The 57170-nt window shown below is 62.8% G+C and carries 54 protein-coding genes, 1 tRNA gene and 3 pseudogenes; 37 read left to right on the top strand and 21 right to left on the bottom strand.

From position 1 onward, the window contains the following. Positions 1-19: 19 nt before the first annotated feature. From CQ13_RS09025 to CQ13_RS08975, 13 genes and pseudogenes are all read left to right on the top strand, one after another. Positions 20-970, top strand: coding sequence for a helix-turn-helix transcriptional regulator (locus CQ13_RS09025; RefSeq protein WP_082637379.1), 951 nt, complete (start codon positions 20-22; stop codon positions 968-970). Positions 971-1094: 124 nt separating this feature from the next. Continuing rightward, positions 1095-1966: pseudogene (locus CQ13_RS09020) on the top strand (AraC family transcriptional regulator). A gap of 526 nt (positions 1967-2492) precedes the next feature. Next, positions 2493-3710: pseudogene (locus tag CQ13_RS09015) on the top strand (NAD(P)/FAD-dependent oxidoreductase). Positions 3711-3805: 95 nt separating this feature from the next. Further along, a complete protein-coding gene (locus tag CQ13_RS09010) occupies positions 3806-4735 on the top strand; it encodes an MBL fold metallo-hydrolase (protein ID WP_430649669.1) in 930 nt (309 codons plus the stop codon). 90 nt (positions 4736-4825) lie between these two features. Continuing rightward, on the top strand, positions 4826-5620 hold the full coding sequence (locus CQ13_RS09005; RefSeq protein WP_057842629.1) for an acetoacetate decarboxylase: 795 nt from the start codon (positions 4826-4828) through the stop codon (positions 5618-5620). Positions 5621-5652: 32 nt separating this feature from the next. Continuing rightward, the gene (locus CQ13_RS09000; protein WP_057842628.1) at positions 5653-6831 is read left to right on the top strand and encodes a DUF3734 domain-containing protein; all 1179 of its coding nucleotides are present in this window, start codon (positions 5653-5655) and stop codon (positions 6829-6831) included. Between the two features lie 41 nt (positions 6832-6872). Continuing rightward, positions 6873-7655 (top strand): 3-hydroxybutyrate dehydrogenase, encoded by a 783-nt coding sequence (locus CQ13_RS08995; RefSeq protein ID WP_057842627.1) that lies wholly within the window; start codon positions 6873-6875, stop codon positions 7653-7655. 72 nt (positions 7656-7727) lie between these two features. Continuing rightward, positions 7728-8474 carry an SDR family NAD(P)-dependent oxidoreductase gene (locus tag CQ13_RS08990; protein WP_057842626.1) on the top strand — a complete coding sequence of 249 codons (747 nt, stop codon included), beginning with the start codon at positions 7728-7730 and terminating at the stop codon, positions 8472-8474. A 30-nt stretch (positions 8475-8504) separates the two neighbouring features. Next, positions 8505-9542 carry an HlyD family secretion protein gene (locus CQ13_RS08985; protein WP_057842659.1) on the top strand — a complete coding sequence of 346 codons (1038 nt, stop codon included), beginning with the start codon at positions 8505-8507 and terminating at the stop codon, positions 9540-9542. Next, positions 9539-11113: pseudogene (locus CQ13_RS08980) on the top strand (DHA2 family efflux MFS transporter permease subunit); the annotation flags it as partial. The gene CQ13_RS08985 and the pseudogene CQ13_RS08980, both read left to right, overlap by 4 nt. A gap of 33 nt (positions 11114-11146) precedes the next feature. After that, positions 11147-11803 carry a TetR/AcrR family transcriptional regulator C-terminal domain-containing protein gene (locus tag CQ13_RS46750; protein ID WP_347337022.1) on the top strand — a complete coding sequence of 219 codons (657 nt, stop codon included), beginning with the start codon at positions 11147-11149 and terminating at the stop codon, positions 11801-11803. Then, positions 11800-12111 carry a hypothetical protein gene (locus tag CQ13_RS42705; protein WP_197427288.1) on the top strand — a complete coding sequence of 104 codons (312 nt, stop codon included), beginning with the start codon at positions 11800-11802 and terminating at the stop codon, positions 12109-12111. Before CQ13_RS46750 ends, CQ13_RS42705 begins: the two co-directional genes overlap by 4 nt. Next, a complete protein-coding gene (locus CQ13_RS08975; RefSeq protein WP_156433589.1) occupies positions 12083-12736 on the top strand; it encodes a TetR/AcrR family transcriptional regulator C-terminal domain-containing protein in 654 nt (217 codons plus the stop codon). Before CQ13_RS42705 ends, CQ13_RS08975 begins: the two co-directional genes overlap by 29 nt. 291 nt (positions 12737-13027) lie before the next feature. On the opposite strand, the gene CQ13_RS08970 is transcribed toward CQ13_RS08975, so the two are convergent. Together CQ13_RS08970 and CQ13_RS08965 are read right to left on the bottom strand one after the other, a co-directional pair. Further along, positions 13028-13117, bottom strand: a tRNA-Ser gene (locus CQ13_RS08970). 309 nt (positions 13118-13426) lie between these two features. Next, positions 13427-14524 (bottom strand): ROK family protein, encoded by a 1098-nt coding sequence (locus CQ13_RS08965; protein WP_057842624.1) that lies wholly within the window; start codon positions 14522-14524, stop codon positions 13427-13429. Positions 14525-14907: 383 nt separating this feature from the next. Between CQ13_RS08965 and rplU the strand changes: the two genes are divergently transcribed. The 3 genes from rplU (at position 14908) to CQ13_RS08950 (ending at position 16441) form a co-directional block, all read left to right on the top strand. After that, positions 14908-15288, top strand: a complete 381-nt coding sequence (gene rplU, locus CQ13_RS08960; protein ID WP_028348533.1) for a 50S ribosomal protein L21 — start codon at positions 14908-14910, stop codon at positions 15286-15288. Positions 15289-15445: 157 nt separating this feature from the next. Further along, entirely contained in the window at positions 15446-15715 is a 270-nt protein-coding gene (rpmA, locus tag CQ13_RS08955; RefSeq protein ID WP_028348532.1) for a 50S ribosomal protein L27, read from the top strand. A gap of 123 nt (positions 15716-15838) precedes the next feature. Then, on the top strand, positions 15839-16441 hold the full coding sequence (locus CQ13_RS08950) for a GNAT family N-acetyltransferase (protein ID WP_057842623.1): 603 nt from the start codon (positions 15839-15841) through the stop codon (positions 16439-16441). Positions 16442-16477: 36 nt separating this feature from the next. Here the strand turns inward: CQ13_RS08950 and CQ13_RS08945 are convergent, their stop codons facing one another. Next, complete coding sequence (locus tag CQ13_RS08945) at positions 16478-17392, bottom strand: DMT family transporter (protein WP_057842622.1); 915 nt, start codon at positions 17390-17392, stop codon at positions 16478-16480. A 213-nt stretch (positions 17393-17605) separates the two neighbouring features. Here CQ13_RS08945 and CQ13_RS08935 point away from each other — a divergent pair, with 213 nt between their 5' ends. The 18 genes from CQ13_RS08935 (at position 17606) to CQ13_RS08850 (ending at position 32648) form a co-directional block, all read left to right on the top strand. Beyond that, positions 17606-18088, top strand: coding sequence for a MaoC family dehydratase (locus tag CQ13_RS08935; protein WP_057842620.1), 483 nt, complete (start codon positions 17606-17608; stop codon positions 18086-18088). A gap of 103 nt (positions 18089-18191) precedes the next feature. After that, positions 18192-19244 (top strand): GTPase ObgE, encoded by a 1053-nt coding sequence (obgE, locus tag CQ13_RS08930; protein ID WP_057842619.1) that lies wholly within the window; start codon positions 18192-18194, stop codon positions 19242-19244. A 90-nt stretch (positions 19245-19334) separates the two neighbouring features. Continuing rightward, positions 19335-20477, top strand: a complete 1143-nt coding sequence (gene proB / locus CQ13_RS08925; RefSeq protein WP_057842618.1) for a glutamate 5-kinase — start codon at positions 19335-19337, stop codon at positions 20475-20477. Between the two features lie 116 nt (positions 20478-20593). Then, the gene (locus CQ13_RS08920) at positions 20594-21886 is read left to right on the top strand and encodes a glutamate-5-semialdehyde dehydrogenase (RefSeq protein WP_057842617.1); all 1293 of its coding nucleotides are present in this window, start codon (positions 20594-20596) and stop codon (positions 21884-21886) included. A 31-nt stretch (positions 21887-21917) separates the two neighbouring features. Beyond that, the gene (locus CQ13_RS08915) at positions 21918-22562 is read left to right on the top strand and encodes a nicotinate-nucleotide adenylyltransferase (protein ID WP_057842616.1); all 645 of its coding nucleotides are present in this window, start codon (positions 21918-21920) and stop codon (positions 22560-22562) included. Between the two features lie 218 nt (positions 22563-22780). Beyond that, a complete protein-coding gene (gene rsfS / locus CQ13_RS08910; RefSeq protein ID WP_057842615.1) occupies positions 22781-23134 on the top strand; it encodes a ribosome silencing factor in 354 nt (117 codons plus the stop codon). A gap of 95 nt (positions 23135-23229) precedes the next feature. Continuing rightward, positions 23230-23712, top strand: a complete 483-nt coding sequence (gene rlmH / locus CQ13_RS08905; RefSeq protein ID WP_057842614.1) for a 23S rRNA (pseudouridine(1915)-N(3))-methyltransferase RlmH — start codon at positions 23230-23232, stop codon at positions 23710-23712. A 40-nt stretch (positions 23713-23752) separates the two neighbouring features. After that, positions 23753-25132: a murein hydrolase activator EnvC family protein gene (locus CQ13_RS08900; protein WP_082637376.1), complete on the top strand. Its 1380-nt coding sequence runs from the start codon at positions 23753-23755 to the stop codon at positions 25130-25132. Continuing rightward, complete coding sequence (locus CQ13_RS08895; protein WP_057842612.1) at positions 25129-26484, top strand: S41 family peptidase; 1356 nt, start codon at positions 25129-25131, stop codon at positions 26482-26484. Before CQ13_RS08900 ends, CQ13_RS08895 begins: the two co-directional genes overlap by 4 nt. 158 nt (positions 26485-26642) lie before the next feature. Continuing rightward, the gene (locus CQ13_RS08890; RefSeq protein WP_057842611.1) at positions 26643-27854 is read left to right on the top strand and encodes a divergent polysaccharide deacetylase family protein; all 1212 of its coding nucleotides are present in this window, start codon (positions 26643-26645) and stop codon (positions 27852-27854) included. 97 nt (positions 27855-27951) lie between these two features. After that, entirely contained in the window at positions 27952-28455 is a 504-nt protein-coding gene (locus tag CQ13_RS08885) for an RNA pyrophosphohydrolase (protein WP_057842610.1), read from the top strand. 42 nt (positions 28456-28497) lie between these two features. Then, positions 28498-28998, top strand: a complete 501-nt coding sequence (locus CQ13_RS08880) for an RNA pyrophosphohydrolase (RefSeq protein ID WP_057842609.1) — start codon at positions 28498-28500, stop codon at positions 28996-28998. A gap of 154 nt (positions 28999-29152) precedes the next feature. Further along, positions 29153-29383: a hypothetical protein gene (locus tag CQ13_RS40725; RefSeq protein ID WP_082637384.1), complete on the top strand. Its 231-nt coding sequence runs from the start codon at positions 29153-29155 to the stop codon at positions 29381-29383. A gap of 155 nt (positions 29384-29538) precedes the next feature. Further along, positions 29539-29760: a hypothetical protein gene (locus CQ13_RS08870; RefSeq protein ID WP_057842607.1), complete on the top strand. Its 222-nt coding sequence runs from the start codon at positions 29539-29541 to the stop codon at positions 29758-29760. A gap of 193 nt (positions 29761-29953) precedes the next feature. Continuing rightward, the gene (locus CQ13_RS08865) at positions 29954-30406 is read left to right on the top strand and encodes an Hsp20 family protein (protein ID WP_057842606.1); all 453 of its coding nucleotides are present in this window, start codon (positions 29954-29956) and stop codon (positions 30404-30406) included. An 87-nt stretch (positions 30407-30493) separates the two neighbouring features. Beyond that, the gene (locus CQ13_RS08860; RefSeq protein WP_057842658.1) at positions 30494-30994 is read left to right on the top strand and encodes an Hsp20/alpha crystallin family protein; all 501 of its coding nucleotides are present in this window, start codon (positions 30494-30496) and stop codon (positions 30992-30994) included. Positions 30995-31072: 78 nt separating this feature from the next. Next, the gene (locus CQ13_RS08855; protein WP_057842605.1) at positions 31073-31402 is read left to right on the top strand and encodes a hypothetical protein; all 330 of its coding nucleotides are present in this window, start codon (positions 31073-31075) and stop codon (positions 31400-31402) included. 139 nt (positions 31403-31541) lie between these two features. Beyond that, on the top strand, positions 31542-32648 hold the full coding sequence (locus tag CQ13_RS08850; protein WP_057842604.1) for a trypsin-like peptidase domain-containing protein: 1107 nt from the start codon (positions 31542-31544) through the stop codon (positions 32646-32648). Between the two features lie 131 nt (positions 32649-32779). On the opposite strand, the gene CQ13_RS08845 is transcribed toward CQ13_RS08850, so the two are convergent. The 5 genes from CQ13_RS08845 to CQ13_RS08825 form a co-directional block, all read right to left on the bottom strand. Next, positions 32780-33187: a F0F1 ATP synthase subunit epsilon gene (locus CQ13_RS08845; RefSeq protein ID WP_057842603.1), complete on the bottom strand. Its 408-nt coding sequence runs from the start codon at positions 33185-33187 to the stop codon at positions 32780-32782. Positions 33188-33275: 88 nt separating this feature from the next. Further along, positions 33276-34718 (bottom strand): F0F1 ATP synthase subunit beta, encoded by a 1443-nt coding sequence (atpD, locus tag CQ13_RS08840; protein WP_057842602.1) that lies wholly within the window; start codon positions 34716-34718, stop codon positions 33276-33278. A 54-nt stretch (positions 34719-34772) separates the two neighbouring features. Further along, positions 34773-35654 carry a F0F1 ATP synthase subunit gamma gene (locus CQ13_RS08835; RefSeq protein ID WP_057842601.1) on the bottom strand — a complete coding sequence of 294 codons (882 nt, stop codon included), beginning with the start codon at positions 35652-35654 and terminating at the stop codon, positions 34773-34775. A 95-nt stretch (positions 35655-35749) separates the two neighbouring features. Further along, positions 35750-37279, bottom strand: a complete 1530-nt coding sequence (atpA, locus tag CQ13_RS08830) for a F0F1 ATP synthase subunit alpha (RefSeq protein WP_057842600.1) — start codon at positions 37277-37279, stop codon at positions 35750-35752. Then, complete coding sequence (locus CQ13_RS08825; RefSeq protein WP_057842599.1) at positions 37279-37839, bottom strand: F0F1 ATP synthase subunit delta; 561 nt, start codon at positions 37837-37839, stop codon at positions 37279-37281. Before CQ13_RS08825 ends, atpA begins: the two co-directional genes overlap by 1 nt. A gap of 639 nt (positions 37840-38478) precedes the next feature. Between CQ13_RS08825 and CQ13_RS08820 the strand changes: the two genes are divergently transcribed. Continuing rightward, entirely contained in the window at positions 38479-38982 is a 504-nt protein-coding gene (locus CQ13_RS08820) for a septal ring lytic transglycosylase RlpA family protein (RefSeq protein ID WP_057842598.1), read from the top strand. A 151-nt stretch (positions 38983-39133) separates the two neighbouring features. Here the strand turns inward: CQ13_RS08820 and CQ13_RS08815 are convergent, their stop codons facing one another. Continuing rightward, positions 39134-41344 (bottom strand): primosomal protein N', encoded by a 2211-nt coding sequence (locus CQ13_RS08815; RefSeq protein WP_057842597.1) that lies wholly within the window; start codon positions 41342-41344, stop codon positions 39134-39136. Positions 41345-41488: 144 nt separating this feature from the next. Between CQ13_RS08815 and CQ13_RS08810 the strand changes: the two genes are divergently transcribed. Further along, a complete protein-coding gene (locus CQ13_RS08810; RefSeq protein ID WP_430649668.1) occupies positions 41489-42463 on the top strand; it encodes a tyrosine recombinase XerC in 975 nt (324 codons plus the stop codon). A gap of 9 nt (positions 42464-42472) precedes the next feature. Here CQ13_RS08810 and CQ13_RS08805 read toward each other — a convergent pair whose 3' ends face one another. After that, positions 42473-43036, bottom strand: coding sequence for a hypothetical protein (locus CQ13_RS08805; RefSeq protein WP_057842596.1), 564 nt, complete (start codon positions 43034-43036; stop codon positions 42473-42475). A gap of 125 nt (positions 43037-43161) precedes the next feature. Between CQ13_RS08805 and CQ13_RS08800 the strand changes: the two genes are divergently transcribed. Continuing rightward, positions 43162-43752 (top strand): DUF4337 domain-containing protein, encoded by a 591-nt coding sequence (locus CQ13_RS08800; protein WP_057842595.1) that lies wholly within the window; start codon positions 43162-43164, stop codon positions 43750-43752. A gap of 116 nt (positions 43753-43868) precedes the next feature. Here the strand turns inward: CQ13_RS08800 and CQ13_RS08795 are convergent, their stop codons facing one another. The 11 genes from CQ13_RS08795 to thpR form a co-directional block, all read right to left on the bottom strand. Then, positions 43869-44399 carry a hypothetical protein gene (locus tag CQ13_RS08795; RefSeq protein ID WP_057842594.1) on the bottom strand — a complete coding sequence of 177 codons (531 nt, stop codon included), beginning with the start codon at positions 44397-44399 and terminating at the stop codon, positions 43869-43871. Positions 44400-44518: 119 nt separating this feature from the next. Beyond that, a complete protein-coding gene (lpdA, locus tag CQ13_RS08790) occupies positions 44519-45919 on the bottom strand; it encodes a dihydrolipoyl dehydrogenase (RefSeq protein WP_057842593.1) in 1401 nt (466 codons plus the stop codon). 35 nt (positions 45920-45954) lie between these two features. Beyond that, a complete protein-coding gene (locus CQ13_RS08785) occupies positions 45955-46701 on the bottom strand; it encodes an SDR family oxidoreductase (protein ID WP_057842592.1) in 747 nt (248 codons plus the stop codon). Between the two features lie 77 nt (positions 46702-46778). Further along, positions 46779-48020, bottom strand: a complete 1242-nt coding sequence (gene odhB / locus CQ13_RS08780; RefSeq protein WP_057842591.1) for a 2-oxoglutarate dehydrogenase complex dihydrolipoyllysine-residue succinyltransferase — start codon at positions 48018-48020, stop codon at positions 46779-46781. A 150-nt stretch (positions 48021-48170) separates the two neighbouring features. After that, positions 48171-51128 (bottom strand): 2-oxoglutarate dehydrogenase E1 component, encoded by a 2958-nt coding sequence (locus CQ13_RS08775; protein WP_057842590.1) that lies wholly within the window; start codon positions 51126-51128, stop codon positions 48171-48173. Between the two features lie 135 nt (positions 51129-51263). Then, positions 51264-52148, bottom strand: a complete 885-nt coding sequence (sucD, locus tag CQ13_RS08770; protein WP_057842589.1) for a succinate--CoA ligase subunit alpha — start codon at positions 52146-52148, stop codon at positions 51264-51266. A gap of 38 nt (positions 52149-52186) precedes the next feature. Beyond that, positions 52187-52663, bottom strand: coding sequence for a DUF1579 family protein (locus CQ13_RS08765; protein WP_057842588.1), 477 nt, complete (start codon positions 52661-52663; stop codon positions 52187-52189). 2 nt (positions 52664-52665) lie between these two features. Next, complete coding sequence (gene sucC, locus CQ13_RS08760) at positions 52666-53865, bottom strand: ADP-forming succinate--CoA ligase subunit beta (RefSeq protein ID WP_057842587.1); 1200 nt, start codon at positions 53863-53865, stop codon at positions 52666-52668. Between the two features lie 132 nt (positions 53866-53997). Next, a complete protein-coding gene (gene mdh / locus CQ13_RS08755; RefSeq protein WP_057842586.1) occupies positions 53998-54966 on the bottom strand; it encodes a malate dehydrogenase in 969 nt (322 codons plus the stop codon). 162 nt (positions 54967-55128) lie between these two features. Continuing rightward, positions 55129-56313, bottom strand: a complete 1185-nt coding sequence (gene zapE / locus CQ13_RS08750; RefSeq protein WP_057842585.1) for a cell division protein ZapE — start codon at positions 56311-56313, stop codon at positions 55129-55131. A gap of 234 nt (positions 56314-56547) precedes the next feature. Continuing rightward, the gene (gene thpR, locus CQ13_RS08745; protein ID WP_028348494.1) at positions 56548-57084 is read right to left on the bottom strand and encodes an RNA 2',3'-cyclic phosphodiesterase; all 537 of its coding nucleotides are present in this window, start codon (positions 57082-57084) and stop codon (positions 56548-56550) included. Between the last annotated feature and the right edge of the window lie 86 nt (positions 57085-57170).

Raw genomic sequence — 57170 nt, 5'->3', positions numbered from 1 at the left:
ACAACGTGAGCACAAGTCGATGAGCAAGCAAACCATACGCGATCAGTCGAACAATCTGCGGGCCGCGTCCGAGACGCACCGGGACCGTGAGCCAAATGGCCACCGGCCGTCTGCCGATGTGGAGATGGCACGCGTTCTCGGGACCACGCCATTTCACATGGCTTTGGATGCCTCCGGTAGCGGGATCGCCCACTGGAAACATGACCCATTGCACGACGTCGTCGAACCCATGGCCCATCACGTCATCATGGCTTACAACGGCACGGTGCAGCGCATGGAGCGGCGGACAGGGAGATCGGTTGCGATTGGAACGTTTCGTCGCGGGGTCGTGATAATCATTCCGGAAGGATCAAGCTCCCGGTGGGATATTCCGAAACCTGTTGATGTCGTTCAGCTCTATCTTCCTCACGCAATGCTGAAACGCGTTGCCGACGAAGCCGAGATCGCATCACCGACCGATCTCCTGGAGCGAACGGCGTATCCCGACCCCATTACGTCCCGATTGCTCTTGAGTGCAGCGGATACCTTGGAAGGCAATGGGGCCCTGGATATGCTGTTCAGGCATCAGTTGACAGACCTCCTGGCCACACGCCTCCTGGCTGCGCACACCGGCTCGCCCACCACGTTCCAGCCGACCATGGGTGGGCTGTCGCCGAAGGTCCTGCTCCGCGCCATCGAACGCCTGCGCTCGGATAGCGACGCGGACGTCTCGCTCGCTGCGCTGGCGTCAGATGCCGGACTGTCGCGCTTCCACTTCTGCCGCTCCTTCAAGGAAAGCACCGGGCTTTCACCTCATGCCTGGCTGCGCCAGCACCGGCTCGAGCAGGCCATGAACATGCTGCGCGACACTGACGAATCCGTCGTCTCGATCGCGGCCGCGCTTGGCTATTCGTCGCAGACCGCCTTCGCTGCGGCGTTCAGGAAGATGACCGGCGAAACCCCGAGCGATTGGCGGCGGCGCGTGCGTTAGCAGCAATCGTTCTACCGGTAAGCGAAGCTTCTCCACACTGCCGAGGACACGCGCATGAGCTGCAAGCCAATCTTGCGCGATCCTTCAGGACCAGCCTGATACTTCCGAGGCGAGCTCGCGCGACGTGCCGATCGGTGAGGCCCCTCACGCCGATACGGAAATGGCGCGCGTGCTCAAGATGACGCCAGTTCGCATGGCATCTGAGCCGTCCAGCAGCGTGATCGCCCATTGGAAACATGACGCGCTGCACGACGTCGTCGGGCCGATGGCCGACCACGTCCTCATGACGTTCCCCTCCGGCTCACTGCGCTTCGAGCGGCGCACCGGGAAATCGGTCGTGGTTGGAACGGCGCGTCCCGGCACTGTGACGGTCATCCCGGCCGGCTCGACGTCGCGCTGGGACATTCCCGAATCCTTGAACGTGATTCACCTCTATCTTCCGCAGACAACGCTCGAGCGCGTTGCGCTGGAAGCCGGCACGGCTTCCCCAGGCGATCTGATGGATCGATCGGCGCATCCCGATCCCATTACATCCCGACTGCTGCTGAGCGCGGCAGATGTACTGGAAGACAGTGCCGCACTGGACGCCTTGTTCAGGCAGCAATTGACAGATCTGCTGGCGACACGCCTGCTGGCCGCGCATGCGGGTCCACCTGTCGCGATTCAGCCAGTCATCGGTGGATTATCGCCGACGGCACTGCGGCGCGCCATCGAGCGCCTGCGCTCGGACGCTGATTCGGACGTCTCCCTCGCGGCGCTGGCTGCAGACGCCGGCCTCTCGCGTTTCCACTTCTGCCGCGCCTTCAAGGAAAGTACCGGACTTTCACCGCATGCCTGGCTGCGCCAGCATCGGCCATGAACATGCTGCGCGACACGGACGAATCCGTCGTCTCGATCGCGGCGGCGCTTGGCTATTCCTCCCAGACCGCCTTCGCTGCGGCGTTCAGGAAGCTGACCGGAGAGACACCGAGCGATTGGCGGCGGCGCATTCGGTAACAGCAATCGCTCTACAGGTACGGCAATCGCTCTGGGGCAGTCGCAAAGCTAATTCGCTAAATCAACGTGACGCCAACGCCAACACCGAATGGAGACAAACGATGGCCTGGATGAACGTCGTTAACCCGTTTGCAATCGCACCGCGGCGGAGGGTCGTCGCGACCGCACTCATGTACGGACTTTCGTTGAGCGTTCGCTTCACCTCGGCAGCGGGCGAAGAAACGGAAGTTCCGGCACCTGCCCTCCAAACAGCCAGCCCCATCAGTTCCATTATCTTCTACAAGGACTGGCCCGCGAAGCCGGCTCCGTTGATGGCCTTCCAGCGCGGCTCGCCTTTGGGATCCGGAGGCTGTCGAGCGGCATGTGAACGCCCCATGCCAATGCCGCTAATGCTGGACTGCCCCGCACCCTAACAGCCGTTTCACATCATCTTTGCGTCATCGATCGCAAGAGGCTTACCGCCAATGCAGGGCGGCGGCGATGACGTGCGCACGTTCGAGAAAATTCAACCCACAGGAGCAAACACATGCGACTTATCATCATTGGCGCCGGCTTCGCCGGCATGTACGCCGCACTTTCCGCTGCCCGCCTGCGCGACATCCATGGCGTCTCACCCGAGGATCTCGAAATCGCGCTGATCGCACCCGAGCCGACGCTGGTGATTCGCCCGCGGCTCTATGAATCGAAGCCGGAGACCCTGACGGCGCCGCTGCTCGATGTCCTCAACGCCATCGACGTTGTCTACGTGCAAGGCAGCGCTGAAACGATCGACACCAAGGCTCGCGTGGTGCAAGTCGCTACAACCAAAGGCACCCGAAAGACTCTCTCCTACGATCGCCTGGTCGTGGCTACCGGCAGTCGGCTATTCCGCCCGAATATTCCCGGTCTTGCCAAGCACGGCTTCAGCGTCGACCAGCTCGATGACGCGATTGCCCTCGACCGGCATCTGCATAGCCTAGCCAATCGTCCGGCAATGAACGGGCGCGATACGGTCGTCGTCGCCGGCGGTGGTTTCACCGGCATCGAAGCGGCAACCGAGATGCCCGCGCGGCTTCGTGCGGTCCTCGGCAACGATGCCAAGCCGCGCGTCATCATCGTCGACCGGAACAATGCGATCGCTCCCGATATGGGCGCGGGTCCCCGCCCCGTCATTGAGGACGCCCTGCGCAAGCTCGGCGTTGAGACCCGGCTCGGCGCCGGTGTCGCGTCGCTCGACAAATCCGGCGTCACGCTTTCCGATGGCGAGCGCATTGAAGCCGAGACCGTGATCTAAGCGGCGGGCATTCGTGCCGCCCCGTTGACCCAGCAGATTCCTGCCGAGCGCGACAATTTCGGCCGGCTGCTTGTCGACCGGGATTTGCGCGTGCCGTCGGTGGATGGCGTCTTTGCCACCGGTGACGCCGCTCGCGCAGCATGTGACGATATCGGCAACTACGCGCTGATGTCGTGCCAGCACGCCACGCGGATGGGCGCCTTTGCCGGCAACAATGCCGCCGCCGAACTGCTGGGCGTTCCGACCAAGCCATATCACCAGAAGGGCTACGTCACCTGCCTCGATCTCGGCGAAGCCGGTGCGCTGTTCACCGTTGGCTGGGAACGCCAGGTCAAGATGGTCGGCGACGTCGGCAAGAAGACCAAGCAGGAAATCAACACCGTCTGGATCTATCCGCCGCGTGCCGAGCGCGCTGCCGCGCTGGCCTCTGCCGATCCGGAGCGTGTGACTGACGTGAGTGGCTTCTTCTAGACCCTTCACGCGAAACGGGCCGCGCTTCTCGCTGGCTGCGCGGCCTGCTCAACCGAGACCAGCCAGTAGCCTTGAACATGAAACAGGAGACGAACATGGACGTAGACACGAGCCTAGCCAACACCTCACATCCCGGTGGACCGGTGTCCAACGAATTGGTTCCATCGCGCTACGCGGTGCGGGTCGGCGACATTGACGTGCTGGTGGTCAGCGATGGCGTGCTACCGCTCCCAACCGCAATGTTGGCCCACAACATCGACCCGGCCGTCCGGGCGACCTGGCTGAAAGACATGTTCCTGCCGCCGGACGCCTACGATTGGGCGCTGAACGTGGTCGTGGTGCGTAGTGGCGACCGGACCATACTCGTCGATGCTGGGCTTGGGCTCGACCCGGACTTGCACTTGCCGCGGGCCGGGCAATTGATCAAGCGACTGGAGGCCGCCGGCATCGATCTTGCGTCCGTGACCGACGTGGTGCTGACCCACATGCACATGGACCACATTGGCGGGCTGCTCGTCGACGGGGTCAAGGAACGGCTACGTCCGGACCTGCGGATCCACGTGGCGGCCGCAGAGGTCAAGTTCTGGGAGGCGCCCGATTTCTCCCACGTCTCCATGCCGCCGGGGTTCCCGGACGCGCTTCGATCGACCGCCAAGCGGTTTGTGAAAGAGTACCGCAGCCAGCTGCGGCCGTTCGAGGAGGAGTACCAGGTGGCACCGGGAGTGGTCGTCACTCGCACCGGCGGCCACACCCCCGGGCACAGCGTGGTCCGCGTGGCGTCCGGCGGCGACCGGCTGACGTTCGCCGGCGACCTCGTGTTCGCGGTCGGGTTCGAGCACCCCGAGTGGTACAACGGCTTCGAACACGACCCCGAGGAGTCGGCCCGCGTTCGTATCAGTCTTTTGCGGGAATTGACTGAGACCGGTGGGCTGCTGGTGGCCACTCACCTGCCGTTCCCGTCCGTCGGCCATGTGGCAGTCGACGGCGACGCCTTTCGTTGGGTGCCGGTCTTCTGGGACTACTGACCGCTTGTGTAGCGCCTCACGCGACACGGGCCGCGTTTCGAAACGCGGAGCGCGGCCCGCTCATGTCAGACCAATTTGGAGCTCACCCCGATGAAACACGAGAATGTGCGCGCGACAGCGTTCGCCATGCCGCTGACGAACCCGGCCTTCCCACCCGGCCCTTACCGGTTCGTCAACCGCGAATACTTCATCATCCGGTACCGGACGGATCCCGAAGCGCTGCGCCGCATCGTGCCGGAGCCGCTCGCACTCACCGAGCCCGTGGTGAACTACGAGTTCATCCGCATGCCCGACTCAACCGGCTTCGGCGACTATACCGAAAGCGGTCAGGTCATTCCGGTGTCCTACAAGGGCCAGGCCGGCAGCTTCATCCATCAGATGTTCCTCAACGACCATCCGCCGATTGCGGGTGGGCGTGAGCTGTGGGGTTTTCCGAAGAAGCTGGCAGAGCCGAAACTGGCCGTCGAGACCGACACCCTGGTGGGCACCTTGAACTACGGCTCGGTCCGCATCGCCACCGGCACCATGGGCTACAAGCATCGCGCTCTCGACACCGCCGCCGAAGCCAAAAAACTCGCCGCGCCGAACTTCCTCATCAAGATCATCCCCCATGTCGACGGCACGGCGCGCATCTGCGAGCTGGTGCGCTTTCATCTCGAGGAGATCACCGTGAAGGGCGCCTGGACCGGGCCGGCGGCGCTCGACCTCTACTCGCATGCGCTTGCGCCGGTCGCCGAGTTGCCAGTCCTGCAAGTGCTGTCGGCCAAGCACCTCGTCGCCGATCTCACCCTCGGGCTTGGCACCGTAGTTCACGACTATTTAGCGCCGGGCGCGGCTGTGCGCGCACCCGGGTCAGGGATTCTGATCGAAGCGAATGTTCGCTGATCGGATCGGCCACAATGCAAGGAGTTTTGGCAATGTTGAACGTGATGCGCGAGCAACCCGGTGCAGTGCTGCAGCAAACCAGGCCGCTGCCCTACGATGTCGTTGCTCTGGTGCTGCAGGGTGGCGGAGCGCTTGGCGCCTACCAGGCCGGAGTCTATGAGGGCCTGCATGAGGCCGGCATCCGGCCGAACTGGCTGGCCGGCATTTCGATCGGCGCACTCAACGCCGCCATCATCGCGGGCTCCCCTGAAGCCGAGCGCGTGGCACGGCTGCGCGAGTTCTGGGAAACTATCTGTGCCTTTTCGATAGAGTGGCCTGCCGGCGAAGGGTTGGCCAATGCCTTGCCCTTTGCGTTCGACATCAACTCGGTGCGCAACGCGATGGCGGCGACGAGAGCGTTGGTCCAGGGCCAGCCCGGTTTCTTCAAGCCGCGCTTCCCGTCGCCGCTCTGGTCGCCGTTCTCTGGTGATGCAGCGACCAGCTTCTACGACACGGCACCGTTGCACCAGACACTGGAACGGCTCGTTGACTTCGACAGACTGAACTCGGGCGAAGTGCGCGTCAGCGTCGGCGCGGTCAACGTCCGCACCGGCAACCTGACCTATTTCGACACCGCCGAGCGCCGGCTGGGACCGAAGCATTTTATGGCTTCCGGCGCGCTGCCGCCGGGATTCCCCGCCGTCGAGATTGAAGGCGAGCACTACTGGGATGGCGGCGTGGTTTCGAACACGCCTCTCTCCCGTGTGCTGTCCGGCGAGCCCCGTGACACCCTGACATTCCAGATCGATCTCTGGTCGGCCAGAGGGCGCGTGCCCTACGACATGATGGAAGTGTCGAGCCGGCAGAAAGACATCCAGTATTCGAGCCGCACGCGCGCCGTTACCGACCAGGTGCTGCGAATGCAGAAGATGCGTCAGGCGTTGCAGCGGACGATGGAGGAGCTGCCCGAAAGCGCAAAGGCGAAGCCGGAAATCCGCGCCATTGCGGATATGGCCCGCCACCGCTCGTACAACATCGTCCACCTGATCTACCAAACCAAGACCTACGAGGGCCATTCCAGGGATTACGAGTTCGGGCTGAGCGCGATGCGCGCGCACTGGCAGAGCGGGCTGGAAGATATCCGCCGCACGCTGGCCGATCCGGGTCGCCTGGACCCGCCGGCTCCCGAGCTCGGCATCGTCACTCATGACGTCCATCGCCGCCGCGATTGAGGCAGCAGGTACCATTTCTCAGAACATCGAAAGGCATTCCCATGTTGAAGGGCAAGGTAGCAATCGTCACCGGATCGACCAGCGGCATCGGGCTGGGGATCGCCAAAGAGCTGGCCAAGCTGGGCGCTAACCTGGTGTTGAACGGCTTTGGCGAAGCGGGCGAGATCGAGGCGATCCGCAGCGGAATCGAACGCGATCACGGCGTACGAGTCGTCTATGACGGCGCCGACATGTCAAAGGGCAACGCTGTGCGCGAGTTGATTGACAGGACGGTCGAAAAATTCGGACGCCTCGACATCCTCGTCAACAATGCCGGCATCCAGTTCACTGCCCCGGTGGAAGAATTCCCGGCTGCCAAGTGGGATGCAATTCTCGCCATCAATCTATCCGCCGCGTTCCACGGCATTGCAGCGGCGGTGCCCCAGATGAAGAAGCAGCGCTGGGGACGCATTGTCAACATCGCCTCCGCGCACGGCCTTGTCGCTTCAACCCACAAAGCCGCTTACGTCGCGGCCAAGCACGGGCTGGTCGGCCTGACCAAGGTGGTCGGTCTCGAGACCGCTGGAAGCGGGGTGACCTGCAACGCGGTCTGTCCAGGTTGGGTGCGAACGCCGCTGGTCGAAAAGCAGATAAGCGATATCGCCGCTCAAAAAGGCATCAGCCAGAAGGAAGCAACCAGCGAACTCCTTGCTGAGAAACAACCGTCTCTGGATTTCGCGTCTCCGGAGCAGCTTGGCGGCACCGTCGCCTTCCTGTGTTCGGCCGCGGCGGACCAGATAACGGGTACCGCAATCTCCGTCGATGGCGGCTGGACTGCGCGGTAGCAGGCGCACGGCGAACTTTATCAGCTCATCGGCGTACGCCCCTTCCTCGGTGATCACAGAAAGAGATCGAACATGCAAAGTGAAAAGGTCGTGATTGTGACGGGCGGCGGCTCCGGCATCGGACGGGCAGCGGCGCTGCGCTTCGCCAGACAAGGCAACAAGGTCCTCGTTACCGGCCGCCGCCCCGGACCCATCGAAGAGACAATGGCCGGGCATGCGAACATCGCTGGATTGGTCGCAGATGCCGCTTCCGTCGAGGATGCCAAGCGTACCATCGCAAAGGCGGTCGACACCTGGGGAAGGCTGGATGCGTTGGTCAACAACGCAGGCGCAGGTGCAATCCTTCCGCTGGCCGACACGACGGCTGATCGCATTACGGACATCTTCTCCGTCAACGTGCTCGGCCCAAGTCTGCTCGCTGCTGCTGCTTTGCCTCACCTGAAGGCGAGACGGGGCACGATCGTCAATGTCTCGAGCACCTTCGGCCACAAGCCGGCGGCTGGGCGGTCCCATTACGCAGCCAGCAAGGCTGCATTGGAGCACTTGACCCGCTGCTGGGCGCTGGAGCTTGCACCGCTCGGCATAAGGGTGAACGCCGTCGCGGCGGGCCCCACCGAATCGGGCGCACTGACTGGCATGATGGGACTCTCCCCGGAACAGGCGGCCGAAATCAAGGAGCAGGAGCGCGCGCGCATACCGCTCGGGCGACGCGGCGTTCCGAACGATGTCGCAGAATGGATCGTGCGGCTTGCTGGCCCCACTTCGGAATGGATGACGGGCCAGGTGATCGCCGTCGACGGCGGCCTGGGACTGGCTTAGTTGCTGGTGACGTTACTTGGCGAGGAAACGATGACCATTTTCTTACCGAAAACGAAAAAGATGATCGGCTTGGTGCTGTGCCTCGGTGCCGTCGGCGTCGTGGCTGGCGGCTGGGCCTATGCTCGATCGAACGAGACGTTCACCGATAACGCCTATATTCGCGGCGACATGACCTCGCTCGCGCCGAAGGTTGCGGGCTACGTCACGGCCGTAGAGGTTCAGGATAACCAGACCGTTCGTGCAGGCGACGTCCTGTTCCGGATCGACGATCGGGACTACCGCGCACGCCTTGCGCAAGCCGAGGCCAATGTCGAAGCCGCCCAAGCCCGCCTCGCCAATGTCGATGCGGAGACCCAACTCCAGCACGCCCTGATACGGCAGGCCGAAGCTCAAAGACTTGCGAGCGTGGCCGAGATGAATCTGGCCCGCAAGGCCTCCGATCGCCGCCGTGAGCTGATCCGCACCAACGCCGTCAGCCAGGCGCAGGTCGATGAAAGCGATGCGGCGCTATCGAGAACCGAGGCGGGCGTGTCGGCGGCGTCGGCAACGGTGGAGGCCCAGCGGCAACGCATCGCCGTCCTTGCAAGCCAGCGCGAAGCTGCAGTTGCTGCAGTGGCGCAGGCGCACGCCGCACGCGATCTCGCCCAGATCGATCTCGACCATACCGTGGTGCATGCGCCGGTCGACGGCGTCGTCGGCAACCGTCAGGTCCGCGTCGGCCGGCTTGTCGCGCCGGGCACCTCCTTGCTCGACATCGTTCCGGTCAAGGACGTGTGGGTGGTGGCGAACTTCAAGGAAAGCCAGATCGAACATATCCGGCCTGGACAGCGCGCCCGCATCACAGTGGACGGCTATCCGAACCAGACGATCGAAGGCGTGGTGGACAGCTTTGCGCCCGGCAGCGGGTCTGCGTTCACCCTGCTCCCCACTGACAATGCGACGGGGAACTTCATTCGCGTCGTTCAACGCGTTCCTGTGAAAATTCGCTTCGCCAGAAATCCATTGCCCGGTCGCGTCGTACCCGGCCTGTCCGCGCGTGTCGAGATCGATCGAGGAAGCGGCACATGACCGCGATCGCCGACGCAACGCCAGGCTATGACAGGCGCGCGGCAGGAAGCATTCTTGTCGCAGGCATCGTGCTCGCTACTCTGACGGAGGCGATCGCAAGCACCGTCCTGTCGCTCGGGCGCAACGACATCATTGGCGACACCCATGCTACTCCCGACGAGTTCGCCTGGCTGGACATCGGATACACCGCAACGAAGCTGATCGGGTTCATGGCCGCCTCCTGGCTCATGACGCGCACCAGTCCGCGCCGCCTGATCATCGGTTCGACGCTGGTCATGGGGACGGCCTGCGGCATCGCCGCCATCACATATCGGTTAGACCTGCTGGTCGCACTCCGCATGATACAGGGCTTCTCCGGCGGCACGTTGCTTGTCGCGGGGCAGTCGATCATTTTTCTCGCCTATCCGCGATCCTGCCAGCCGATCCTGCAGGCACTGTTTGCGATGGGATCTGTCGTCGCTCCTGCGACCATCGCCCCGGCGCTCCAGGGATGGTTGATCGACAGCCAGTCGTGGGCATGGATTTTCTTCGGCGTTGTTCCGGTGGCGCTCGCCGCCATCGGACTTCTGTTGATCGCGGAGGGCCCGAGACCCGTTACGACTGCGCGGCCTCCGTTCGACTGGGCTGGCTTCCTACTGATATCAGTCACCTTTCTCTGCCTCACCTATGTTCTCAATCAGGGTAGTCGATGGCGCTGGTTCGAGGAGCCTCGCATCGTGTGGCTGACGGTGATCGGCGCAGCCGCTTTGCTGGCGTTTCTCGGCCAACAGGTAATGGCCAAAAGCCAAGGCCTGCTGGATTTCACCCTGTTCCGGTCGAGCGATTTTTCCTTCGCCTTCATCGTCAGTTTCGTCGCCGGTGCCGCCTTGTTCGGGAGCGCGTTCCTGATCCCGTCATTTGCCGTGTCCGTTCTCGCGTTCACGCCTACCGATGCCGGCCAGCTCCTGCTGCCAAGCGGCGCGCTTTTCGTCGGCGCGCTCCTCATTGCTGCCTTTCTCATGCAGGTCAGAGGCGCTCCCCCTATCGCCACGGTGCCGTTCGGAATCCTGATGATCATGGCCTCTATGTGGATGCTGTCCGGTTCGACCAGCGAAAGTGGCGCTGACGACATGATGGCCGCCATCCTGCTACGCGGCTTTGGACTTGGCTTCCTCTTCCTGTCGATCACCCTTATCGCTTTCAGCGACCTCAACAGCCGCAATCGAGCGTCCGGCATCGGTCTTTTCAACGCGGGGCGCCAGCTCGGTGGCCTCATGGGCGTGGCCGGGCTCCAGACAATGATCGATCACAATGTCGCTGCCAATGCCACGGTGCTCGGCGCCGGTGTCACCGCAGGCCTTCCTGCGGTCAGCGAGCGGCTGACGACGATGAGTGCCATGCTCGCGGCACGAGGGATGGACAGCGTGGCCGCCGGCCGGACTGCGATGGGTCTGTTGGGTCGAGCCCTCACCGGTCAATCCACGGTGATCGCCTTCGACACCGCGTTCGCTGCAGTCGCTCTTCTTTTCGTCATCGCTGCGCCCGTGCTGGTCACCATCAAGATCGCGTTCGCCCTGCACGCGAAGATACGCGTGGCGCAGTTAGCCCGGACCGAGGAGCCATACATGACACATCCCGCGCCGAAACCTTCCCGACAAGACAATGTCGTATCAAGGCCAGACCCTCGCGCCGAGATCGTGCTGGCGTTCAGCGAGGCTCTCGCCAATCCGAGCGGCGCGCCCGCTGACTTCGATAGTATCTTGGATCGAAGCGGATACTCGAAGAAAGAAGTTCTATCGGCATTCGAGAGCGTCGACGATCTCATCGTCGCGATCGCCGAACACAAAGCCTCCCTCATGTCGCAGCCATTGGTGAGGAGAGCGCGCCCCGGCACCGTGGACGATGCACGCGAAACACTCATCGCGTTCGGACGCGTTGCCTGGAAGGAATATTCGACCACCCTGGTCGGGTTCATTCGAATGATGATGACCGAGGGTGCACGCAATCCTGCGCTCAAGAAGCGGGTGCACGAGGCGGGGCAAGCGATTGTCACACTCAAGCTGCGCGAGTTTCTGTCCGCAGCAAATGAGCGGGGGATCCTGTCGGTATCGGACGCTCAGCTATACGCCGAGCAATTGCTGGGACTACTGAGGGAACCGCTCTGCCAGGCGCTGATGCTGAGTCCTGCAATGCGCCAAAAGGGCGCAGCCGCCGACCGCGTCAGAGCCAGGATCGAAAGTTTCATTCGTGGATGCGCGAGAACGAGGAGCATGAAGCGATGAGCGCAGCCAATGATATTGCCCGGTTAAGACGGTCTGGCCCGAGAGAGAAACCTTCAAGACTGAAGGTCATCGGCGACGTCCCGGCGGACCTGGCGAACAGCATCGACGAGAATGGATCCCTGGTGACAGTCGACCCCGCCGACTGGATCGTCTGTTTCGTGCCCGGCCTTCGACGGCAATGGTGGCATCGCTTCGTCCATCACAGACATAAGCATGTCTTATGCCATGCGACCCATAAGCACGGGGACCTGGCTGCTTGTGGAGCCGTGGTGGACGCGAATGATGGTGACCATCCTGCCGCCGGCTGATGCCGTCATATTTCTCCGGTGGGGTGCGACGGGTGATATTCTTCGCGTCCGCGAAGCGGTCCCGGGCAAAGCGAGCCAGCTTCGCGGTTGGTCTAACTGCGCGGTTCTCTCGGCGTTCTTGCTGGGCCGACCGAGTTGGACATGGACGCCGCACGGTCTCTACCGGCAGCTACTCCGCGAAAGATCAACTCGGCGCGAGAGCGTGCAGCAACGTCTCGTCGGCCAGTTCACCAAAGTCGTCAGCCATTACTCATCCAACGCACTGAGTGTCAGCGCCGACCAGCTTTCTTTGCCACTAAGGGAACTGCTCATCATCATTGGACGCAATCTTCTCGAAACGATGATGACACCGTCGTTGCTGGAGGTCTGTTACACAGCCATCCTCGAAGCGGACCGCTACCCCGATGCGACGCGGGCCTACGCGCAACATGGCCCTACGCCGGCCATCGCAGTCCTTACAACAATTCTCTCGAAAGCGAGACAGGACGGCGAAATCGATCTCGCGGATTGCGAAGCCGGCGCCCGCCAGTTTCTCGGAATGCTCCACGGAGACGTTCATCTGGAAGCTGCGCTTCAACTTCGCGAGATGCCAACGCTTTCCGAAATCGATTTGCGCGCCCGGTGAAAGTCTTTCGCGACGGCGCCGAGCCTGACGAGACGTCAATCCTCGCACGAGGAGCCTTAACGGCTTGAGGATTATCGAGATAGACGGGCAATGAACATGCCGCGCGACACTGACGCATCGGTCGCGATGGCGGCATTTGGCTCGTCAGCTTCATGCACTTATGATCTCGGATACTTCGACCTGGAGCAGAAAACCTTGGACCCGCTCGACAACCCGTTCGACGCGAGGTTGTCACCCATGTCTCAGGTACGATCTTGTTACCTATGTGTCCGGGCTGGACATCTGCTGAACTGGCGGAGAGGGAGGGATTCGAACCCCCGATAGGCTTGCACCTATGCCGCATTTCGAGTGCGGTGCATTCAACCACTCTGCCACCTCTCCAGGCGCCAAGGCGGGCCGGATTCGGCCCTGCGGTCGGGCCGTGTTCTAGGCGAGGAAGCCGGGGCAGACAAGGCGCGCGGCGGAGAAATTCGCCAAAAGCGGCCCCGGGCGGCTGTTGGAAAAGAGGTGGGACCGCCAGACGCGACAAAAAACTGGCGGTCCCGTGCCGCTGCTTTGAAATCCTGGCCGGGAAGTGCGGCTTCGCCGGTCAGCCGGAGCGACGAAATGACGGTAGCAAGGCGGTGCGAAACGGCAACGCGAACCCGGTTTTAACCTAACCAGTCAACCTTACTACCCGCGCAAAAGCTACTAATCCCGGCCCTTCTTGGCCTTCTTCTCGTCCTTGCCATTGTCCTTGCGCCGGTTGGTGAAGCGCGCATTGCCGAGGCCGGTGCCGATGGTCAAGACGCCCCAGTGCTCGACATCCTGCATGAAGGGAACTTCGGAAAGGCCCTGCACCACGCCGTCATTGTGCATCACCACGGCGGTGTCGTGATCGCCGATCTGTGGGATCGCTTCCACCAGGCTTTCCGGCAGGTTGAACGTGCTGCTCTCCCAATTGCCGGGCAGGTTCTGCGCGCCCTTCTCGATCGAGCCGTCCTCGTCGATCACGCCGGGACAGGCGATGCCGATGAAGGGCGCAAGCTTCAGGCCTTCGGCCTCTGTGGCCGCGATCAGGTCCTTCAGCATCTTGACCAGCCGCTTGACCGCGCCTTCGCGCGTCGGCTCATCATCGGCGTGCCGCCACAACTCGGACTTCCATACGTCGGCCTTGGAAAGATCGGGCGCTTTTTTCCAGCGCGTCTCGACCACGCCGCAGCGAATATTGGTGCCGCCAATATCGACGCCGAGGATGCTGTCATGGCCCTCGAATATCCACGACGGCGCCAGATGCAGGGTGCCGATCAAGCCGGCGTCATCGGGATGAAAGCGGATCGGCATCACATCGACCTCAAAGCCCTCCGCCTTGAGGATGATGTCGGTGCGGGCGATCGCGAGCTCGCCGACCCGGCTCTGCCTGAAGCCACCGCCCACCACGATGCGCTCGGTATCGGCCCACGCTTTGGTCTTGAGGAACCGCCGCGTCACATAGGCCAGTTCCTGGGCGAATTCCTCGATAGCGCTATGCACCAGCGCGGCGGCGCCGACATCGGCGCCGACCAGCGCCTCGTCGAGATCGCCCTTGGGAATCTCGCCGGCGGACTTCTTGCCCAGGGGATCGTCGCCGTTCTTCCTGAGCGGCTTGCGCAAGCCATCCAGGATTTTGCGGAAAGCCCCCTTGCTGGCGCGGTCGCCAAGAAAGCCCTCGTCGTCCTTCAGCTCGACATTGAAACTGTCGACTTCGACCGACGGCAGGCGGGTGGCCCCATGGTGGGCAATCCCCGTAGTGGTGATGTCTTCTGCCATGGCCCTCGCCCTGCCGGATCTCGCTGGCGACAACGGGCAGGGAACCCATTGGTTTCAAGAGAGGGCGAATGGCGAATAGCGAATGGGACGGCAATTGTGGCCTCCGACTACCTATTCGCTACTCGCTATTCGCCTTTTCGGCCAAAATGGCTCCTTTTCGGCGGGTTTTCCGGCCCTTTTGCCTTGACTCACGGCGTTCTGCGGCTATAAGTCCCCGCATCCGGCGCGGGATTTCTCGCGCCGCTTGTTTTTGCGCGAAATCTTACCGGGTTGCTCCCCGGCCGCGCGAAAATCGTACCCATAACGACTGACCAAAAAGCCGACCCGGACAGCCCTTTCGGGAATACGTCCGAGGCCGGGATCGAACACGAAGGAAAAAAACGATGTTCGCAGTCATCAAAACCGGCGGCCGGCAGTACCGCGTCGTTCCGGATGATGTGCTCGAGATAGGCAAGATCGCCGGCGAAGTCGGCACGATCGTGCAGCTTGGTGAAGTTCTGGTGGTCGGCGGTGACACGCCGGTGCTGGGCGCGCCGACGGTGGCAGGCGCTTCCGTTGCGGCCGAAGTGCTGGACCACAAGCGCGGCCCCAAGGTGATCGCGTTCAAGAAGCGTCGCCGCAAGAATTCGCGCCGCAAGCGCGGCTATCGCGACGAGATCACGGTGCTTCGCGTCACCGAGATCCTGACAGACAACGCCAAGCCTTCGATCGGCCCGCGGCCGAAGAGGGAAAAGGTCGCCGCACCGGCTGCCAAGGACGACTAGGCGCCGAAGGCCGCCAGGAAGTAGCGGCCAAGAAGGCCGCCGCGAACGGCTAGAGCGACCGGAAGTAATGCGCCTCGACGAAAGTTGAAGCGTGAGAAAAAGTGAATGATTCCGTCAAGGAATTGATCTAGAATATTCGAGAGATCGGAGACGGGCCATGGCTCACAAAAAAGCAGGCGGTTCATCGCGAAACGGACGCGATTCAGCGGGCAAGCGCCTTGGCATCAAGGCGTACGGCGGCGAACACGTGATTCCCGGCAACATTATCGCGCGTCAACGCGGCACCACCTGGCATCCCGGCCTTAATGTCGGCATGGGCACCGACCATACTCTCTTTGCCAAAGTCGAAGGTCATGTCGAATTCCGTGCAAAAGCCAATGGCCGCACCTTCGTATCGGTAGTTCCGATGACGGAGGCGGCCGAATAGACGGTGGACAAAATTCGAGTCTGCCGGATCCTGTTGAACCGGCGGAGTCGAAATGGGCTCCAGGGGAGGCGGGAAACCGGCCTCCCCTTTTAATTTGCGCATATTCGCAATCAGGAGCCCGACATGTTGCAGGACATCCCGATCCAGACCCCGACGCTGCGTCAGACGAGTAGCTGCGTCCTCGAGACCGAACGGCTGACACTGCGCCGGCCGACGCTCGCGGACGTAAAAGCGATTGCGCGTCTCGCCAATGATCGCCGCATTGCGGAAAACACTCGCAGGCTGCCGCATCCCTACCTGCAGGACCATGCGGTCGAGTTCGTGCGGGCGAATGCCACCGATAACAGCGAGACGGTGTTTCTGATCGAACACAACTATTCGCCGGTCGGCATGGTCGGCATCGACCGCACCGACCCGGATGCACCGGAACTCGGCTACTGGCTTGGCGTGGCGCATTGGGGCCAGGGCTTCGGCACCGAAGCCGCACGCGCCGTGATCGATTTTTTCTTCGAGGAGTTCGATGCCGAACATCTCATTTCGGGCGCCCGCGTCGCCAACCCGGCGTCGCGAAACATCCTGGAGAAATGCGGCTTCCAGTGGAGCGGCGTCGAGTTGCACCGCTTCGAAGCGCTGGGATGCTCGACCCCGGTCGACCGCTTCCGCCTGACACGCAGCGTGTGGGCATCGCTGAAGAACTGGGGATCGTCGACGCGAAGGGAGCGGTGAATCTTACCCTCCCCTGGAGGGGGAGGTGGCAAAGGCTCACGCCGGCGGATTGACCACCGCTTCTTCGCGCCCGAGCTTCTGTTCTCGCAGGAAGATATAGATGCCCGCGCCGATGATGATGGCAGCGCCGATGAGGGTCGAGATTGACGGCACGTCACCCCACACGACGAAGCCGAAGATCACCGCCCACACGATCATCGAATACTGATACGGCACCACGACGCTGGCCGGCGCAAGTTTCAGCGACCGGTTGATGCACAAGAGTGCAACGACCGAAACCACGCCCGCCGCGGCAAACAGGCCGAGACTGCCGACGCTCGGCGTCACCCAGCCGATCGGCGACATCAGCGCGCCGAGCAGGAACGTGCCGCCGAACTGCGACGTGGTCAGGACGATATCCGGCGTCTCTCGCAGCGAGCGTGTGATCAGCATCAGCAACGCGAACGACAGGCTGCCGCCGAGCGCGATCATCGCCGGCCAGCTTACTGTTTGCGTGGACGGGCGCAGCGCAATCAGGACACCGCAGAATCCAACCAGGATCGCGGTCCAGCGCCGCCAGCCGACCCGCTCGCCGAGCACGATGCCGGAAAGCGCGGTGACGAAAATCGGCGAGGCCAGATAATAGGTGATGACGTCGGCAAGGGGCAGATAGACGGTGGCGAGAAAGAACGCCGCGACTTCGAGCGTCGAGAGCGTCACGCGCAACAGCTGCAGCCACGGCCGCTCGAGGCGCGAGAACTCGGCGCGCTGCTTCCAGATCACCGGCAACAGCACCAGCAGCGCCGCGCAGGCGCGCAGCCACAGCAACTGCCCGACCGAATAGGTCGCGACCATGTATTTCCCAAGCGCATCGCCGAACGAGAACATGAAGATCGACAGCAGCATCAATCCAATGCCGGCCAGGCGTGCGGAGCGCTCGTCATAGGTCGAGATCTTGCCGAACAGGCTCATGACGTTTCCTGCTTGTTGCTCTTCGTCATGGCCAGCGCGTCCGGCCATCCACTTTTGGTGCTAGCCACGTTGTCGAGACGCGGATGCCCGGGGACCTTTAGCGCGAAGACGCGCTTCGCGCTATTGCCCGGGTACAACCAATTGAGACGGATCGATTGCCGCAGCCACATCGCTGCGGTACCGGTATCGCTCCAAAACGGCAGGAAATCCGAGATGAGCGCGTTCGACCCCGTCCAGCATCGCATGGTGAGCGAACAGCGCTGGTTCGAGGATTTTGTGCTCGGCGAACGCTTCGTGATTCCTAGCCGGACCCAGACGTCGGCGGTGTTCGCCGCGTTCCAGACCGCGAGCGGCGACACCCATCCGATCCACTATGATGTCGAATATTGCCGCGCCCGCGGCATGCCGGACCTGCTCGCGCATGGCTTCCAAACCCTGGTCCACACCGCGCCGGGTGCAGGCCTGTTTCCCTATCTCGTCGAGGAATCGCTGGTCGGCTTCCTCGAGCAATCGAGCAAGTTCCTGAAACCGGTCTATGCCGGCGACACGCTCTATCCCGCGCTGGAAGTGACCGAGCTCACGCCCGGCCGCGCCACCGGCGTCGTGACGCTGCGCTCGACCGTGTTCAACCAGCGCAAGGAGCTCGTGCTGGAGGGAATGCAGAAATTTCTGGTTCGCCGGCGACCGGCCTCATAGGAGGCTTCCGGTTCCGAAAAGGCCCGAAAATTAAGGCTTTTCGTCAATGTTGCGAGCCTTGAGGGTTGCCGCGCGGGGGCCTCTGCCCTAACTAGTACAAATCATGAAATTCCTTGACGAGGCAAAGGTCTATATCCGCTCCGGCGACGGCGGCAACGGCTGCGTGGCGTTCCGCCGCGAGAAGTTCATCGAGTTCGGCGGGCCTTCCGGCGGCAATGGCGGTCGCGGCGGCGACGTCATCGTCGAGGTGGTCGATGGGCTGAACACGCTGATCGATTATCGCTACCAGCAGCACTTCAAGGCGCAAAAGGGCACCAATGGCATGGGCAAGGACCGCCATGGCGCCAACGGTAAACCGATCGTTCTCAAGGTGCCGGTCGGCACGCAGATATTCGACGAGGACCGCGAGACGCTGATCCACGACGTTACCGAACTCGGCGAAAAATTCGTGCTCGCCGAAGGCGGCAATGGTGGCTTTGGCAACGCGCATTTCAAATCCTCCACCAATCGCGCGCCGCGCAATGCCAATCCCGGGCAGGAAGGCGAGGAGCGCTGGATCTGGCTGCGGCTGAAGCTGATCGCGGACGCCGGCCTCGTCGGCCTGCCCAATGCCGGCAAGTCGACCTTTCTTTCCGTCGTCAGCGCGGCCAAGCCGAAGATCGCCGACTACCCCTTCACCACGCTGCATCCGCAGCTCGGCGTCGTGAACGCGCAAGGCCGCGAATTCGTGCTCGCCGACATTCCCGGCCTGATCGAAGGCGCGCATGAAGGCGCCGGCCTCGGCGATCGGTTTTTGGGCCATGTCGAGCGCTGCCGCGTGCTGCTGCATTTGATCGATGCCACCTGCGAGCACGCCGGAAAGGCGTACAAGACGGTGCGGACCGAGCTCGAAGCCTATGAAGGGCATCTCGCCGAGAAGATCGAGATCGTCGCGCTCAACAAGATCGATGCGGTCGCGCCGGATGAATTGAAGAAGCAGAAAGACCGGCTGAAGCGCGCGGCGAAGAAGACGCCGCTGTTGCTCTCCGCCGCCACCGGCGAAGGCATGCCGGAAGCGCTGAAGGCGCTGGTCGAAGTTATCGGCGAGGCCCCGGTTTCCCTGAAGGCCAAGGGGGGTCAGGACCCGTGGGCGCCGGTCCCGCCGCCGCAGGGCTGATACAAAGTTAGCCTTCCCGCGGCCGCGCCACTTCCAAATCAGGGGACTGGCGCGTATTGCTTCCGACCATCCGCATCACCCGACCGCATCATGAAACGCCCCGCGCTCAAAAACTTCCGCCGCATCGTCGTCAAGGTCGGCTCCTCGCTGCTGATCGACTCCAATGCTGGCGAAGTCCGTTCGGCATGGCTGTCGGCGCTGGCCGCCGATATCGCCAAGCTGCACGGCGAGGGCCGCGATGTTCTCGTCGTCTCGTCAGGCTCGATCGCGCTCGGACGCAGCCGGTTGAAATTGCCGCGTGGCCCACTGAAGCTGGAAGAAAGCCAGGGCGCTGCCGCCGTCGGGCAGATCGCGCTGGCGCGGATATGGTCGGAAGTACTCGGCGCTCATGGCATCGGCGCCGGGCAGATCCTGGTGACACTGCAGGACACCGAGGAGCGCCGCCGTTATCTGAACGCACGCTCGACCATCGCAAAACTGCTGGAGTGGCGCGCAGTACCCGTGATCAACGAGAACGACACGGTCGCCACCAACGAGATCCGCTACGGCGACAATGACCGTCTTGCCGCGCGCGTTGCCACCATGACGAGCGCCGATCTGCTGATTCTGTTGTCCGATATCGACGGGCTCTATGACGCGCCGCCCGGCGCCAATCCCAACGCAAAGCTGATTCCGATCGTCGAGTCCGTCACCTCGGAGATCGAGGGCATGGCGGGCGCCGCCGAATCCGAACTGTCGCGCGGTGGCATGTTCACCAAAATCGAGGCGGCGAAAATCGCGACGACATCAGGTACGCATATGCTGATCGCGTCAGGCAAGATCGAGCATCCGCTGCGGGCAATATCAGACGGCGGACGCTGCACCTGGTTCCTGACGCCGGCCAATCCCATCACCGCGCGAAAACGCTGGATCGCGGGCTCGCTGGAGCCGAAGGGCACGCTGACCATCGACGCCGGCGCGGTCGCAGCGCTCCGCGCGGGAAAAAGCCTGCTGCCGGCCGGCGTGATCCGGATCGAGGGCCAGTTCGCCCGCGGCGACGCAGTGGTGGTGCGCGGCCCCGACACCCACGAGATAGGCCGCGGCCTCGTCGCCTACGACGCCGAGGATGCGGAGAAGATCAAGGGCCGCTCCTCGCCGGACGTGATGGCAATCCTTGGCATCAGCGGTCGCGCTGAGATGATCCACCGCGACGATCTGGTGGTGGGTCCGGCCGGGGCAATTCCGGCCAAGTAGGCCACTGGCCGAGCTGCCTGTTTCCGATATCGCCAGCCAGCCATGCCGGTCCCGGACCTCGCAACAGCGGGATTTTCGTGCTAGGCCATGGCCTTAACTCAGACCCGAGACCTCCGATGACCGCGCCGCTCAAGGCTATCGACGGTAACGCCGATCTGCCCGCTTTGATGACCGACCTCGCCTCCCATGCGCGCGACGCCGCGCGGATGCTGGCGCTGGCGCCGCCGGAGCAGAAGAACCGGGCGCTGGAGGCGATCGAGCGGGCGATCCGCGCCAACGCGGCAAAGATCCTCGCGGCCAATGCCGAGGACGTCGCGGAAGTCAGCGCCGCAGGCGCGACCTCGGCCTTCATCGACCGCCTGACACTGACGCCGGCGCGCATCGACGCGATGGCCGATGGCGTTGCGACCGTGCGCGGCATCCCCGATCCGGTGGGCGCCGTCACCGAAAGCTGGCAGCGGCCGAACGGCATGACCATCGAGCGGGTGCGCGTGCCGCTCGGCGTGATCGGCGTGATCTTCGAGAGCCGCCCCAATGTCGCCGCCGACGCCGGCGTGCTGTGCCTGAAGTCCGGCAATGCGGTGATCCTGCGCGGCGGCTCCGACAGCTTCCGCTCCTGCCGAGCGATTCACGAAGCCCTGATACAGGGCCTGCGTGAGGCCGGCCTGCCGGAAGCCGCGATCACGCTGGTGCCGACACGCGACCGCGCAGCGGTCGGGCTGATGCTGTCAGGCATGAACGGCGGCATCGACGTCATCGTGCCGCGCGGCGGCAAGAGCTTGGTGGCGCGGGTTGAAGCGGAAGCGCGCGTGCCGGTGTTTGCGCATCTCGAAGGCGTCAACCACGTCTATGTCGACCGCACTGCCAATCTCGATATGGCCAAGTCGATCGTGTTGAACGCCAAGATGCGCCGGACCGGCGTCTGCGGCGCCGCCGAGACGCTGCTGGTCGATCGCGCAGGCGCCGCCGCCAGTCTGAAGCCGCTGATCGAGATGCTGATCGAATCCGGCTGCGAGGTGCGCGGCGACGACGCCGTGCAGAAGGTCGACGCGCGGGTGAAGCCGGCGTCCGACGATGACTGGGATACCGAGTATCTCGATGCCATCATCGCCGCGCGTGTCGTCGACGGCGTTGACGGGGCAATCACGCACATCCGAAACCACGGCTCACGCCACACCGATGCGATCGTGGCCGAGGATGCCAAGGCGGCCGAGAAATTCCTCAGGGAGGTCGATTCGGCGATCGTGCTGCATAATGCTTCCACGCAGTTCGCCGACGGCGGCGAGTTCGGCTTCGGCGCGGAGATCGGGATTGCCACCGGCAAATTCCACGCCCGCGGGCCGGTTGGAGCCGAGCAACTGACCAGCTTCAAATACCGCGTTCGCGGCACCGGGCAGACGCGGCCGTGACCGCCAGCCCGCGCCCGCGGTGACCCGTACGATGAAGTTGCAATCCGCCGCGCAAGCCATTCCCTTCCATACCAATGGCATGCGCGTCGGCCTGCTCGGCGGCTCATTCAATCCGCCGCACGCGGCGCATCGTGCCATCAGCCTGTTTGCGCTGAAGCGCTTGAAGCTCGATCGCGTTTGGTGGCTGCTGACCCCCGGCAATCCGCTCAAGGATACCGGCCGGCTGCACGGCCTTGGCGACCGGGCGAGTGCCGCGCGCGACGTCGCCGACGATCCGCGCATCGATATCAGTTGTCTCGAAGCTGTCATCGGCACCAGGTACACTGTCGATACGATCATTCATTTGCGCCGCCGCGTTTCCGGCGCGCGCTTCGTCTGGATCATGGGCGCCGACAATCTCGCGCAGTTCCATCGCTGGAAGGATTGGCGGCGCATCGCCGCCGAGGTGCCGCTCGCCGTGATCGACCGTCCGCCGCAGAGTTTCCGGGCGCTCGCCGCGCCTTCTGCCCAGGCGCTGGCGCGGTATAGGTTGCCCGAGAATCAGGCTGCCCGGCTAGCGGATCAGCAGGCGCCGGCCTGGGTTTTCCTTACCGGCATGAAACTGAACCTGTCGTCGACCGGCCTGCGGAACTCCGACGGGAGCTGGAAGGCAAAAAGAAGTGACAGTTCGGTCTGAACCGGCGGGTGGGGCCACTGGAATATTGAAACCATTAACCCCACATGCCTAATATGGTCCGCGGACGTCGGGATTCGGCGTTCGCGATACAGTGAAAGGAATGGTCCCTGGCCACATCTGTATTGTCCAAGTCCAAGTCTGCTTTACCCAAGGCAACTAGCAAGACTTCTGGCAAGTCCGCCAAGAACACGGGTAAAACATCGACGCAAGCTGCAGCCTTGAAGGCGCAACCCGACGCCGACAAGACGCTGAATATGATCCTCTCCCGCCTCGACGATATGAAGGCGGAAGAAACGATCACCATCGACCTTCGCGGCAAATCCGCCTTTTCCGACTACATGATCGTCACGTCAGGCCGGGCCAACCGGCATGTCGGCGCGATCGCGGAAAACGTCACGAAAGCCCTGAAGGAAACCGGCATCAAGAACATCCATGTCGAGGGCTTGCCCAATTGCGACTGGGTGCTGATCGATTCCGGCGATGTGGTCGTGCACGTGTTCAGACCCGAGGTGCGCGAATTCTACAATCTTGAAAGGTTGTGGACGCAAAACCCGGCGGCGGCAGCGATCTGAAACCTCGGCCGATGCGAATCGGCTAGGGCGCATGTAGTTTGCCAGCGCGCGCGAAAAGCGCGTGTGCCGGAAAGTGCACGCCAGAAACAGCATTCATGCGCCTCGTCGTGGTTTCAATAGGCCGGCTGAAGCAGGGCCCCGAGCAGGAGCTGGCCGAACGCTACCGCGAGCGCTTCGAGGACATCGGCCGCAAGCTCGGTTTTCGCGGGCTTTCGGTCCATGAAATTCCCGAAAGCCGCGCGCGCGACACTGCGACCCGGATATCGGAGGAGGCCGCCGCGATTTCGGCGGCGATACCGGAAAAATCCATGCTGGTGGCGCTGGACGAGCACGGCAGGAACATCGATAGCGCGACCTTCGCCCGGCAACTCGGCGATTGGCGGGATGAAGGGATCGCCAACACAATTTTCGCCATCGGTGGCGCGGACGGACTTTCGCCCGATTTGCAGCGCAAGGCTAAATTACGCATTGCGTTCGGCTCGGCGACCTGGCCGCATCAAATGGTTCGCGTCATGCTTCTTGAACAGATTTATCGGGCCGCCACCATTCTGGCCGGCCACCCGTACCACCGCGCGTAAGGCACGGTGACGTGAATACAGAGAACACTGAATAGGCCGGATGCACTCAACGCGGAACATTCATTCCTACCCTGGCACCGCCGAGCGCGGCGCGCTGATGTCAGCCGTCTCACTTCCCCTGATCCTGCTGTCCGCAAGCCTTGCCGTGACGTCGCTTTCGCCGGCGGTCGCGCAATCCTCGGCGACCGCGCAGCAAGCGACCGCCGTTTCCCCCGATGCCATCAAGCAGCGCGAGCAGGAACTGGAGGCCACACGCGAGCAGCAGCGCAAGGCGGCCGAGCTGCAACAAAAGCTGAAGGCCGATATCGCGGCGATCGGACAGGACCGCTCCAAGCTCAACCAGCAACTGATCGACATCGCCACCCAGGTTCGCAACGTCGAGACACGCATCGGCGAGACCGAGGGGCGGCTGCGCCCGCTCGATGTCCGCGAGCAGCAGATCCGCGCTTCGCTCGATTCACGGCGCGCCGAAATCGTCGAGGTGCTGGCCGCCTTGCAGCGTGCCGGACGGCGCACCCCGCCCGCACTGCTGGTCAGGCCCGAGGACGCGCTGCAATCGCTGCGCACCGCCATGCTGCTCGGATCGGTCGTCCCCGAACTGCGCGGACGTGCGGAGAAACTCGCTACCGATCTCGGCGAGTTGGTGAACTTGCGCAAGACCATCGCCACCGAGCGCGACGTGCTGGCCCGGGACCGCGACAGGTTGCAGGACGATTCTGTCAGACTGGCTGCGCTGGTGGAAGAACGACAGCGCAAGCAGAGCGCGATCGAAAAGGACATGGAGGCCGAAGGCGCACGCGCCATCAACCTGTCAAGGCAGGTCGACGGTCTGCAAGGCCTGATCGCGAAAATGGAGCAAGATTTGAAGAGCGCCGCCAAGGCGGCCGCAACCGCCAGCCTGCAGGGCACCCCGGCTGCCCCGAGCGGCAAGCCCAATCTGGGAGCATTGAAAGACCCCGCCCGGCTGAGCCCGGCGATCGCCTTTGCCTCCGCCAAGGGGCTGTTCGCCTTGCCGGTCAATGGCCGCAAGATTCGCAATTTTGGCGGTTCCGATGGCGCGGGTGGCGTGGAAAAAGGCATTTCTTTGGCGACACGCGCCGGAGCTCAGGTCACAACACCGTGTGACGGCTGGGTTGTTTATGCCGGACCCTTCCGCAGCTACGGACAACTCTTGATCCTTAATGCCGGGGGCGGGTATCATGTCCTGATCGCCGGGATGGAGCGCATTTCGGTAAACATCGGCCAGTTTGTACTTACGGGAGAGCCGGTCGCGACCATGGGAACGACGTCCCAAGTCGCATCCATTCTCGCGACGACCGCGAGCCAGCCGGTGCTCTATGTCGAGTTCCGCAAGGACGGCACTCCAATTGACTCTGGCCCATGGTGGGCCGCAAGTGAAGGCGAAAAGGTTCGCGGATGATGCGCAAGACTTCTGTAATTCTTCTCAGCGCCGCCACCGGTGCGGCTTTGACGCTCTTCGTCACGCAGCCTCGTTCCGTGCTGATGGGATCGAGTGCGCGTGCTGCGACGTCGGACACCTACCGCCAGCTCAATTTGTTCGGCGACGTGTTCGAGCGCGTGCGCAGCGACTATGTCGAGAAGCCCGACGACTCCAAGCTGGTCGAATCGGCGATCTCGGGCATGCTGACCGGACTCGATCCGCATTCCAGCTACATGGACGCCAAGAGCTTCCGCGACATGCAGGTGCAGACCCGCGGTGAATTCGGCGGGCTCGGCATCGAGGTCACGATGGAAGATGGGCTGATCAAGGTCGTCTCGCCGATCGACGACACGCCGGCGTCGAAGGCCGGCATCATGGCCAACGACATCATCACCAATCTCGACGACGAAGCCGTGCAGGGTCTCACCCTCAACCAGGCGGTCGAGAAGATGCGCGGACCGGTCAACACAAAGATCCGTCTCAAGATCATCCGCAAGGGCCAGGACGTTCCGATCGAAGTGACGCTGGTGCGCGACAACATCCGGGTCCGCTCCGTCCGTGCGCGCGTCGAACAGGACGACATCGCTTATATCCGCGTCACCACCTTCAATGAACAGACCACCGAAGGCCTGAAGCGCGAGATCGGCAACCTCTCGAACCAGATCGGCGACAAGCTGAAGGGCTACATCATCGACCTGCGCAATAATCCCGGCGGCCTGCTGGAGGAAGCGGTCACCGTTTCCGACGCATTCCTGGAGCGCGGCGAGATCGTTTCGACCCGTGGCCGCAACGCTGAGGAAACCCAGCGCCGCGCCGCCCATTCGGGCGACCTGACCAAGGGCAAGCCGATCATCGTGCTGGTCAACGGCGGCTCGGCTTCGGCTTCCGAGATCGTCGCCGGCGCGCTGCAGGACCACAAGCGCGCGACGCTTGTCGGCACGCGCTCATTCGGCAAGGGCTCGGTGCAGACCATCATCCCGCTCGGCAGCGGCAACGGCGCGCTGCGCCTCACCACCGCGCGCTACTTCACGCCGTCGGGCAAGTCGATCCAGGCCAAGGGCATCGTGCCCGATATCGAGGTGCTGCAGGACGTGCCGGACGAATTGAAGGCGCGCACCGACACCAAGGGTGAGGCCTCGCTGCGTGGCCATTTGAAGACCGACGGCGACGAGAAGACCGGCTCGCAATCCTACGTGCCGCCCGACGCCAAGGACGATAAGGCGCTGAAGACCGCCGCCGACCTGCTGCACGGCATCAAGTCGACGGCAAGCAGCGCACCGGCGACCGGCGACAAGGCGGCAGTCGACAAGCCAGCCAAGGCGGCGAACTGATCATAGCCCCGTAATTTCCGGGAAAGGCGGCCTCCGGGCCGCCTTTTTTGTTGCGGTTCTGACCCGTCCGGCGCCCGGCGAGGCGGCTTTTACGCGCGGCGCAGCGCTCGAACCGGACTCCTCGTGGTATCGTCGGCGAGGTTGATTCGGGGAGGTCTATGACGGAAACGGCCGACGAACTGAGCACGCCGCTTGGACAGAAGACGGAGCGCCAGAAGCGGCGGTTTCGGCTGCCGTTCACCGCGGTGCAGGCGCTGGCCATGCTGCTCGGCCTGTTCCTGGTCGCTTTCCTGACGGTCGCTCTGTTTAACGACAATCCGTTGGGTGGCGAGCCCGTCGCCCACGTCGCATTGCGCGGGCCTGCGGGGGACGACAAGCAGCCGGCGGCTTCCAGCCACACCGAACAGGCCGCAAAAAGTCCGATACAGCAGGCCCCGGCCGGCGACAATAAGGGTGATAGTAAGACCGTCACCATCATCGATGGCTCCAGCGGCAAGCGCCAAGACGTCGTGATCGGCAGCGATGCAGCCGACAAGTCCGGCTCAGACTCCGGGCCGGCAACCGCGATGGCCGGCATCGATCAGCGGCTCCTCGAAAACTCACGCTACGGCATGATCCCGGCGGTTGCCGACGGTCTGAAACCCTTCACTGTCTACGCGGCCGACGCCGACCGCAGCAAGGCCGCGAAGATGCCGGTGGTCGCTATCGTCATCGGTGGCCTCGGCGTCGGCGCTGCCAAGACGACCGATGCCATCATGAAACTGCCGCCGGCCGTGACCCTGGCGTTTACCCCTTATGGGGCGGATCCCGCCAAGTTGGCCGAGCGGGCCCGCGCGCAGCGCCACGAGATCCTGCTGCAGGTTCCAATGGAGCCGTTCGATTATCCCGATAACGATCCCGGCCCGCAGACCCTGCTCACGACGCTGACGTCGGAGCAGAACATCGACCGGCTGTACTGGCACCTCAGCCGGTTCCAGGGCTATGCCGGGATTGCCAATTTCATGGGAGCGCGTTTCACGGCCACTGACACCGTGATGCAGCCGATCATCCGGGAGGCAGCCAAGCGCGGCCTCGGCTATCTCGATGACGGCTCCTCGCCGCGGAGCGCCGCGCCGTCGCTGACGGCAGCCCAATCGATGCCCTTCGCCAAGGCGGATTTCACCATCGATGCCGTGCCGACCTCGGCCGAAATCGACCGGACGCTGGTGAAACTGGAGACGCTCGCCAAGGAGCGCGGACTGGCCGTGGGCGTCGCCTCGGCGTTGCCGGTTTCGATCGAGCGGATTGCCGCCTGGATCAAGACTCTTGAGGCCCGCGGCATCATGCTTGTGCCATTGACAACGGCGATGCTGAAATCAAAATCGGGCTAGAGATCAACCTGATGGCAGCAATCCGGGCTCCCTCGGATTGCGCCGCCCCGGCCGGTTTGCGGGTGACTTGCTGCAGCTAATAGGAGTCCTGACGGAAATGGCGCGCTACGAGGACCTGCCCTACCGGACCTGCGTCGGCATGATGCTGATCAATGCAGCCGGGCTGGTTTTCATTGGCCGGCGCGCTGGCGGCATTGAACATGTCGACGAATCCCACGTCTGGCAGATGCCGCAGGGCGGGGTCGATCCCGGCGAGGATACTTGGGAAGCCGCCAAGCGCGAGCTTTACGAGGAAACCAGCGTTCGCTCGGTGGAGAAGCTCGGCGAAGTCCCGGATTGGCTGATCTACGACATTCCACGCACGGTGGCCGGCCGCGCCTGGAAGGGCCGTTATCGCGGGCAACGGCAGAAATGGTATGCGGTGCGTTTCACCGGCAAGGATAATGAGATCAACGTCGCCAGCCCCGGCGGCGGGCACAAGGCCGAATTCGTTAGCTGGCGCTGGGAGCCGATGAAGAACCTCCCTAACCTGATCGTTCCGTTCAAGCGGCCGGTCTACGAGCGCGTGGTCAAGGAATTCGCTAGCCTTGCGGGCGGTTAGTGTGGTTGCTCGAACTCTGTCCATCAGCGCCGCTCAAAGCCCATGACCGAGAATAAACCCTATCGCCCCAACGTGGGGATCGCGTTGTTCAACACCTCTGGTCGGGTGCTGATCGGCCGCCGCTTCCGTGACGACGGGCCGGAAATCATCCTGCCGGGTCTGGAATGGCAGATGCCCCAGGGCGGCATCGACGCCGACGAGAACCCGCGCGATGCCGTCATGCGCGAACTCTGGGAAGAGACTGGGGCGGTCAGCGCCGAATACCTCGGCGAGACCGATTGGATGAATTACGAATTTCCGCCGTATGATGGGCCGGTCGACCATCGCTTGGCGAAATTCCGCGGCCAGCGGCAGAAATGGTTCGCGTTGCGGTTCACCGGCCGCGACGACGAGATCGACCCGCTGACGCAGCGCAACGGCCAGCCGGCCGAATTCGATTCCTGGCGCTGGGAACGGCTCGACCGTGTCGCGGACCTCGTGGTGCCGTTCCGGCGCGATGTGTACCGGATGGTGGTGCAGCAGTTCGCGGAATTCGCCCGCTAGATTCAATCAGAACCCTAGATTTAGGCTGCGTCTGCGAGACGGCGGATGCGAGGCGCTTGACAGTGGCTCGTTGCTGAATATTTTTTGCGCAAAGCGGATTGTCCGCCGAACCCACTCAGAGGAACGATAGAGCGACCGTCAAGGGATGACGAAGATGATCGACGAAAAACTGGCCCGTTTGCGTACGCATCGCGACAATATCGACCGTTATCGCCGGCTTCTTAAAACCAGGCTGACAGAGCTTGAACAGCAGTACATCGAAAATCGGCTCTTCGAAGAACAGTCGGCTCTGGAAAGACTCGCTGCCTCTACATTTCCGCTCACTTCCCAGGCCCTGGAACAGCATTCTCACAGACCGGAGCCGCCGATCTCGTCGGCGGCCTGAGATGTCCATTGCCGCGTGCCGCTCATCGACCGATCCAGCCAAGGCCGGGAATAACCGGCGTGACCCAATGTTTGTCTGACATGAAGGACGTAACCGTAACCAAGCGCCGCCGGAGTTGGGAATGGCGGGTAACAGACGAGAACGGCAGACCGATCATGAGCGGCCGAGAACGCAGCCGGCTGGCCGCCCGCTATCAGGGTTACCGAACCTTGTTCATGCTGCTCGCCATCGGCCAAAGGCCGAATGAAATGCAGGCTCTGCGCGGGCCCCGCATCGGGCAAACGGTTGCGCGCGACCGGCCTCACCCAGTCGTGCGAACGGCGCCTTCGGCATCGGCGGGACCGGGATCGGGATCGGGCGGCTTGACGCCCGACTAAGCATCGACCACCGGCGTGACGGCGCGACCCCAAAAGTTGGCCCGCCGGTCTTGAAACTTTTCGATCGATCTCTAATTCGATTTCTGCCGCCGACAGCGGTGCCGGATGCCAGCCTGGGTCCGGCGAGTTGAGCGGGCGCCGGACGGTGTCCGACGCTCCTTCGTATCCATCTTGCTCTTAGGAGGACTTGGTTATGAGGACCTTTGACTTCTCGCCCCTGTGGCGTTCCACGATCGGCTTCGATCATCTGGCCGACCTGCTCGACAGCAGCTTGCGGCACTCGGCCGACGACAATTACCCGCCCTTTAATGTCGAACGCTGCGGCGAAGACGCCTACCGGATTTCGCTCGCGGTTGCCGGTTTCGGCATGGACGATATTGACGTAACCGCAGAACGCGACACGCTGATCATCGAGGACAAGAAGCCCGACGCCGAGCAACGCGAATACCTCTATCACGGCATCGCGGCCCGGCCGTTCCGGCGGTTGTTCAATCTCGCCGACTATGTGCAGGTCAAGCAGGCCTCGTTCAAGGACGGGCTGTTGATCGTCGATCTCGTTCGCGAAGTGCCTAACGCGATGAAGCCGCGGCGCATCCCGATCGGCAACGCCGGCGCTTCCCACCAGATCGAGCAGAAGGCGGCTTAAGCCGCTTCGGCAATGCGGGCTCGGCGCGCGGATAACCGGCCGCGCGCGAGCCAATGCAACATCAGCAATCTCTGTAAGGAGGACATTATGGCTTTTCGTGATCTGATCCCCTGGTCGAGAAACCAGGAGCTTGTGCCCACGCGCGGCAGCTTCGATCCCTTCTTCACCCTGCACCGGGAGATGAATCGGCTGTTCGATGAGGTTTTCCGCGGTTTTGCGACGCCTGCCCGTTTCGGCACTCCGCTGATGGAAGGTCGCTTCGGATGGCCAAGCATCGAGCTCAACGAAACCGACAAGGAGCTGAAGATATCGGCTGAGCTGCCCGGACTGACGGAAAAGGACGTCCAGGTCGAGATCGCCAATGGCGTTCTGACGCTGCGCGGCGAGAAGAAATCCGAGCGGACCGACAATGGCGGCAAATACTTCACCGAGCGCTATTATGGCGCGTTCGAACGGCAGATCCCGCTCGACGGCGTCGTAGAAGACAAGGCCGAGGCCAAATTCCATGACGGTATCTTGACCATCACGCTGCCGAAATCTGAACAGGCCCGTTCGGCCGTCAAGCGTATCCCCATCGTCAATCACTAACGAGAGTGGCGGCGGCGCAGTACGCCGTCGCCACTACCACCAACGTCTCGATCGAAAGGAGAGCAAGGAGACGCGTCGATGAGCAAGGCCGATCTGAGCACCACTGAATTTGCGTTATTTCATCCCGCCGCACATTACGGCTCCCCAAATGAAGTATTGAACGACCAGCAGCTTTCCGACGCCGAGAAGCGGGTGATTTTGTCGTCGTGGGCATCCGACATGTTCGCGGTCGAATCCTGCCCGAGCCTGCGCGAGATTCCGGGCATGGATCACACCATCCGCCTCGCCGACATCCTCGCCGCTCTGCGCCAGCTTGACGGCGACGAAGAACTCCGGCCGCGTGCCGAAATCAGCACGCGATGCCGGCCGCGTTGGAAAACCGTATTGCAGGGGCTCTCATCATGCTGACACCAACCATTTTGGCCATTGCATGGGTCAACCACGCAGCCGCCTTGTGGGCACCGGCATGGCTAGCCTTGCAGCACGGCGCGGCACCGCAAGCCGGCTCCTGATCCGAACTCTTCTTAATCCGCGGACGAGAACCCACGTGAACCGACTTTTCGCGATTGTGCTGGCGGGCCTGCTCGGCGCCGCGACTATTGCAGCTCCGGCCTCGGGACAAATTCCGAACCTGCGAACCGGCGGCACGGTGCCGACGTTGGCGCCGCTGGTTCGCGAGGTCACCCCGGCTGTGGTCAACATCGCCGTCCACGGCAAGGTTCGTCAGGACAACCCGCTCTATCGCGATCCGCTGTTCCGCGAGTTTTTCGACGTCCCAAAGCAGCTCGAGAAGGAAATCAACGCCACCGGCTCTGGCGTCATCGTCGACGCGCAGAAAGGCTATGTCCTGACCAACAACCATGTTGTCGACCAGGTCGCCACAGTTCAGATCAAGACCAAGGACGGCCGACAACTCTCGGCCAAGGTGGTCGGGCGCGATCCCGGCACGGACATTGCGGTGTTGCGGATTCAATCTCCGTCCGCATTGAAGGCGATCGCATTCGGCGACAGCGACGCGCTCGAAGTCGGCGACTTCGTCCTCGCCATCGGCAATCCGTTTGGCCTCGGCCAGACGGTGACCTCGGGCCTTGTCAGTGCACTCGGCCGGACCGGGCTCGGTAAACAGGGCTATGAGGATTTCATCCAGACCGACGCTGCGATCAACCCGGGTAATTCGGGTGGCGCGCTGGTCAATCTGAAGGGCGAGCTCGTCGGCATCAATTCAGCGATCATTTCGCCGGCCGGCGGCAATGTTGGCATCGGCTTTGCGATCCCCGTCAATATGGCGCGGCGCGTGATGGAACAGATTGTCGAGAACGGCCGCGTGGAGCGTGGCCGGATCGGCATCTCCCTGCGCGAACTAAATCCCGCGGCCGACGGCGGACGCAGCGCGGGAGCGCGGATTGCCGAAGTCAGCCCGGGCTCGCCGGCCGAATTGGCAGGCCTGCGTAAGGGCGACATCGTGCTAAAGGCGGACGACCGCCCCATTCACTCTGCCGCGCAGTTGAGAAACCGGATCGGACTCGCGCGGATAGGCGAACAGGTGCGATTGACCGTTGAGCGTTCCGGCGCGCCGCAAACCGTTACCGTTGCGGTTGGACCGGCCACCGAAGCAAGCAGCAGCCACAGCGGCGGCTCGGTTCAGCGACGTTAGCTGGAGCGATGCCGAGCCGTGCCCGGGCACCAGCGTTAGGAGAGAAATACTGCCGCAAAGCGCCCGTCACGGTGTGACGAGCGCTGGCGTTATCAGGACCCTCACTACGCCCCGGAGCGGTGCCCCGGGGCTTAGTGCATAGCGGTGGCGTTGAGCTCGATCTGGATGCTCTTGAAGTGGTCCAGCCGCTCGATGGCGTGATCGAGCTCGGTGCCTTCCTTCTCGGCGAGCTTGGCTTCCATCTCGGCGATGGTCTCGGCGAACTGCGCGCGATCGACTTCGGCCATCGAGGTAGCGACGTCGGCCAGCACGGTCAGTCCGTTTTCCGACATTTCGGCAAGACCGCCGAGCACGATGATCTTCTGGTGCGCGCCGTCCGCGGTGATCGTCAAAATGCCCGGACGAACCGCTGCCACGACCGGCGCATGTCCGGCGAGTACGCCGAAATCGCCTTCCACGCCGGGAACGTCAACCTGATCGACTTCGCCGGAGAAGGCGAGCTTTTCGGGCGAGACGAGATCGAAATGAAAGGTAGCCATGGAGAACCTGCGAGTAGCGAGTAGCGAATAGCGAGTGGCGAAGAACGGGAGCAGCGCTATTCGCTACTCCCTATTCGCCGTTCGCTCCTTAGGCCGCCTCGGCAGCCAGCCTCTTGCCCTTCTCGACGGCTTCCTCGATGGTGCCGACCATGTAGAATGCCGCTTCCGGCAGATGGTCGTACTTGCCTTCGCAGAGGCCGCGGAAGCCCTTGATGGTGTCGGCGAGATCGACGAACTTACCCGGCGAGCCGGTGAAGACTTCGGCGACGTGGAACGGCTGCGACAGAAAGCGCTCGATCTTGCGGGCACGGGCCACCGCAATCTTGTCCTCTTCCGACAGTTCGTCCATGCCGAGAATGGCAATGATGTCCTGCAGCGACTTGTACTTCTGCAGCACCTGCTGAACCATGCGCGCGGTTTGATAGTGCTCCTCTCCGACAACGAGTGGGGAGAGCATGCGCGAGGTGGAGTCGAGCGGGTCCACCGCCGGGTAGATGCCCTTTTCCGAGATCGCGCGGCTCAGCACCGTGGTCGCGTCCAGATGGGCGAACGAGGTGGCGGGCGCCGGGTCCGTCAAGTCGTCGGCCGGCACGTAGATCGCCTGCACCGAGGTGATCGACCCCTTGTGCGTGGTCGTGATGCGCTCCTGCAGCGCACCCATGTCGGTAGCGAGCGTCGGCTGATAGCCCACCGCCGAAGGGATGCGGCCGAGCAGCGCCGACACTTCGGAGCCTGCCTGCGTGAAGCGGAAGATGTTGTCGACGAAGAACAGCACGTCCTGGCCCTGGTCGCGGAAGTGCTCAGCAACCGTCAGACCTGTGAGGCCGACGCGGGCGCGGGCGCCAGGCGGTTCGTTCATCTGGCCGAACACCAGCGCGCATTTTGACTTCACGCTCGGATCGGGATTGCGCGGATCGGCGTTGACCTTGGACTCAATAAACTCGTGATAGAGGTCGTTGCCTTCGCGGGTACGCTCGCCGACGCCGGCGAACACCGAATAACCGCCGTGGGCCTTGGCGACGTTGTTGATCAGCTCCTGAATCAGCACGGTCTTGCCGACGCCGGCGCCGCCGAACAGGCCGATCTTGCCGCCCTTGGCGTAGGGAGCGAGCAGGTCGACGACCTTGATGCCGGTCACAAGAATTTCGGCCTCAGTGGATTGGTCAGTGTAGGTCGGCGCTTCCTGATGGATGGCGCGCTTGCCTTCGGACTTGATTGGACCGGCTTCGTCGATCGGTTCGCCGATGACGTTCATGATGCGTCCGAGCGTGCCATCACCGACCGGAATTGCGATGGGCTCGCCGGTGTCGGTTACTTCCTGACCGCGCACCAGACCTTCGGTAGCGTCCATCGCAATCGTGCGCACGGTGGACTCGCCGAGGTGCTGCGCGACTTCCAGCACCAGGCGGTTGCCGCCGTTCTTGGTCTCCAGCGAATTGAGAATGGCCGGCAGATGACCTTCGAACTGCACGTCGACAACGGCGCCCATGACTTGGGTGACGCGACCGATCTGGTTAGCTGCTGTGGCCATGAATTGCTCTCCTTCGAAATTCTATACTTGGACGACCGTCGGTTGATTCGTGCGCTAGACCGCCGCCTCGGCGCCGGAGATGATCTCGATCAACTCCTTGGTGATCTGGGCTTGACGGGTTCGGTTGTAGACCAGGGTTTGCTTGCGGATCATTTCGCCGGCGTTGCGGGTGGCGTTATCCATCGCGCTCATCTGCGCGCCGTAGAAAGAGGCGTTGTTTTCCAGCAGCGCGCGGAAGACCTGCACCGCAAGATTGCGCGGCAACAGCCGAGCTAGAATCTCGTCTTCTTCCGGCTCATATTCGTAAGCGGTCGACGGACCGGCATTGGCGGCCCGCTCTTCGACCACCAACGGAATGACCTGCTGGGCGGTCGGAATCTGCGCGATGACGGACTTGAAACGCGAATAGAACAGCGTGCAGACGTCGAACTCGCCGGCTTCGAACCGTGCCAGGATCTTCTTGGCAATATCTTCGGCGTTGACGAAGCCGAGCTGGCGAACTCCGCGCAGATCGACGTGCTCGACGATCTGCTTATCGAAGGTGCGGCGGAGTTGGTCGTAGCCCTTGCGGCCGACGCAGAATATCTTGACGTCCTTGCCTTGGCCCATCAGCGACAGCGCGCGCTCACGGACCAGACGCACGATTGCCGAATTGAACGCACCACACAGGCCGCGTTCGCCGGTGCAGACGAGCAGCAGATGCACCTGATCCCTGCCGGTGCCGGCCAACAGCGCCGGAGCGCCGGGCGAGCCGGCGGCAGAAGCGGCGATGTTGGAAATCACCGCATCCATCTTTTCGGCGTAGGGCCGGGCCGCTTCGGCGGCGCTCTGCGCGCGCCGCAGCTTCGACGCCGCGACCATCTGCATCGCCTTGGTGATCTTCTGCGTCGCCTTGGTCGAGGCGATGCGGACCCGCATGTCTTTAAGTGAAGCCATTCTCAGTTCACCCCGGCGATCAGACCTCGAGGATCCGACCGCAAGCCACTCTTTCGTCGGACCCGGCTAGGAGCCGGGCCTCAACGGCAAAATCGTCAAGAAAATGTCTTGGCGTAACCTTCGACCACGGTCTTCAGCTTGCCGGCGAGATCGTCAGAGAGATCCCGGCTGTCGCGGATGCCGTTGAGAATGTCGACGTTTTTGCCGCGAAGCAGCGACAAGAGACCGTCCTCGAAGGCGCGCACCTTGTTGAGCGGAAGCGGGTCGAGATAGCCGTTGGTGCCGGCCCAGATCACGCAGACCTGCTCTTCCATCTTCAGCGGTGAGAACTGCGGCTGCTTCAGCAGTTCGGTCAGGCGCGAACCGCGGTTCAGGAGGCGCTGGGTCGAAGCGTCGAGGTCGGAGCCGAACTGCGCGAAGGCCGCCATTTCACGGTACTGCGCCAGCTCACCCTTGATCTTGCCGGCGACCTTCTTCATCGCCTTGGTCTGCGCCGAGGAGCCCACGCGCGACACCGACAGACCGACGTTCACCGCGGGACGGATGCCCTGGAAGAACAGGTCGGTTTCCAGGAAGATCTGACCGTCGGTAATCGAAATCACGTTTGTCGGAATGTAGGCCGACACGTCGTTGGCCTGGGTTTCGATGACCGGCAGCGCCGTCAGCGAGCCGGAGCCCTGGTCCTTGTTGAGCTTCGCCGCGCGCTCGAGCAGGCGGGAGTGCAGGTAGAACACGTCGCCCGGATAGGCTTCGCGGCCCGGCGGGCGGCGCAGCAGCAGCGACATCTGGCGGTAGGCGACGGCCTGCTTGGACAAGTCGTCATAGATGATGACGGCGTGCATGCCGTTGTCGCGGAAGTACTCGCCCATCGTGCAGCCGGTGAACGGTGCGATGTACTGCATCGGCGCCGGGTCGGACGCGGTGGCGGCGACGATGATCGAATATTCCAGCGCGCCCTGCTCTTCCAGCACCTTGACGAACTGGGCAACGGTCGAGCGCTTCTGGCCGATCGCGACGTAGACGCAATACAGCTTGATGTTCTCGTCCGGCTGCGCGTTGAGCGGCTTCTGGTTCAGGATGGTGTCGAGCGCGATCGCGGTCTTGCCGGTCTGACGGTCACCGATGATCAGTTCGCGCTGGCCGCGGCCGACCGGGATCAGCGCATCGATCGCCTTGAGGCCGGTCGCCATCGGCTCGCTCACCGACTTGCGCGGAATGATGCCGGGCGCCTTGACGTCGACGCGCTTGCGTTCGGTGGCCTGGATCGGGCCCTTGCCGTCGATCGGGTTGCCGAGCGCGTCGACGACGCGACCGAGCAGACCCTTGCCGACCGGCGTGTCGACGATGGCGCGGGTGCGCTTGACGGTCTGGCCTTCCTTGATCTCGCGGTCGGCGCCGAAGATCACGATACCGACGTTGTCGGTTTCGAGGTTCAGCGCCATGCCGCGGGTGCCGTTCTCGAACTCGACCATTTCACCGGCCTGGACGTTGTCCAGACCGTAGACGCGGGCGATACCGTCACCGACGGACAGCACCTGCCCGACTTCGGTGACCTCAGCCTCCTGGCCGAAATTCTTGATCTGGTCCTTGAGGATCGCGGAAATTTCCGCGGCGCGGATGTCCATCAGCCTGCCTCTTTCATCGCGTGCTTCATCGAATTGAGTTTGGTGCGAAGTGAGCTATCCACCATGCGGCTGCCGAGCTTGACCACAAGGCCGCCAATGATGGAGGGATCGACTTTCACGTTGAGCGCGACGTCCTTGCCCGTCACCGATTTCAGTGCGGTCTTCAGCGCGTCGAGATTCTTGTCACTGAGCTGTTCGGCGACGGTGACGTCAGCGGTCGCCTCGCCCTTGAACTTCGCCACCAGCGCGCGAAAGGCGCGGATCACATCGGCCACTGCAAACAGCCGGCGGTTGGCGGTCAACACTTTAAGGAATTTGGCGGAAGTGCCGGTAATTCCGACCTTGTCGAGCAGGGCAGTGAGCGCCTTGGCCTGCGCATCTGCCGAGAAGACAGGGCTGCGGACGAGGCGCTTGAGATCGGCGCTTTCGTTTAGCATGGCCTCGAATTTATCGAGATCGGCCCTTACCGCGTCGACGGATTTCTCCTCGCGCGCCAACTCGAACAAGGCCGTAGCATAACGGCCGGACACTCCCGAAACGGACGGATCTTCAGCAGCCACAGAGTCGCTCTTTTCAGATGTCAAACTCGCAAGGGAAAAACCGTCGCCACGGGTAGCGGCGCCTAGCGATCCAAGCCCTTGGAATTCAAGCGGGACTTCGATTTTCGACCGGCACGAGAGGTGCCGGGATCGTTAAAATCGCGGCTTTGCTAACATAGCAAGCGCGCAGGTGCAACATGACGGCGCATGCGGGCGATGCCTTGTTGCATGTCAATTTTCAGGCCCGGTCGAATGCAGCTTGATGGAATCAGTCGCCGGAATTTTGACCGGCGGCTGCAGGCGATCTGGAGCGGTCCCGACCAGCCGATTTGTTCCACCTATATTTGCATGGCCGCTATGACCGCTAGCGTTCGGAACCAAACGGGCGGCCCGCCTCCATTTGATCATTACTTGCGCAGATCTTCACTCGATGTGTGATGACTGTATTGTTAAGTAATAATAAGTATTGAGTTGATTAAAAATCTATTAACGTGCAAGATTACGGAATATCGCTCGACGGTAACAAGATATGTCAACGCGATACATTCCCGATTTACTGCCCAATTCATGCCTCATTGCCTCATCAAACGGCCCTCTGAAGTTGGGACGGGGGTTCCATTTGTCACGTATGTGGCAAATACTATCTGAGGGACTAGTTTAATGTTGCATACCAGTAACGTGCTGCCGGGAACTCTAACCCGGTCGCGTAGGGCGCTCGCCTTGATCGCCGCAACTCTCCTGGTCGGTGGCGCCGTCACCGAAGCTTCTGCAAAATCCAGGCATCATCGCCATCACCACCACCATCACGCCAGCAAGGCCAAGACGGCTGGCGGCAACTGGCTGGACGCCAATGCCTCGATCGGCTCCCAGAGCACAGGGCGCGGCGGCTTCTCGGGTAAGGCCTCGTTTTACGGCAATGAATCCGGCAGCAAGACCGCCTCTGGACAGCGCTTCAATCAGAATGCCATGACCGCAGCCCACCGCTCGCTGCCGTTCGGCACCAAGCTCCGCGTCACCCATCGTGGCCAGAGCGTGATCGTCACGATCAACGACCGTGGTCCCTTCATCAAGGGACGCGTGCTCGACCTGTCCAAGGGTGCTGCCCGGGCCATCGGCCTGACCGGCGCCGGCGTCGGCCACGTCACCGCCGAGGTCGTCTCTTAAGGCGCGCGATCGCGCGCCGTTTTCCGGTCCATCAGATCGCGTAAGCGTTGCGTTGCGTAAGCGTCGCGGAACTTTCCGCGGCAACAAATGCCTGCCGTCACAAATGACGGCAGGTTTTTGTTTACCCTCCAGGGGAGGGTGAAGCGCCAGCTCATAGAAAGCTCTGCGGATCGACGTCGACTTCGAGTTTGAGATTGCCCTTGGTCTTCGGACCGCCGGCGAGCCACTCGCGCAAATATTCCGAGAGGTCGACGTTGCGCAGCGACTTCACCAGGATCCGGAACCGATAGCGGCCCTTGATCACCGCAAGCGGCGCTTCGGCCGGTCCCAGCACCTGGATGCGCTCGTCGATTGGCGCCACAGCGGCGAGGCGGCGCGCAAAGCCTTCCGCAGTCGGCCGGTCGCCTGCAGAAATGATCAGGCTGGCGAGCCGACCGAACGGCGGATAGCCGGTGCGCTCGCGGGAATCGATTTCGCTGGCGTAAAACGCCTCACGGTCATTGGCGACCAAGGCCTTCATCACGGGATGTTCAGGCTGATGGGTCTGTAAGTACCCGACGCCGCGGCCCTGGTCGCGCCCCGCACGCCCGATCACCTGATTGAGCAGTTGGAACGTGCGCTCGGCAGCGCGCGGATCACCATTGCCGAGCCCCAGATCCGCATCGACCACGCCGACCAGATTGAGTCGCGGGAAATTATGGCCCTTCGCGACCAGTTGCGTGCCGATGATGATATCGACGCGCCCTTCGGCGATTTCGTTCAGCTCGCTGCGCATGGTCTCGATCGAGGTGATCAGATCGCTCGACAGCACCATAGTGCGCGCTTCCGGAAACAGCGCAGCCGCCTCCTCCTGCAAGCGCTCGACACCGGGGCCGACCGCAACCAGCGATTCCTCAGCCTGGCAATGCGGGCAGATATTCGGGCGCGGCATCGAGAAACCGCAATGGTGGCAGACCAGCCGCTGGCGAAACCGATGGTCCACCAGCCAGGCGTCGCAGATGGTGCAGGCAAAGCGATGGCCGCAGGCGCGGCATAGCGTCAGCGGCGCGTAGCCGCGGCGGTTCAGAAACAACAGCGCCTGTTCGCGTTTCTCGATCGCGAACCGGATTTGCTCGGCGAGCGGCGGCGAGATAAAGCGGCCGCGCGGCGGCGGGGCGCGTCGCAAATCGATCGCTTCGATATGCGGCATGTGTTGGCCGCCGAAGCGGGACGGCAGCGCGACGCGCTGATAGCGCCCCTTGCGCGCGTTGACTTCGGTTTCGAGCGACGGCGTCGCGGACGCCAGCACGATCGGGATTCTGGCGATATGCGCGCGCACAACTGCCATGTCGCGGGCATGGTAATGCGCGCCATCGTCCTGCTTGTAGGCCTGGTCGTGCTCCTCATCGACAATGATGAGACCCAGATCCGCATAGGGGAGAAACAGCGCCGAGCGCGCGCCGACCACGACCGGCGCTTCACCCGCCGATATCGCCGCCCAATTGCGCTGCCGTGTGCGCGGCGTCAGTTCGGAGTGCCATTCCAGTGGACGCACGCCGAAACGCTGGGCGAAGCGGTCGAGGAATTGCCCAGTCAGCGCGATCTCAGGCATCAGGATCAGCGTCTGCTTGCCGCGCCGGACGACTTCCGCAATCGCCTCGAAATAGACTTCCGTCTTGCCCGATCCGGTGACGCCGTCGAGCAGCGCGACGTGGAACGTGCCGTTGGCGGCAAGCGCGCGCATCATGTCGACCGCCCCGCGCTGCTGGTGGGAAAATTCCGGCTGCGCAAAGGACGGATCGGGCGCCGGCGGCGCCAATGGCGGCGGCATCGCCTCGACGGCGAGGGTCCCCTCGTCGACGAGGCCGTCGACCACGCCTGAGCTGACGCCTGCCTCCCGCGCCGCATCCGACTTGCCGTGCAGCAGGCCGTCCGACAGCACCTCGATCAGCCGCCGCCGCGCCGGCGTCAGGCGCTGCGGCGCTGGGCCCACCAGCCGCACGCCGAGGCGCATCCGTTCGGGCCCGAGGTTTTCGCCCATCCGCAAGGCCATGCGCAGCACCATGCCGCGCGCGGACAGCGTGTAATTGGCGACCCAATCGACGAGGCTGCGCAACTCCTCTTTGAGCGGCGGCACGTCGAGCTTTTCGCCGACGTCCTTCAGGCGGTTGTGCAGACGCGGATCGGGATTGGCGTTCTCCGCCCACACCACCGCCACCACCTCGCGCGGCCCGAGCGGCACGCAGACGACATCGCCCGCCTTCAGCTCCATGCCGCGCGGCACGCGGTAGGAATAGTTTTGATTGAGTGCGACCGGCACCAGCACGTCGACGACGCGGGTCGACGAGGCCGATGAGCTGGTTTGGCGGGTGGCGTGGTCCATCAGGGGGAATCAGGCTTGAGGTATCCGGAGGGAAGCTAGCGCCGCTCCGAGCGGTTAGCGAACGGTAAACGAAAGAGGTGCGATATAATGCGCTGAATCACCGTCTCCAAGACGAGCTCTCAAGACAAGCTCTCGAAAGCAAGGATGATGGCCAAGGAAGTTCCGGCACTGCAAGCGGTCGAGCTCGAATGCGCCGACGAGGGCCTCGCGCGGGAGATGACACGCTGGCTGACGCATCTGCGCGCCGAACGGCGGCTGTCGCCAAAGACGCTCGAAGCCTACGCCCGCGACCTCCGCCAATGCCTCATTTTCCTCGCTGAACATTGGGGCGGCAGAGTCACGCTGAAACGATTTGCGGCGCTGGAAGCCACCGACGTCAGGGCCTTCATGGCGATGCGCCGTGCCGACGACATCGCCGGGCGCTCGCTGATGCGGGCGCTGGCGGGGTTGCGTTCGTTCGGCCGCTACCTCGAACGGGAGGGCAAAGGCAAGGTCGGAGCTCTGTCCGCGATCCGCGCGCCCAAAATTGCAAAAAGCCTGCCGAAGCCGATCCAGATGGCCGCCGCCAGGCGCTTTGCCGATGCCGACGAGCGCGCCGGCGAGGAACGTGATCCCTGGATTCTCGCGCGCGACGCCGCGGTAATGGCGCTGCTCTATGGATCAGGCTTGCGTATCTCCGAAGCGCTGGGACTGAAACGCCAGGACGTGCCCAAACCGGGCGAAGGCGACGTTATTATCGTCACCGGCAAGGGCAACAAGACCCGCATGGTGCCGGTGCTGCAAAACGTGCTGGCGCTGATCGCCGATTACGTTGCGATGTGCCCGCATTCATTGCCGCCGGCCGGCCCGATCTTCGTCGGCGCGCGCGGCGGACCGCTTTCTCCACGGATCATCCAGCTCACCATGGAGCGACTGCGCGGCGCGCTGGGGCTACCCGACAGCGCCACCCCGCACGCGCTGCGGCATTCCTTCGCAACCCACCTGCTCAGCCGCGGCGGCGATCTGCGCGCGATCCAGGAGCTGCTCGGCCACGCCTCGCTCTCGACCACTCAGATCTACACCGGGATCGACAGCGAGCGGCTCTTGGAAGTGTACAAGAGCGCGCATCCGCGCGGATAATGTTTCAAATCAGTTGGACCGATACTCGACCTTGTAAATATAGTTCGAGCCTCTACCGATTTCGGCCCGCACATAGGGCAGAAGCCTCAGACGTTCGTAGACGGGTGTTGTCGCTTTCACCGTGCGACCTGCAATATCCACGACGTGCTCCAGTCCGCGATAGCGTGCTTGGTTTCTCGGATTCTGTGCACGGCCTTCGAGCACAATGCGCTCCTGGAACAGGTCCTGATACACGGTTGTCATGAAGAACCAGACTATTACCGCGCCAAAAAGCAGAATGCCAATCCCCTTCAGATTATTCTTAACGTCGATCGGCTTTTTGAATTGCAGACTGTTGCAGCCCCAACCAAACGCATAAAGCCCGAAGAGTCCGCCTAGGAGATAGAAGTTGAGGATCGCAATGATCGAACTTTGCGGATAAAGAACCCACAGGCCAAAATAGCTGAAACCCGCAACAAGAGCAGCGGTCAAAAACCACCGGCTCAGTATGCGGTCCCTGGTCCTAGTCAGCAGAAAGCCAAACAGCGCAACGAGCGGCCAAAAGCAGGCAGCAATGAATTCCGCGAATGTCATGCCGAAACCGTAAGAGAGCTGACAAAAAAATCCCTTAATGCATCAGTTCAAATAACTGCTACCGCTTGCGTTGAACTGGACGTTCGGTCAATCGTGGGCTTGGATCTTATCGGAGAGGGGAATAAATGGGCGCACATGAAAGCATGGAGCATGCGGAGCACGCCGAGCACGCTTCGGGGTCGAACAAGAAGATCGCGCTGCTGATCGCGGTGATCGCCCTGTTTCTGGCGCTGTCGGAAACGCTCGGCAAGGGCGCACAGACCGAAGCCATCAGCAAGAATGTCGAGGCTTCGAATCTCTGGGCATTCTTCCAGGCCAAGAGCATCCGCCGCACCGTGGTGCAGGCCACCGCCGAACACGCCAAGCTCAGCCTCGGCACCGTCGGCGACGATGGCGCAAAGGCGGCGCTGCAGAAGCAGATCGACGACTGGAACAAGACTGCGCAGCGCTATCGCTCGGAGCCGGAGACCGGCGAAGGTTCGGAAGAGTTGGCAAAACGCGCCAAGCACGCCGAGCACGAGCGCGACGAGGCAACCGCAAAATATCACCACTACGAAATCGCTTCAGCCGCCTTCCAGATCGGCATCGTACTGGCGTCGGCCACCATCATCACCGGCATGATCGTGCTGGCCTGGGTCTCCGGCATATTGGCGATCGCCGGCATCGGCATCACCGCGCTCGGCCTCTACGCGCCACATCTTTTGCATTTGCATTGAGCGGCGGGGGTTCGTCATCACCCGCGAAGGCGAAGGCGGGTGATCCAGTACGCCGCGGCCTTTCGGCTCAAGCTTCTCTGGATTGCCCGGTCAAGCCGGGCAACGACAGTGAGAGGCTACCGCGCTTCGTGCACGCTCTTGCGGAAACGCGCGATCGTGCGCAGCATGCGCGATGACCAGCTAACACCGTCGCCGCGCAAAATCTTCCGGATGCGCTGCTTGATCGGATAGACGAGCGCCGCCGCCTTGGCGCGCATCGCCATGACGAACTCATAGAGGTTCTTGAACCACGCCATTTGCAGCAGCTTTGGCCGCGTCACGTCGAGGATGAACGCGGTGACGCCGACGCCGAGGAATTTGCCTGATACGATGACGATGGCGGCGCTCACCCAGTATTCGTTCGCCAGCAGCCACAAGCCGACCAGCTTGAGCGGAAACAGCGGAATCACCGGCACGGCAAATACGATCAGCGTCATCGCCGGCGACAGCGCATCGACCCGATCGGACAGCCATCGCTTGAAGGCGCGAAGCGGAATCAGCGCAACGATGCGCTCGACGATCGGCTCGAGATGATCCCACAGCCAGGCTTCGATCAGGAAGATGACCGCAAGCAGGACCCAGAACGGCTGAAGCAGGCGGCGCATCATCGATCGTGACCTCTAAAGCGGAATGAGGTCCTTGATTGGTCGCTCCGCTCGATCTCTTTGTTCAAGCATGGTCTTTTCGAGAATAGCCGCTTCTTGAATTCGGCATGTACCGGGTCCGGTCACATATGGATGGCGCGTTTGCCGACCGCAAGCGCGGCTTCCTTGATTGCTTCCGAGCGGGTCGGATGCGCATGACAAGTCCGCGCCAGATCCTCGGCAGAACCGCCAAATTCCATGAGGACCGCGGCTTCATGAATCATTTCGCCGGCCTCCCGGCCGACAATGTGCACGCCGAGGACGCGATCGGTCTTCGCATCCGCGAGAATCTTCACAAAACCGTCAGTGGTCTGGTTGACCTTGGAGCGGCCGTTGGCGGTGAACGGGAATTTGCCTGAGGTGTAGGCGACGCCGGCCTGCTTCAGTTCTTCCTCGGTCTTGCCGACCGATGACACTTCCGGCGTGGTATACACGACGCCCGGGATAACATCGTAGTTCACGTGGCCCGCTTGCCCTGCGATGATTTCGGCGCAGGCGACGCCTTCGTCCTCGGCCTTGTGCGCGAGCATCGGTCCCGCCACGACGTCGCCGATCGCATAAACGCCCTTCACGCTGGTCGAAAAATGCCCGTCGATCTGCACGCGGCCGCGATTGTCGAGTGCAATGCCGGCTTCCTTGCAGCCGAGCCCTTCGGTGTAGGGCACGCGGCCGATGCAGACCATTACCACGTCGGTCTCAATCGTTTCCGCTGCGCCGCCCGCCGCCGGCTCCACCGTCGCCTTCAACGTCTTGCCGGAAGCGTCGACGGCCATCACCTTGGCGCCGAGCTTGAATGCAAAGCCCTGCTTTTCGAGAATGCGCTGGAATTGCTTGGCGACTTCCCCGTCCATGCCGGGCAGGATGCGATCGAGGAATTCGACGACCATGACCTCAGCGCCAAGCCGTTTCCAGACCGAGCCGAGCTCCAGCCCAATCACGCCAGCACCGATGATGAGAAGCCTCTCCGGCACCTTCTCAAGCGACAGCGCGCCGGTCGACGAAACCACGCGCTTCTCGTCGATCTCGATGCCCTTCAGCCGCGCGATGTCGGAGCCGGTGGCGATAACGATGTTCTTGGTCTCGACCGTCTGGGACTTGCCGTTAGCGCTGACCTCGACCTTGCCGGCGCCGAGAATCCTGCCGGCGCCGTAGAGGACATCGATCTTGTTCTTCTTCATCAGGAACTCGACGCCCTTGACGTTGCCGTCGATGCCCTGCTGCTTGAAATTCATCATCGCCGGCAGATCGAGCTTTGGCGCGGAAATGCTGACGCCCATCTTGGCAAAGGAATGCGCGGCCTCCTCGAACATTTCGGAGGCGTGCAACAGTGCCTTCGACGGCATGCAGCCGACATTGAGGCAGGTGCCGCCCAGCGTCGCGTTTTTCTCGACCACGGCCACCTTCATGCCGAGTTGCGCTGCGCGCACCGCGCAGACATATCCGCCCGGACCGGTGCCGATGACGACGAGATCGTAGGAAGCCATGATGAAGTCCTGTAGCTGAGATAAGGTGTCAGGTGTTACCGGCCGCCCGATACATCAAGGATGGCGCTGGTGACGTAGGAAGCCTCGTCCGAAATCAACCAGACGATGGCATTGGCGATTTCTTCTGCAGTGCCGACCCGCTTCATCGGCACCATATGCGCGAGCCGATGCGCGCGGTCGGGCTCGCCGCCGGAAGCATGAATATCCGTATCGATCAGTCCAGGCCGGATCGCGGCGACCCGAATGCCCTCTCCGGCAACCTCATAGCCAAGGCCGATGGTGAAGGAATCAACCGCGCCCTTGGACGCCGCATAATCGACATACGTATTGGGCGAGCCGAGTTTCGCCGCCACCGAAGAAAGATTGACGATGACGCCGCCCGCGCCGCCGTTGCGGGTCGACATCCGCTTCACGGCTTCGCGCGCGCATAAAATGCTGCCGGTGACGTTGACTGCCATCATGCGCTGGATGCGCTCGGCCGACATGTCTTCGACCCGTATCGACGGACCGACAATGCCGGCATTGTTGACGAGCGCGCCAAGCGTTCCGAATTCGTCGGCGGCCTTGAACAGCGCGAGAATGTCCGCCTCGCTGCCGACATCGCATTTCACGGCGATCGCCTTGCCGTTCTTGCCTTCGATCTGCGAAACGACTTCCTTCGCCGCGGCCTCATTGCTGGCGTAGCCGACCACGACGCGAAAACCGCGCGCGGCGGCGGCGATGGCGGCCGCACGGCCGATGCCGCGGCTGCCGCCGGTGATCACAACAACCTTGTCCGTCACATCAGGCCCCACAAATCAACGTGCACGATCCACGGCTTGCGGCGCAGGCGAGTGCCGACGCCGGCAAGCGTATTGTGTCAGAGATCCAGCACCAGGCGGGCCGGATCCTCCAGGCTTTCCTTGACGCGCACCAGGAACGTCACCGCTTCCTTGCCGTCGATCACGCGGTGATCGTAGGACAGCGCCAGATACATCATTGGGCGCACCTCGATCTTGCCGCCGACCACCATCGGCCGCTCCTGGATCTTGTGCATGCCGAGGATGCCGGATTGCGGCGCGTTCAGGATCGGCGTCGACATCAGCGAGCCGTAGATGCCGCCATTGGTGATGGTGAAGGTGCCGCCCTGCATCTCGTCGATCTTGAGCTGGCCGTCGCGCGCGCGGCGGCCGAAATCGGCGATCGATTTTTCGATGTCGGAGATCGACCTGTGGTCGCAGTCACGCACCACAGGCACAACCAGGCCCTTGTCGGTGCCGACGGCGACGCCGATGTGGTAGTAGTTCTTGTAGATCAAATCGGTGCCGTCGATCTCGGCATTGACCGCCGGGATGTCCTTCAGCGCCTGCACCACCGCCTTGGTGAAGAAGCCCATGAAGCCGAGCTTCGAGCCATGCTTCTTCTCGAACACGTCCTTGTACTGCGCGCGCATTGCCATGATGTGGCTCATGTCGACCTCGTTGAAGGTCGTGAGCATCGCGGCCGTGTTCTGCACGTCCTTGAGCCGCCGCGCGATGGTCTGGCGCAGCCGCGTCATCTTCACACGCTCCTCGCGCGCGGCATCATCGGCCGGCGACGGCGCACGGACCTGCACGGACGCGGCCGGTTGATTGACCGGGGTCGGCGCCGACGCCGCCTTCTCGATCGCGGCCAGCATGTCACCCTTGGTGACGCGGCCGTCCTTGCCCGAGCCGGGCACGGTCGCGGCATCGATGCCGCTCTCGGCGGAAAGTTTGCGCACCGACGGCGCCAGCGGCGCATCTGCTGCCGCAGCCTTCGGAGCCGCAGCAGGGGCAGCGGCGGGCGCTGCAGCCGGAGCGGCGGCCTTGGCGGGCGCGGCCGCGGCCGGCTTGGCGGCACCGGACGCACCTTCATTGATCTGCCCGAGCAGCGCTCCGACGGCGACGGTCTCGCCGTCCTTGGCCGCGATCTCGCCGAGCACGCCGGCGGATGGCGCCGGCACTTCGATGGTGACCTTGTCGGTCTCGAGCTCGACCAACGGCTCATCCACCGCCACCGCGTCGCCGGCCTTCTTGAACCAGCGGCCGATGGTGGCTTCCGTCACGGACTCGCCGAGCGTCGGAACACGAATTTCAGTCATGGTATTTTCCTCTTTGCGTCATGCCCGGGCTCGTCCCGGCCATCCACGCCCTAAGACAATTTTCACAATGCAAGACGTGGATGCCCGGGACATTGGGGCGAAGACAGCGCTGCGCGCCTTTTGCCCGGGCATGACGGCTTGGGGTAATTGCTAGTTCAGCGCCTCATCCAGCATGGCCTTGAGCTGTGCCAGATGCTTCGACATCAAACCGGTGGCGGTTGCCGCCGAGGCGGCGCGGCCGGCGTAACGCGGACGCCGGTTCGGCGCGTGGATCTGGTTCAGCACCCATTCCAGATAGGGCTCGATGAAGTGCCATGCGCCCATGTTGCGCGGCTCTTCCTGGCACCACAGCACTTCGGCATTCTTGAAGCGTGCGAGTTCGTGCACCAGCGCTTTCAGCGGCACCGGATAGAGCTGCTCGACGCGCAGGAGGTAGATGTCGTCGATGCCGCGCTTCTCGCGCTCCTCGTAGAGATCGTAATAGACCTTGCCCGAACACAGCACGACGCGACGGATCTTGTCGTCCGGCGCCAGCTTGATCTTCTCGTCGGGCAGCATCTGCGCGTCATCGTACAGAATGCGGTGGAACGTCGTGTCCTTGCCGAGTTCATCGAGCCGCGAAACCGCGCGCTTGTGCCGCAACAGCGACTTCGGCGTCATCACGATCAGGGGCTTGCGGATCTCGCGATGTAACTGGCGCCGTAGCACGTGGAAGTAATTCGCCGGCGTGGTTGGATACACCACCTGCATGTTGTCTTCGGCGCACATCTGCAGGAAACGCTCGAGCCGCGCCGAGGAGTGCTCCGGTCCCTGCCCTTCATAGCCATGTGGCAGCAAGCAGACGAGACCGGACATGCGCAGCCATTTGCGTTCGCCGGATGAGATGAACTGGTCGAACAGCACCTGCGCACCGTTGGCGAAGTCGCCGAACTGGGCTTCCCACATCGCCAGCGCCTTCGGCTCGGCCAGCGAATAACCGTACTCGAAGCCGAGCACCGCCTCTTCGGACAGCAGCGAGTTGATGACCTCGTAGTGGCCTTGATCGTGGCCAAGGTGGTTGAACGTCGTGTAGCGGCTCTCGTCTTCCTGGTCGATCAGCACCGAATGGCGCTGCGAGAAGGTGCCGCGTTCGGAATCCTGGCCGGATAGCCGGACGTGGTGGCCTTCCTGCATCAGCGTGCAGAACGCCAGCGCTTCGCCGGTCGCCCAGTCGATGCCGACACCGTTGTCGATGGCCTTGGCGCGGTTTTCCAGGAAACGCTGGATCGTGCGGTGAACGCGGAAACCGTCCGGCACCTTGGTGATCTTGCGCCCGATATCCTTGAGGATACTGACATCGACGCCGGTGACGCCGCGGCGGGCGTCTTCTTCCTGGTCGGCGGATTTGAAGCCGGCCCATTTGCCGTCGAGCCAATCGGCCTTGTTGGGCTTGTAACCGGAGCCCGCCTCAAGCTCGGCATCGAGCCGAGCGCGCCAGTCGGCCTTGATCTTATCGACCTCGCCCTCGGTCACCACGCCGTCGGCGATCAATCGTTTGGCGTAGATTTCCAGCGTGGACGGATGCGATCCGATGCGCTTGTACATCACGGGCTGGGTGAACGCCGGCTCGTCGCCCTCGTTGTGGCCGTGGCGGCGATAGCAGAACATGTCGATCACGACCGGCTTGTGGAATTTCTGCCGGAACTCGATCGCGACCTTGGCGGCGAACACCACCGCTTCCGGATCGTCGCCGTTCACATGGAAGATCGGCGCGTCGATCATCTTCGCCACGTCGGACGGATAGGGCGAGGAACGCGAATAGCGCGGATACGTGGTGAAACCGATCTGGTTATTGACGATGAAATGCAGCGAGCCGCCGGTGCGGTAGCCCTTCAGGTCGGACAGGCTGAAGCATTCCGCCACCACGCCCTGGCCGGCGAACGCCGCGTCGCCATGCATCAGCATCGGCAGCACGGAAATGCGCATGTCCGGCGGATCGCCATGCTGATCCTGCTTGGCGCGCACCTTGCCGAGCACCACGGGATCGACGATTTCCAGATGCGACGGGTTGGCGGTCAGCGACAGATGGATCTTGTTGCCGTCGAATTCGCGGTCGGACGACGCGCCCAGATGGTACTTGACGTCGCCAGAGCCTTCGACCGCGTCCGGATTGGCGGAGCCGCCCTTGAATTCGTGAAACAGCGCGCGATGCGGCTTACCCATCACTTGGGTCAGCACATTGAGCCGGCCGCGATGCGGCATGCCTAAAACGATTTCCTTCACGCCGAGATTGCCGCCGCGCTTGATGATCTGCTCCAGCGCGGGGATCAGCGATTCAGCGCCGTCGAGGCCGAAGCGCTTGGTGCCGGTGAACTTGAGATCGCAGAACTTTTCAAAACCCTCGGCCTCGACCAGCTTGTTCAGGATCGCGCGGCGTCCCTCTCGCGTAAAACTGATTTCCTTGTCCGGCCCCTCGATGCGTTCCTGGATCCAGGCCTTCTGCGCGGCGTTCGAGATATGCATGAACTCGACGCCGAGCGTCTGGCAATAGGTGCGTTCGCAGATCGCGACGATCTCGCGCAGCGTGCCATATTCGAGGCCGAGCACATGGTCGAGGAAGATCTTGCGGTCGAAATCGGCCTCGGTGAAGCCATAGGTGCGCGGATCGAGCTCCTCGCGATCGCGCGGCGCTTCGATGCCGAGCGGATCGAGCTTGGCGTGGAAATGACCGCGCATGCGGTAGGCGCGGATCAGCATCAGGGCGCGAACCGAATCGCGCGTCGCCTGGTTGACGTCGGCAGGGGATAGTTCGGCGCCCTTGGCCTGCGCCTTGGCGGCCAGCTTGGCGCCGACGGCCTTCTCGACAGTGACCCAGTTGCCGTCCAGCGCCGAGGTCAGTTCGTCCTGCGGCGTGACCGGCCAGTTGTCGCGGCCCCAGGACGGGCCCTCGGCGTTCTTCTGGACGTCGGCCGGGGTGTCTTTCAGGCTCTTGAAGAATTCCCGCCAGTCGCTGTCGACCGAGCGGGGGTCCTGCTCGTAGCGGGCGTAGAGCTCATCGATATAGGTGGCGTTGGTGCCTTGCAAAAATGAGGAAAGGGCAAATGCTGCGTTCGCGTCCTGGCGAGACATGATGGCGTCCTGGTGAGTTTCGCTTTGCGCGTGGAAAACGGCGCTGTAGCCGGTCCGGGAGGCCCGAACCAGCTCGGTAAGAAGCTTTACCCTATTTAAGACGGATATTCCCGCCTAAAAGGACCAAGAACTGAATTAAGACTTCAATTTTTCGGCAAGGGTATGTCCGAGCCGTGCCGGCGACGGAGACACCGTAATTCCGGCCGCTTCCATGGCCGCCGTCTTGGAGCCGGCATCGCCCTTGCCGCCGGAAATGATGGCGCCGGCATGCCCCATGCGGCGGCCGGGAGGGGCGGTGACGCCGGCGATGAAGCCAACCATCGGCTTTTTCCGGCCGCGCTTGGCCTCGTCCTTGATGAACTGGGCGGCGTCTTCCTCGGCCGAGCCGCCGATTTCACCGATCATGATGATCGAAGTGGTCTTCTCGTCCTTGAGGAACATCTCCAGCACGTCGATGAATTCGGTGCCCTTGACCGGGTCGCCGCCGATACCGACCGCGGTGGTCTGGCCGAGGCCCTCCTGGGTGGTCTGGAACACGGCCTCATAGGTCAACGTGCCCGAGCGGGAAACGATCCCGACACTGCCCGGCTTGAAGATGTTGGCCGGCATGATGCCGATCTTGCATTCGCCCGCCGTCATGACGCCCGGGCAGTTCGGCCCGATCAGGCGGGATTTCGATCCCGACAACGAACGCTTCACGCGCACCATGTCCAGCACCGGAATGCCCTCGGTGATGCAGACGATCAGCGGAATCTCCGCATCGATCGCTTCGCAGATCGCGTCTGCCGCCCCCGGCGGCGGGACATAGATCACGCTGGCGTCAGCGCCGGTCTTCTCGCGCGCCTCACGAACGGTGTCGAAGACGGGCAAGCCGAGATGCGTCGAGCCGCCCTTACCCGGCGAGGTGCCGCCGACCATCTTGGTGCCATACGCGATCGCGGCTTCCGAATGGAACGTGCCGTTCTTGCCCGTAAAACCCTGGCAGATGACTTTGGTGTTGCTGTCGATCAGAACGGACATGATTGCGAACGCTTTCTTCGGTGACCGTGAACGAGGGGTTAATGAATGCGACGGTACGTGCCGGTGAGCACGTCGGCCCATCCTTCGGCATCAGGCGAGAACTGGATCTTCATGGTGTAGTTGTTGTCGTCGACGACTTCGTAGACGTGGCGGGCATTGCCGCGCAGCGAGCCGCGCACCAGGGTCAACTTGTTGCCGATCCAGGCGCCGGAGGCCGGTGCCGGCGAATAGTAGCCGAGCGAATCGTGCCAGAATAATTTGTAGGTCCGATCGTCGCGGTCATAGGTGAACACGCCGTGGGTGGCGAAAGCCTCCTTGCCGTCGCGCATCTGACGGGCGTCCTGAATCAGGTAGAAGCCGTTGAGATCGACGCGCGCGACCACATGCGAGGTCGCCGGACCGCCCGCGGTCCAGCGCGACGGATAGACCATTTCCTCGCCCGCCCACTCGCCCGCAAAAACCGCGAGCCGGCGGTGTTCTTCCAGCGGTGTCGGTGCGGCGAGATGGTCAGCCATCGCTAGCCTCCCTTGACGGCTTTCACGATTTTCTGTGCGGCATCGTCGAGATTGTCGGCAGGTACCACGTTGAGGCCGGATTCGCGGATGATCTGCTTGCCGGCGTCGACATTGGTGCCTTCGAGCCGCACCACCAGCGGCACTTTCAGGCCAACTTCCTTCACTGCGGCGACCACGCCTTCGGCGATGATGTCGCACTTCATGATGCCGCCGAAGATGTTGACCAAGATGCCCTTCACGTTCGGGTCGGCGGTGATGATCTTGAACGCCGCCGCCACCTTCTCCTTGCTGGCGCCGCCGCCGACGTCGAGGAAGTTGGCGGGTTCCATGCCGTAAAGCTTGATGATGTCCATGGTCGCCATCGCAAGGCCGGCGCCGTTGACCATGCAGCCGATGGTGCCGTCGAGCGTGACGTAATTGAGATCGTACTTCGACGCCTCGACCTCCTTGGCATCTTCCTCGGTCAGATCGCGCAACGCCACCGCCACTTCCGGATGGCGGAACAGCGCGTTGTCATCGAACGACACCTTGGCATCGAGCACGCGTAGTTCGGCCTGCTTGGTGACGACGAGCGGATTGATCTCCAGCATCGCCATGTCCTTGGCAACGAAGGCCGTGTAGAGCTGCGTCACCAGCTTCTCCGCCTGCTTGGCAAGATCGCCGGTGAGCTTCAGGGCTTTCGCGACCGTGCGGCCGTGATGAGGCATGATGCCGGTTGCCGGATCGACGGAGAAGCTCACGATCTTCTCAGGCGTGTTGTGGGCAACGTCCTCGATATTGACGCCGCCTTCGGTCGAGACCACGAACGCGACTTCGGAAGTTTCACGATCGACCAGGATTGAGAGATAAAACTCCGTGTCGATGTCGGAGCCTTCCTCGATGTAGAGGCGATTGACCTGCTTACCCTGCGGGCCGGTCTGGACCGTGACCAGCGTCGCCCCCAGCATCTGTTTGGCGAATTCGTTGACCTCGGCGACTGATTTCGCGATGCGGACGCCGCCCTTGTCGCCGGCGGAAGCTTCCTTGAATTTGCCCTTGCCGCGGCCGCCGGCATGGATCTGGCTCTTCACTACCCAGATCGGGCCGGTGAGCTGTTTGGCGGCGGCTTCCGAATCCGAGGCCTTCAAGACAGGCACGCCGCGCGAAATCGGCACGCCGAATTCATGCAGCAGAGCCTTGGCCTGGTATTCGTGGATATTCATTTGGACGCTCCCCAAAACCCTTAGCGGCGAGTTCTACAGTTCACCGGCATTGGTAGTTGGCATACCATATACCAATATAACTGCAACCCCGAAAAAACTTTCGCCCCGGCAAGGGGCGAAAGCCAAGTAAAATCAACGACCGAGCAGGTCGGGCGCGATCTTCTTGCAGGCGTCGACCAGGCCCTGAACCGCGCCGACCGACTTGTCGAAGGCTTCGCGATCCTTGCCGGCCAGCTCGATCTCGACGATGCGCTCGACGCCCTTCGAGCCGATCACGACGGGGACGCCGACATACATGTCCTTCACGCTGTACTCGCCGTTGAGATAGGCGGCGCAGGGCAGCACGCGCTTCTTGTCCTTCAGATAGCTCTCGGCCATCGCGATCGCCGAAGCGGCCGGCGCGTAGAACGCCGAACCGGTCTTCAGGAGGTTGACGATCTCGGCGCCGCCGTTGCGGGTGCGGTCGACGATTTCGTCGATGCGGGTCTGCGAGGTCCAGCCCATCTTGACGAGGTCGGGCAGCGGAATGCCGGCGACCGTGGAGTAGCGCGTCAGCGGCACCATGGTGTCGCCATGTCCGCCGAGCACGAAAGCGGTGACGTCCTCGACCGAGACGTGGAATTCGTCGGCCAGGAAATAGCGGAACCGCGCGGAGTCGAGCACGCCAGCCATGCCGACCACCTTCCTGTGCGGCAGACCGGAAGCCTTCTGCAGCGCCCACACCATCGCATCCAGCGGGTTGGTGATGCAGATGACGAACGCATCGGGCGCATACTTCTTGATGCCGGCGCCGACCTGCTCCATGACCTTGAGATTGATGCTCAGGAGGTCGTCGCGGCTCATGCCGGGCTTGCGCGGCACACCGGCGGTGACGATGCAGACCTTGGCGCCATCGAGTGCCTCGTAGGAATTGGCTCCAGTGAGATGGGCGTCGAAACCGTCGACCGGCGAAGATTGCGCGATGTCGAGCGCTTTACCCTGGGGGACGCCCTCGGCGATGTCGAACATCACGACGTCGCCGAGTTCTTTCAGGCCGACCAGGTGAGCCAGCGTCCCGCCGATCTGACCGGAGCCAATCAAAGCAATCTTGTCGCGCGCCATGGGAAATTTGTCCTTCTGAGACGAAGAGTGAGGGTGGATAATCAGTCGGATGGCTGGTTATCCCTTTCGAATGGCCGGTTCAAGCCGGGGCATGCCCGATTCTAAGACCGCGCCTGGATTTCGATCAGGTATGCCAGAGCGCACCCGGAATGACAGCAACCGCTACGTCTCAACCAACCCGGCGCTCGATCCGCTGGCCGCGGAATCCTTCCTTCCGTGCGGCAGCGCCAGGTAGGACTCAGAACTCATTTCGATCAGACGCGACGCGGTCCGCTTGAACTCGTTGGCTTCACCGCCCTCGGCAGCGACATACAGCGACACCGGATCGGCCTCGGCCGAGGCCATCAGCTTCACGGCATTATCGTAGAGCGTGTCGATCAGCGAGATGAAGCGCTTGGCGGCGTTGCGCTCGGCGTAATCCATCACTGGAATGCGATCGATCAGGATGGTGTGATAGTCGTGCGCCAGCCGCAGATAGTCCGACGCGGCCAGCGGCTTTTCGCAGATATCGGCAAAGGAAAATCGCGCCACGCCATGCGCCGAACAGGGCACGCGCAGGACGCGGCCCTTGATCGCAATGTCGCGCGGCTTGCACGGCGCGTTGCCGGTCATCTTTCTCCAGGCGCGGTCGAGCGCGGCGCCGGCTTCATCATCCGGCGGCACCAGCCACATCTTCACGCCGACCAGTTTTTCCAGTCGGAAATCGGTGCGGGCATCGAGCCGCAGCACATCCATGCGGTCTTCGATCTGCGAGATGAACGGCAGGAACAGCGCGCGGTTGAGCCCGCCCTTGTAGAGGTCTTCGGGCGCGACGTTCGAAGTCGCGACCACGACGGTGCCGAGTTCGAACAGTTTTGAGAACAGCCGCCCCAGGATCATGGCATCGGCGATATCGGTGACATGGAATTCGTCGAAGCACAGCAGCCACGCCTCGTCGAAGATCGCGTTGGCCGTCAGCTCGATCACGTCGCTATCTGCGATTTCACCGCGCGCGATGTTCTGGCGATAGGCGTAGATCTTCTCATGCGCCTCGGCCATGAACTCGTGGAAATGGGCGCGGCGCTTGCGCTGGACCGGGCTCTGCTGAAAGAACAGGTCCATCAGCATGGTCTTGCCGCGGCCGACCTCGCCGTGAATGTAAAGCCCGCGCGGCGGCGGCTCGCTTTTGTCGCCGAACAATCGGCCGAGCAGGCTTAATTTGCGCGCCGGCTTGTAGCTCGACAGCCGCTCCTCAAGTGCGGCAAACGCCTCGGCAGCTTCCGCCTGCGCGGGATCGGCCTCGATCGCGCCAGAGGAAACCAGAGCCTGATAGTGTGCGCGGAACGAGGTGGGGTCAGTCGACAGCATGGCCCCTTTCGGCCTCAAGCGAGCGGAAATTGCAAGCCGTGAATCGGTGCTGGGGGTATGCAAACACAGGCCGTCATACCCGCGCAGGCGGGTATCCAGTACGCCGCGGCTTCTCGGTTCTATCTTAGGCGTCTCCGGTATACTGGATCATCCGCCGGAGCCTGTCATCGGGCGCGCGTTCGCGCGACCCGTTGGCGGATGATGACGGTGGTGGCTGTGGCGACCGCCTGCCCCTCACGCGCTCAGCGCATAGGAATCCTCGACCACATAAGGCCCGCCGCCGGTGGACGCGCGGGACGAGAACAGCACGAAGCGCGAAGCCCAGAACGTGCGGCTCGGAAAATAGCCGCGCACCGAGAGATAATCAGCAACGTCCTGGCTGGAAGCGTCATGCAGCCGCGCCAGCGTCACATGGGGAATGAATTTGCGCCCCTCCGGATCGAGCCCGAGCCGCTGCATCAGCCGTTCGAGCTCGGCCTGCAGCTCGATCAGCGGCCGGCTCGGCTCGACGGAAGCGACCACGGCGCGCGGTTTCTTGCCGCCAAAGCTCTGCAGGCCCTGCACCTTGACCTCGAACGGCTTGCGGTTGACCCGAAACAGCATCGAGGCGATTTCATTCGCCGACATGCCGTCGATATCGCCGATGAAGCGCAAGGTGACGTGATAATTTTCGGGATCGATCCAGCGTGCGCCGGGAAGGCCGCCACGCAAATTGGAAAGGCTCTGGCCGATCTCGGCCGGAATTTCCAGTCCAGCAAACAAACGCGGCATCGCATGACTCCCGATGCTTGGGCATGACCTTGAAAAGGACCATGTCCTGTAACAGCGCCCCGGTGACGAATCACCGATAGTTATTT

Source organism: Bradyrhizobium retamae (assembly GCF_001440415.1).
In the GTDB taxonomy this organism is placed as follows: domain Bacteria; phylum Pseudomonadota; class Alphaproteobacteria; order Rhizobiales; family Xanthobacteraceae; genus Bradyrhizobium; species Bradyrhizobium retamae.
This window is presented reverse-complemented; position numbering and strand designations above follow the sequence as displayed.

Coding starts and splice junctions, on each gene's coding strand:
- CQ13_RS09025 (WP_082637379.1), top strand. CDS start 20: ATGAGCAAGCAAACCATACGCGATCAGTCGAACAATCTGCGGGCCGCG.
- CQ13_RS09010 (WP_430649669.1), top strand. CDS start 3,806: ATGGACGTAGACACGAGCCTAGCCAACACCTCACATCCCGGTGGACCG.
- CQ13_RS09005 (WP_057842629.1), top strand. CDS start 4,826: ATGAAACACGAGAATGTGCGCGCGACAGCGTTCGCCATGCCGCTGACG.
- CQ13_RS09000 (WP_057842628.1), top strand. CDS start 5,653: ATGTTGAACGTGATGCGCGAGCAACCCGGTGCAGTGCTGCAGCAAACC.
- CQ13_RS08995 (WP_057842627.1), top strand. CDS start 6,873: ATGTTGAAGGGCAAGGTAGCAATCGTCACCGGATCGACCAGCGGCATC.
- CQ13_RS08990 (WP_057842626.1), top strand. CDS start 7,728: ATGCAAAGTGAAAAGGTCGTGATTGTGACGGGCGGCGGCTCCGGCATC.
- CQ13_RS08985 (WP_057842659.1), top strand. CDS start 8,505: ATGACCATTTTCTTACCGAAAACGAAAAAGATGATCGGCTTGGTGCTG.
- CQ13_RS46750 (WP_347337022.1), top strand. CDS start 11,147: ATGACACATCCCGCGCCGAAACCTTCCCGACAAGACAATGTCGTATCA.
- CQ13_RS42705 (WP_197427288.1), top strand. CDS start 11,800: ATGAGCGCAGCCAATGATATTGCCCGGTTAAGACGGTCTGGCCCGAGA.
- CQ13_RS08975 (WP_156433589.1), top strand. CDS start 12,083: ATGATGGTGACCATCCTGCCGCCGGCTGATGCCGTCATATTTCTCCGG.
- CQ13_RS08965 (WP_057842624.1), bottom strand. CDS start 14,524: ATGGCAGAAGACATCACCACTACGGGGATTGCCCACCATGGGGCCACC.
- rplU (WP_028348533.1), top strand. CDS start 14,908: ATGTTCGCAGTCATCAAAACCGGCGGCCGGCAGTACCGCGTCGTTCCG.
- rpmA (WP_028348532.1), top strand. CDS start 15,446: ATGGCTCACAAAAAAGCAGGCGGTTCATCGCGAAACGGACGCGATTCA.
- CQ13_RS08950 (WP_057842623.1), top strand. CDS start 15,839: ATGTTGCAGGACATCCCGATCCAGACCCCGACGCTGCGTCAGACGAGT.
- CQ13_RS08945 (WP_057842622.1), bottom strand. CDS start 17,392: ATGAGCCTGTTCGGCAAGATCTCGACCTATGACGAGCGCTCCGCACGC.
- CQ13_RS08935 (WP_057842620.1), top strand. CDS start 17,606: ATGAGCGCGTTCGACCCCGTCCAGCATCGCATGGTGAGCGAACAGCGC.
- obgE (WP_057842619.1), top strand. CDS start 18,192: ATGAAATTCCTTGACGAGGCAAAGGTCTATATCCGCTCCGGCGACGGC.
- proB (WP_057842618.1), top strand. CDS start 19,335: ATGAAACGCCCCGCGCTCAAAAACTTCCGCCGCATCGTCGTCAAGGTC.
- CQ13_RS08920 (WP_057842617.1), top strand. CDS start 20,594: ATGACCGCGCCGCTCAAGGCTATCGACGGTAACGCCGATCTGCCCGCT.
- CQ13_RS08915 (WP_057842616.1), top strand. CDS start 21,918: ATGAAGTTGCAATCCGCCGCGCAAGCCATTCCCTTCCATACCAATGGC.
- rlmH (WP_057842614.1), top strand. CDS start 23,230: ATGCGCCTCGTCGTGGTTTCAATAGGCCGGCTGAAGCAGGGCCCCGAG.
- CQ13_RS08900 (WP_082637376.1), top strand. CDS start 23,753: ATGCACTCAACGCGGAACATTCATTCCTACCCTGGCACCGCCGAGCGC.
- CQ13_RS08895 (WP_057842612.1), top strand. CDS start 25,129: ATGATGCGCAAGACTTCTGTAATTCTTCTCAGCGCCGCCACCGGTGCG.
- CQ13_RS08890 (WP_057842611.1), top strand. CDS start 26,643: ATGACGGAAACGGCCGACGAACTGAGCACGCCGCTTGGACAGAAGACG.
- CQ13_RS08885 (WP_057842610.1), top strand. CDS start 27,952: ATGGCGCGCTACGAGGACCTGCCCTACCGGACCTGCGTCGGCATGATG.
- CQ13_RS08880 (WP_057842609.1), top strand. CDS start 28,498: ATGACCGAGAATAAACCCTATCGCCCCAACGTGGGGATCGCGTTGTTC.
- CQ13_RS40725 (WP_082637384.1), top strand. CDS start 29,153: ATGATCGACGAAAAACTGGCCCGTTTGCGTACGCATCGCGACAATATC.
- CQ13_RS08870 (WP_057842607.1), top strand. CDS start 29,539: ATGAGCGGCCGAGAACGCAGCCGGCTGGCCGCCCGCTATCAGGGTTAC.
- CQ13_RS08865 (WP_057842606.1), top strand. CDS start 29,954: ATGAGGACCTTTGACTTCTCGCCCCTGTGGCGTTCCACGATCGGCTTC.
- CQ13_RS08860 (WP_057842658.1), top strand. CDS start 30,494: ATGGCTTTTCGTGATCTGATCCCCTGGTCGAGAAACCAGGAGCTTGTG.
- CQ13_RS08855 (WP_057842605.1), top strand. CDS start 31,073: ATGAGCAAGGCCGATCTGAGCACCACTGAATTTGCGTTATTTCATCCC.
- CQ13_RS08845 (WP_057842603.1), bottom strand. CDS start 33,187: ATGGCTACCTTTCATTTCGATCTCGTCTCGCCCGAAAAGCTCGCCTTC.
- atpD (WP_057842602.1), bottom strand. CDS start 34,718: ATGGCCACAGCAGCTAACCAGATCGGTCGCGTCACCCAAGTCATGGGC.
- CQ13_RS08835 (WP_057842601.1), bottom strand. CDS start 35,654: ATGGCTTCACTTAAAGACATGCGGGTCCGCATCGCCTCGACCAAGGCG.
- atpA (WP_057842600.1), bottom strand. CDS start 37,279: ATGGACATCCGCGCCGCGGAAATTTCCGCGATCCTCAAGGACCAGATC.
- CQ13_RS08820 (WP_057842598.1), top strand. CDS start 38,479: ATGTTGCATACCAGTAACGTGCTGCCGGGAACTCTAACCCGGTCGCGT.
- CQ13_RS08815 (WP_057842597.1), bottom strand. CDS start 41,344: ATGGACCACGCCACCCGCCAAACCAGCTCATCGGCCTCGTCGACCCGC.
- CQ13_RS08810 (WP_430649668.1), top strand. CDS start 41,489: ATGATGGCCAAGGAAGTTCCGGCACTGCAAGCGGTCGAGCTCGAATGC.
- CQ13_RS08805 (WP_057842596.1), bottom strand. CDS start 43,036: ATGACATTCGCGGAATTCATTGCTGCCTGCTTTTGGCCGCTCGTTGCG.
- CQ13_RS08800 (WP_057842595.1), top strand. CDS start 43,162: ATGGGCGCACATGAAAGCATGGAGCATGCGGAGCACGCCGAGCACGCT.
- CQ13_RS08795 (WP_057842594.1), bottom strand. CDS start 44,399: ATGATGCGCCGCCTGCTTCAGCCGTTCTGGGTCCTGCTTGCGGTCATC.
- lpdA (WP_057842593.1), bottom strand. CDS start 45,919: ATGGCTTCCTACGATCTCGTCGTCATCGGCACCGGTCCGGGCGGATAT.
- odhB (WP_057842591.1), bottom strand. CDS start 48,020: ATGACTGAAATTCGTGTTCCGACGCTCGGCGAGTCCGTGACGGAAGCC.
- CQ13_RS08775 (WP_057842590.1), bottom strand. CDS start 51,128: ATGTCTCGCCAGGACGCGAACGCAGCATTTGCCCTTTCCTCATTTTTG.
- sucD (WP_057842589.1), bottom strand. CDS start 52,148: ATGTCCGTTCTGATCGACAGCAACACCAAAGTCATCTGCCAGGGTTTT.
- CQ13_RS08765 (WP_057842588.1), bottom strand. CDS start 52,663: ATGGCTGACCATCTCGCCGCACCGACACCGCTGGAAGAACACCGCCGG.
- sucC (WP_057842587.1), bottom strand. CDS start 53,865: ATGAATATCCACGAATACCAGGCCAAGGCTCTGCTGCATGAATTCGGC.
- mdh (WP_057842586.1), bottom strand. CDS start 54,966: ATGGCGCGCGACAAGATTGCTTTGATTGGCTCCGGTCAGATCGGCGGG.
- zapE (WP_057842585.1), bottom strand. CDS start 56,313: ATGCTGTCGACTGACCCCACCTCGTTCCGCGCACACTATCAGGCTCTG.
- thpR (WP_028348494.1), bottom strand. CDS start 57,084: ATGCCGCGTTTGTTTGCTGGACTGGAAATTCCGGCCGAGATCGGCCAG.